Annotated in this window: 45 protein-coding genes, 1 tRNA gene and 9 pseudogenes (1 of these 55 only partly in view); 32 read left to right on the top strand and 23 right to left on the bottom strand. The window is 35.7% G+C overall.

Features of this window, described 5'->3' with window-relative positions; translation table 11 throughout:
• Nucleotides 1-219 precede the first annotated feature (219 nt).
• Both putA and acnA read right to left on the bottom strand, forming a co-directional pair.
• The gene (putA, locus tag NBW39_RS00860) at nt 220-3,360 is read right to left on the bottom strand and encodes a bifunctional proline dehydrogenase/L-glutamate gamma-semialdehyde dehydrogenase PutA (RefSeq protein ID WP_250295344.1); all 3,141 of its coding nucleotides are present in this window, start codon (nt 3,358-3,360) and stop codon (nt 220-222) included.
• Nucleotides 3,361-3,494: 134 nt separating this feature from the next.
• Complete coding sequence (acnA, locus tag NBW39_RS00855) at nt 3,495-6,089, bottom strand: aconitate hydratase AcnA (RefSeq protein WP_250295343.1); 2,595 nt, start codon at nt 6,087-6,089, stop codon at nt 3,495-3,497.
• 136 nt (nt 6,090-6,225) lie between these two features.
• Between acnA and NBW39_RS00850 the strand changes: the two genes are divergently transcribed.
• Complete coding sequence (locus NBW39_RS00850; protein ID WP_250295342.1) at nt 6,226-6,483, top strand: hypothetical protein; 258 nt, start codon at nt 6,226-6,228, stop codon at nt 6,481-6,483.
• A 32-nt stretch (nt 6,484-6,515) separates the two neighbouring features.
• Here the strand turns inward: NBW39_RS00850 and secB are convergent, their stop codons facing one another.
• On the bottom strand, nt 6,516-7,019 hold the full coding sequence (gene secB / locus NBW39_RS00845; RefSeq protein WP_250295341.1) for a protein-export chaperone SecB: 504 nt from the start codon (nt 7,017-7,019) through the stop codon (nt 6,516-6,518).
• A gap of 164 nt (nt 7,020-7,183) precedes the next feature.
• On the opposite strand from secB, the gene NBW39_RS00840 reads away from it, so the two are divergent.
• From NBW39_RS00840 to NBW39_RS00830, 3 genes are read left to right on the top strand one after another with little or no spacing between them, the layout of a single operon-like run.
• A complete protein-coding gene (locus NBW39_RS00840) occupies nt 7,184-7,819 on the top strand; it encodes a Tim44/TimA family putative adaptor protein (RefSeq protein WP_250295340.1) in 636 nt (211 codons plus the stop codon).
• Between the two features lie 24 nt (nt 7,820-7,843).
• Nucleotides 7,844-8,539 (top strand): DNA polymerase III subunit epsilon, encoded by a 696-nt coding sequence (gene dnaQ, locus NBW39_RS00835; protein WP_250295339.1) that lies wholly within the window; start codon nt 7,844-7,846, stop codon nt 8,537-8,539.
• Between the two features lie 44 nt (nt 8,540-8,583).
• On the top strand, nt 8,584-9,192 hold the full coding sequence (locus tag NBW39_RS00830) for an SCO family protein (RefSeq protein WP_250295338.1): 609 nt from the start codon (nt 8,584-8,586) through the stop codon (nt 9,190-9,192).
• A gap of 177 nt (nt 9,193-9,369) precedes the next feature.
• Here NBW39_RS00830 and NBW39_RS00825 read toward each other — a convergent pair whose 3' ends face one another.
• A complete protein-coding gene (locus NBW39_RS00825; RefSeq protein ID WP_250295337.1) occupies nt 9,370-9,525 on the bottom strand; it encodes a hypothetical protein in 156 nt (51 codons plus the stop codon).
• Nucleotides 9,526-9,642: 117 nt separating this feature from the next.
• Here NBW39_RS00825 and NBW39_RS00820 point away from each other — a divergent pair, with 117 nt between their 5' ends.
• The 4 genes from NBW39_RS00820 (at nt 9,643) to NBW39_RS00805 (ending at nt 15,931) form a co-directional block, all read left to right on the top strand.
• Nucleotides 9,643-10,602: an ankyrin repeat domain-containing protein gene (locus tag NBW39_RS00820; protein WP_250295336.1), complete on the top strand. Its 960-nt coding sequence runs from the start codon at nt 9,643-9,645 to the stop codon at nt 10,600-10,602.
• Nucleotides 10,603-10,675: 73 nt separating this feature from the next.
• Nucleotides 10,676-12,151 carry an ankyrin repeat domain-containing protein gene (locus NBW39_RS00815; RefSeq protein ID WP_250295335.1) on the top strand — a complete coding sequence of 492 codons (1,476 nt, stop codon included), beginning with the start codon at nt 10,676-10,678 and terminating at the stop codon, nt 12,149-12,151.
• Between the two features lie 77 nt (nt 12,152-12,228).
• Nucleotides 12,229-14,895 (top strand): 2-oxoglutarate dehydrogenase E1 component, encoded by a 2,667-nt coding sequence (locus tag NBW39_RS00810; protein WP_250295334.1) that lies wholly within the window; start codon nt 12,229-12,231, stop codon nt 14,893-14,895.
• A gap of 193 nt (nt 14,896-15,088) precedes the next feature.
• The gene (locus NBW39_RS00805) at nt 15,089-15,931 is read left to right on the top strand and encodes an IS982 family transposase (RefSeq protein WP_250295333.1); all 843 of its coding nucleotides are present in this window, start codon (nt 15,089-15,091) and stop codon (nt 15,929-15,931) included.
• Nucleotides 15,932-16,003: 72 nt separating this feature from the next.
• Here the strand turns inward: NBW39_RS00805 and ltrA are convergent, their stop codons facing one another.
• Both ltrA and NBW39_RS08665 read right to left on the bottom strand, forming a co-directional pair.
• A complete protein-coding gene (gene ltrA / locus NBW39_RS00800; protein ID WP_250294718.1) occupies nt 16,004-17,251 on the bottom strand; it encodes a group II intron reverse transcriptase/maturase in 1,248 nt (415 codons plus the stop codon).
• A gap of 43 nt (nt 17,252-17,294) precedes the next feature.
• Nucleotides 17,295-17,417, bottom strand: a complete 123-nt coding sequence (locus NBW39_RS08665) for a hypothetical protein (RefSeq protein WP_256466289.1) — start codon at nt 17,415-17,417, stop codon at nt 17,295-17,297.
• A 565-nt stretch (nt 17,418-17,982) separates the two neighbouring features.
• Here NBW39_RS08665 and NBW39_RS00795 point away from each other — a divergent pair.
• Entirely contained in the window at nt 17,983-18,438 is a 456-nt protein-coding gene (locus NBW39_RS00795) for a hypothetical protein (protein WP_250295332.1), read from the top strand.
• Here the strand turns inward: NBW39_RS00795 and NBW39_RS00790 are convergent.
• On the bottom strand, nt 18,388-19,260 hold the full coding sequence (locus NBW39_RS00790) for an IS982 family transposase (RefSeq protein ID WP_250294632.1): 873 nt from the start codon (nt 19,258-19,260) through the stop codon (nt 18,388-18,390). The genes NBW39_RS00795 and NBW39_RS00790 overlap by 51 nt on opposite strands.
• A 143-nt stretch (nt 19,261-19,403) precedes the next feature.
• On the opposite strand from NBW39_RS00790, the gene NBW39_RS00785 reads away from it, so the two are divergent.
• Nucleotides 19,404-19,757 (top strand): hypothetical protein, encoded by a 354-nt coding sequence (locus NBW39_RS00785; RefSeq protein WP_250295331.1) that lies wholly within the window; start codon nt 19,404-19,406, stop codon nt 19,755-19,757.
• A 73-nt stretch (nt 19,758-19,830) separates the two neighbouring features.
• On the opposite strand, the pseudogene NBW39_RS00780 reads toward NBW39_RS00785, so the two are convergent.
• A pseudogene (locus NBW39_RS00780) lies at nt 19,831-20,933 on the bottom strand (transposase).
• Nucleotides 20,934-21,103: 170 nt separating this feature from the next.
• Between NBW39_RS00780 and NBW39_RS08660 the strand changes: the two are divergent.
• From NBW39_RS08660 to NBW39_RS09125, 4 genes and pseudogenes are all read left to right on the top strand, one after another.
• A complete protein-coding gene (locus tag NBW39_RS08660; protein WP_256466296.1) occupies nt 21,104-21,232 on the top strand; it encodes a hypothetical protein in 129 nt (42 codons plus the stop codon).
• 16 nt (nt 21,233-21,248) lie between these two features.
• Nucleotides 21,249-22,127: pseudogene (locus tag NBW39_RS09130) on the top strand (transposase).
• Nucleotides 22,128-22,587: 460 nt separating this feature from the next.
• Nucleotides 22,588-23,334, top strand: a complete 747-nt coding sequence (gene lepB, locus NBW39_RS00765) for a signal peptidase I (RefSeq protein ID WP_370273675.1) — start codon at nt 22,588-22,590, stop codon at nt 23,332-23,334.
• An 86-nt stretch (nt 23,335-23,420) separates the two neighbouring features.
• Nucleotides 23,421-23,811 (top strand): annotated as a pseudogene (locus NBW39_RS09125) (IS6 family transposase); the annotation flags it as partial.
• 249 nt (nt 23,812-24,060) lie between these two features.
• Here NBW39_RS09125 and murG read toward each other — a convergent pair.
• Complete coding sequence (gene murG, locus NBW39_RS00755) at nt 24,061-25,098, bottom strand: undecaprenyldiphospho-muramoylpentapeptide beta-N-acetylglucosaminyltransferase (protein WP_250295717.1); 1,038 nt, start codon at nt 25,096-25,098, stop codon at nt 24,061-24,063.
• Between the two features lie 73 nt (nt 25,099-25,171).
• Between murG and NBW39_RS00750 the strand changes: the two genes are divergently transcribed.
• From NBW39_RS00750 to NBW39_RS00740, 3 genes and pseudogenes are all read left to right on the top strand, one after another.
• Nucleotides 25,172-25,540 (top strand): hypothetical protein, encoded by a 369-nt coding sequence (locus tag NBW39_RS00750; protein WP_250295330.1) that lies wholly within the window; start codon nt 25,172-25,174, stop codon nt 25,538-25,540.
• A 460-nt stretch (nt 25,541-26,000) separates the two neighbouring features.
• Nucleotides 26,001-27,223: pseudogene (locus NBW39_RS00745) on the top strand (IS4 family transposase).
• A 75-nt stretch (nt 27,224-27,298) separates the two neighbouring features.
• Nucleotides 27,299-28,088 (top strand): IS5 family transposase gene (locus NBW39_RS00740; RefSeq protein ID WP_250294658.1). Its coding sequence is split into 2 segments (ribosomal slippage): nt 27,299-27,559 and nt 27,561-28,088, totalling 789 coding nucleotides; the frame shifts between segments, so codons are not numbered across the junction.
• Between the two features lie 351 nt (nt 28,089-28,439).
• On the opposite strand, the pseudogene NBW39_RS08655 reads toward NBW39_RS00740, so the two are convergent.
• Nucleotides 28,440-28,568: pseudogene (locus NBW39_RS08655) on the bottom strand (DUF2460 domain-containing protein); the annotation flags it as partial.
• 55 nt (nt 28,569-28,623) lie between these two features.
• Between NBW39_RS08655 and NBW39_RS00730 the strand changes: the two are divergent.
• A protein-coding gene (locus NBW39_RS00730; RefSeq protein ID WP_250294694.1) for an IS5 family transposase occupies nt 28,624-29,450 on the top strand; the annotation gives its coding sequence in 2 pieces (ribosomal slippage) (nt 28,624-29,011 and nt 29,011-29,450; 828 coding nt in all).
• Here the strand turns inward: NBW39_RS00730 and NBW39_RS00725 are convergent.
• Complete coding sequence (locus NBW39_RS00725; RefSeq protein ID WP_250295329.1) at nt 29,433-29,942, bottom strand: TIGR02217 family protein; 510 nt, start codon at nt 29,940-29,942, stop codon at nt 29,433-29,435. The genes NBW39_RS00730 and NBW39_RS00725 overlap by 18 nt on opposite strands.
• Nucleotides 29,943-30,360: 418 nt before the next feature.
• The gene (locus tag NBW39_RS00720) at nt 30,361-31,119 is read right to left on the bottom strand and encodes a DsbA family protein (RefSeq protein WP_250295328.1); all 759 of its coding nucleotides are present in this window, start codon (nt 31,117-31,119) and stop codon (nt 30,361-30,363) included.
• Nucleotides 31,120-31,373: 254 nt separating this feature from the next.
• Between NBW39_RS00720 and NBW39_RS00715 the strand changes: the two genes are divergently transcribed.
• The 3 genes from NBW39_RS00715 (at nt 31,374) to NBW39_RS00705 (ending at nt 34,182) form a co-directional block, all read left to right on the top strand.
• Nucleotides 31,374-31,526: a hypothetical protein gene (locus NBW39_RS00715; protein WP_250295327.1), complete on the top strand. Its 153-nt coding sequence runs from the start codon at nt 31,374-31,376 to the stop codon at nt 31,524-31,526.
• 10 nt (nt 31,527-31,536) lie between these two features.
• Nucleotides 31,537-32,616, top strand: a complete 1,080-nt coding sequence (locus NBW39_RS00710) for a Fic family protein (protein ID WP_250295326.1) — start codon at nt 31,537-31,539, stop codon at nt 32,614-32,616.
• An 87-nt stretch (nt 32,617-32,703) separates the two neighbouring features.
• Nucleotides 32,704-34,182 carry a UbiD family decarboxylase gene (locus NBW39_RS00705; protein WP_250295325.1) on the top strand — a complete coding sequence of 493 codons (1,479 nt, stop codon included), beginning with the start codon at nt 32,704-32,706 and terminating at the stop codon, nt 34,180-34,182.
• 60 nt (nt 34,183-34,242) lie between these two features.
• Here the strand turns inward: NBW39_RS00705 and NBW39_RS00700 are convergent.
• Nucleotides 34,243-34,443, bottom strand: a pseudogene (locus NBW39_RS00700) (IS256 family transposase); the annotation flags it as partial.
• An 86-nt stretch (nt 34,444-34,529) separates the two neighbouring features.
• Here NBW39_RS00700 and NBW39_RS00695 point away from each other — a divergent pair.
• The gene (locus tag NBW39_RS00695; RefSeq protein ID WP_250294632.1) at nt 34,530-35,402 is read left to right on the top strand and encodes an IS982 family transposase; all 873 of its coding nucleotides are present in this window, start codon (nt 34,530-34,532) and stop codon (nt 35,400-35,402) included.
• Here the strand turns inward: NBW39_RS00695 and NBW39_RS00690 are convergent.
• Nucleotides 35,385-36,422 (bottom strand): annotated as a pseudogene (locus tag NBW39_RS00690) (IS256 family transposase); the annotation flags it as partial. The gene NBW39_RS00695 and the pseudogene NBW39_RS00690 overlap by 18 nt on opposite strands.
• Before the next feature lie 87 nt (nt 36,423-36,509).
• Nucleotides 36,510-37,190 (bottom strand): reverse transcriptase domain-containing protein, encoded by a 681-nt coding sequence (locus tag NBW39_RS00685; protein WP_256466314.1) that lies wholly within the window; start codon nt 37,188-37,190, stop codon nt 36,510-36,512.
• Between the two features lie 314 nt (nt 37,191-37,504).
• Between NBW39_RS00685 and NBW39_RS00680 the strand changes: the two genes are divergently transcribed.
• The 3 genes and pseudogenes from NBW39_RS00680 to NBW39_RS09120 all read left to right on the top strand — a co-directional run.
• On the top strand, nt 37,505-39,190 hold the full coding sequence (locus tag NBW39_RS00680; RefSeq protein ID WP_250295324.1) for a recombinase family protein: 1,686 nt from the start codon (nt 37,505-37,507) through the stop codon (nt 39,188-39,190).
• A gap of 284 nt (nt 39,191-39,474) precedes the next feature.
• Nucleotides 39,475-40,792: pseudogene (locus tag NBW39_RS00675) on the top strand (IS4 family transposase).
• Nucleotides 40,793-40,986: 194 nt separating this feature from the next.
• A pseudogene (locus tag NBW39_RS09120) lies at nt 40,987-41,076 on the top strand (WPE palindromic element domain-containing protein); the annotation flags it as partial.
• Nucleotides 41,077-41,503: 427 nt separating this feature from the next.
• Here the strand turns inward: NBW39_RS09120 and gatA are convergent.
• The 3 genes from gatA to ndk form a co-directional block, all read right to left on the bottom strand.
• Nucleotides 41,504-42,973 (bottom strand): Asp-tRNA(Asn)/Glu-tRNA(Gln) amidotransferase subunit GatA, encoded by a 1,470-nt coding sequence (gatA, locus tag NBW39_RS00665; RefSeq protein WP_250295323.1) that lies wholly within the window; start codon nt 42,971-42,973, stop codon nt 41,504-41,506.
• A gap of 175 nt (nt 42,974-43,148) precedes the next feature.
• The gene (gyrB, locus tag NBW39_RS00660; protein ID WP_250295322.1) at nt 43,149-45,536 is read right to left on the bottom strand and encodes a DNA topoisomerase (ATP-hydrolyzing) subunit B; all 2,388 of its coding nucleotides are present in this window, start codon (nt 45,534-45,536) and stop codon (nt 43,149-43,151) included.
• Between the two features lie 249 nt (nt 45,537-45,785).
• On the bottom strand, nt 45,786-46,205 hold the full coding sequence (gene ndk / locus NBW39_RS00655; RefSeq protein WP_250295321.1) for a nucleoside-diphosphate kinase: 420 nt from the start codon (nt 46,203-46,205) through the stop codon (nt 45,786-45,788).
• A 113-nt stretch (nt 46,206-46,318) separates the two neighbouring features.
• Here ndk and NBW39_RS00650 point away from each other — a divergent pair, with 113 nt between their 5' ends.
• The 3 genes from NBW39_RS00650 to NBW39_RS00640 all read left to right on the top strand — a co-directional run bounded on the left by NBW39_RS00650 (nt 46,319) and on the right by NBW39_RS00640 (nt 48,984).
• Entirely contained in the window at nt 46,319-47,104 is a 786-nt protein-coding gene (locus tag NBW39_RS00650; protein ID WP_250295320.1) for a hypothetical protein, read from the top strand.
• Between the two features lie 7 nt (nt 47,105-47,111).
• Complete coding sequence (gene hemH, locus NBW39_RS00645; protein WP_250295319.1) at nt 47,112-48,125, top strand: ferrochelatase; 1,014 nt, start codon at nt 47,112-47,114, stop codon at nt 48,123-48,125.
• 70 nt (nt 48,126-48,195) lie between these two features.
• Nucleotides 48,196-48,984, top strand: coding sequence for a hypothetical protein (locus NBW39_RS00640; RefSeq protein ID WP_250295318.1), 789 nt, complete (start codon nt 48,196-48,198; stop codon nt 48,982-48,984).
• Between the two features lie 779 nt (nt 48,985-49,763).
• On the opposite strand, the gene NBW39_RS00635 is transcribed toward NBW39_RS00640, so the two are convergent.
• Nucleotides 49,764-49,840, bottom strand: a tRNA-Met gene (locus NBW39_RS00635).
• A 287-nt stretch (nt 49,841-50,127) separates the two neighbouring features.
• A protein-coding gene (locus NBW39_RS00630) for an IS5 family transposase (RefSeq protein ID WP_250294694.1) occupies nt 50,128-50,954 on the bottom strand; the annotation gives its coding sequence in 2 pieces (ribosomal slippage) (nt 50,128-50,567 and nt 50,567-50,954; 828 coding nt in all).
• Between the two features lie 31 nt (nt 50,955-50,985).
• Here NBW39_RS00630 and NBW39_RS00625 point away from each other — a divergent pair.
• Nucleotides 50,986-52,974, top strand: coding sequence for a ComEC/Rec2 family competence protein (locus NBW39_RS00625; RefSeq protein ID WP_250295317.1), 1,989 nt, complete (start codon nt 50,986-50,988; stop codon nt 52,972-52,974).
• A 61-nt stretch (nt 52,975-53,035) separates the two neighbouring features.
• Nucleotides 53,036-53,488: a hypothetical protein gene (locus NBW39_RS00620; RefSeq protein WP_250295316.1), complete on the top strand. Its 453-nt coding sequence runs from the start codon at nt 53,036-53,038 to the stop codon at nt 53,486-53,488.
• Here the strand turns inward: NBW39_RS00620 and NBW39_RS00615 are convergent.
• Nucleotides 53,475-54,267, bottom strand: a protein-coding gene (locus NBW39_RS00615; RefSeq protein ID WP_250294670.1) for an IS5 family transposase whose coding sequence is annotated in 2 segments (ribosomal slippage) — nt 53,475-54,002 and nt 54,004-54,267 — 792 coding nt in all. Because the reading frame shifts where the segments join, the coding sequence is not laid out codon by codon here. The two genes, NBW39_RS00620 and NBW39_RS00615, sit on opposite strands and share 14 nt — an antisense overlap.
• 120 nt (nt 54,268-54,387) lie before the next feature.
• Between NBW39_RS00615 and NBW39_RS00610 the strand changes: the two genes are divergently transcribed.
• Nucleotides 54,388-55,563, top strand: coding sequence for a hypothetical protein (locus NBW39_RS00610; RefSeq protein WP_250295315.1), 1,176 nt, complete (start codon nt 54,388-54,390; stop codon nt 55,561-55,563).
• Complete coding sequence (locus NBW39_RS00605) at nt 55,551-56,525, top strand: RluA family pseudouridine synthase (protein ID WP_256466301.1); 975 nt, start codon at nt 55,551-55,553, stop codon at nt 56,523-56,525. The genes NBW39_RS00610 and NBW39_RS00605 overlap by 13 nt, the downstream gene beginning before the upstream one ends.
• A gap of 11 nt (nt 56,526-56,536) precedes the next feature.
• On the opposite strand, the gene NBW39_RS00600 is transcribed toward NBW39_RS00605, so the two are convergent.
• Entirely contained in the window at nt 56,537-56,809 is a 273-nt protein-coding gene (locus NBW39_RS00600) for a diacylglycerol kinase (protein ID WP_256466313.1), read from the bottom strand.
• Between the two features lie 25 nt (nt 56,810-56,834).
• Nucleotides 56,835-57,671, bottom strand: partial view of an IS982 family transposase gene (locus NBW39_RS00595; protein WP_250294632.1) — the 3' portion only. Its footprint extends 36 nt past the window's final position; only the last 837 of its 873 coding nucleotides appear in the window; the start codon falls outside the window, past its right edge; it ends in the stop codon at nt 56,835-56,837.

The raw sequence follows: 57,671 nt of genomic DNA, 5'->3' as shown, positions 1-57,671 counted from the left end.
CTGCTTTTTTGTTCTCATACTACACTCCATTCTTTTCCCTTTTTACTCGGATTAACCATTTTTTTTTGGTCTAATTTATGGGGTGCATTATACCTTTTTTCTGCTTAGTTTAGGTTATGCAAGAAGTCTAGTGCATGAACTGGTCCTTTTGAATTTTAGCGCTGTCTGCACGAACGTCTAGTTTAGGGGTAAGATAGGAGAAAAATTAGGGCCCGCAAATTAATCCAAACACATAAGTGTAGTGTTACCACCGAAGGCTGTAGTGTTAACACTTACAACTTTTTCTGTAGAAAAACGCTGTAAATAATGAGGACCACCAGCTTTTGGCCCAGTGCCAGATAGTCCTCTACCACCAAATGGTTGTATCCCAACTGCTGCACCTATCTGGTTACGGTTGATGTAGACATTTCCAACTGATATTTTTTTACTTATAGTGTCAATTTGACTTTGTATACGACTCTGCAAAGAAAACGTAAGCCCATATCCAGTACTATTTATATCACTTATAACTTCATTTAATTGTGACTTGTTAAAACGTATGATATGCAAAATAGGACCAAATACTTCTTGCTTTAATTGCGAAATTTTTTGTATCTCATAAATATATGGAGGAAAGAAATAACCATTATGAGAATTTGTATCCATGGGTACCTTAAATAACAGATTTGAATCTTCGTCCTCTGACATTTTTTGCGTATGTTGAGTTAGCATATCGATAGATGCTTTGTCAATTATTGGACCAATATCAGTACTAAGCTGTATTGGATCACCAATCTTGAGTTCTTGCGCTGCACCACATATCATTTTTATCTGTTCTTCTGCTATATCTTCTTGAATAAATAGCACTCTAAGCGCAGAACAGCGTTGGCCGGCGCTGCGAAACGCAGAAAGCACAACATCTGTAGTCACTTGCTCTAAGAGAGCAGAACTATCAACAATCATAGCATTTAATCCGCCAGTTTCAGCGATAAGTGGCACAATAGGACCATCCCTGCTAGCAAGCATTCTATTAATTATTTGAGCAGTTTGTGTTGAGCCAGTAAAAGCTACTCCGGCAATTCTATTGTCTGGAACTAATATTTTGCCTAAATATCCACCATCCCCAGGAATGAGGTGTAACACATTTTTTGGTATCCCAGCTTCGTGTAGTATCTTAACAGCTTCATAGGCAATAATCGGCGTTTGCTCTGCCGGTTTTGCAAGCACCGTGTTACCTGCTGCAAGTGCAGCTGAAACCTGTCCAATGAAGATAGCGAGCGGAAAATTCCACGGTGATATGCATAAGAAAACTCCTCTGCCTTCAAAAAAGATGAAGTTATCTTCACCTGTTGGACCTGGCAATTTTTTCCAGTCATTCAGTTCATTTTTTGCTATCGTTGCATAATAGCGCAAAAAGTCGATTGCCTCTCTTACTTCTGCTATTGCATCGGATAAAATTTTTCCTGCTTCCACAATCATAATGTAAATTAACTCCTTCATCCTTTCCTCAAGCAAATCTGCAGCTTTTTCAATGCATTTAGCGCGCTCTTCTGCTGAAACATTTTGCCACTTAGTAAAAGCACTATGTGCTATTTCAAGAGCGTTTAAAGCCTGATCGCTTGTTGCACTTGACACTTCCCCAATTACATTTTCTAAATGTGCAGGATTCACCACTTCAGTAAATTTGGCATCATCAAAAAGTGACTGTCCGTCAATTATTGGTCCAACTTGCCATTTTTTTTTACTGAAACCCTTTATATCATCTGCAAATTGTGAGACTATCACAGAATCACTAATATCCATTCCCAAAGAATTTTTTCTTTCTGGTCCAAAAATATCTTGTGGTAACGGAATGCCTGGATGAGGTTCATACTCCAAGCTTTTAGCTTTTTCTGATGGATCTGAAACTAACTCTTCAATTTCAACATTAGGATCATTTATTTGATTAACAAACGAACTATTAGCTCCATTTTCAAGAAGGCGTCTTATAAGATAAGGCAATAAGTCACTATGTTCTCCAACGGGTGCGTAGACACGACAGCTAACATTTGTTGCAAGCTCTGACATTGCATAATCATATAAGTCTTTTGCCATTCCATGTAAGCGTTGAAATTCAAATCCAGGGTGGTTTTTATCAGCAAGTTCCATGATAGAAGCAAAAGTATAGGCGTTATGAGTTCCAAAGCATGGGTAAAAGCTGTTTGGTTTACTCAAAAGTTTCTGTGCGCACGCGAGGTAAGATACGTCAGTATAGCTTTTTCTTGTAAATACTGAATAGTCATTTAATCCCAATTCTTGCGTACGCTTGATTTCTGAATCCCAATATGCACCTTTTACAAGTCTGACCATAATTTTATGATTTGATCGAATAGCAACATCCTCTACAAAGTCAAGAACAGACAAAGCACGTTTTTGATATGCTTGTACAGCCAAGCCAAGCTCCACCCACTCAGAAAGTGATTCATCAAGCCGTAATTGTTTAAACAAGATTAAGGACATTTCAAGCCTTTCTGTTTCTTCTGCGTCTATGCATAGTGAAATGTTGTATTTTTTTGCCTCGCGGCAGAGCTCTAAAACCTTAGTGAATATCTCACCAGCAATTCGGTCAAATTGACCAAATTCATAACGTGGATGCAAAGCAGAAAGTTTAATTGAAATTCCATGGGATTTAAAACAATCATTTATTTCAGTGGATTCACCTATAGCTTTTATTGAATGCATATATGAATTAAAATACTCTTCTGCATCCTCAGTTGTGTGAGCAGCTTCGCCAAGCATATCAAAAGAGTATAAAAACTTACTATTGTCATCTAGTTTTGCGTACCTTAAAGCTTCTTCTATGGTTTCTCCAACAACAAAATGATTACCAAGCATAGACATTGCTTGTTTTACTGCTTTGCGAATAATCGGTTCTCCTAAATTCTTAAGTAACTTAGAAATTGCGTAATAGAACTTCGAATCGCCTTCATTATCTCTCAATATACTGCTACCTATCATCAAGCTCCATGTGGAAGCATTGACAAACAACGAAGAAGAGTGCCCTAAATATTTATTCCATTCCTGATTGGCAATTTTATCTTTGATTATTTCGTCTATTGTATAATCATCTGGTATTCTAAGTAGCGATTCAGCAAGACACATCAATGCTATTCCTTCATCATTGGAAAGCGAGTATTGCTGCATAAAGGAATCTACAATACTTAATTTATTGTGTTTGATTTTTTCAATAACTTGTTTTGCAATATTATAAATTCTACTTTTTGAATCAGCTGAAAGCTCTGTTTTTTCTACAAGATAACGTATATAACTCTTTTCATCAGTACGATAAAATCCTTGTAAACGTTTTCTGAGTTCATTAGGTTCTTGTATAGAGCTTATCATATATAATTATCTCCAAAAAATACTCCGACACCATATGTATGGTGAAATTATATCATAACTTTGCGCAGAGCAAATTGTTATTTATAAAGGGACCAGGGCTGGCTAAAAGAAGTCCATGCAATAACTTCACTAAATCAAAAGGATTGTGCAAGTATGTAGCTTAACACTCCCCCATCCATCAAGTATTTAACCTCAGTTGCGGTTTGTACACAGCATTCGAGTTGAATTGATTGCTTTGAATTATCCTGTCTTTTAATGATACATTCTAGATTTCCATTTGGTACTATTTCACCTTTTATGCTTATTACCTCACTACCATCAAATACCTTTCTAGTTATTCCGTTTTGGAATATAAGTGGAAGAACACCCATGCCGACCAAGTTGGACCTATGTATACGCTCAAAGCTTTCTGCAATTACAACTTTAATCCCCAACAATAAAGTACCCTTTGCTGCCCAATCCCTACTTGAACCTGTGCCATATTCCTTTCCTGCCACAATGATAAGAGCTTCCTTGTAGCGCATTGCTGCATCAAAAATCGACATAATTTCTTGAGAAGGAATATATTTTGTATAGCCGCCTTCGATGCTAACCATTTCATTTTTTATTCTAATGTTAGCAAAAGTTCCACGCATCATCACATTGTGGTTACCACGGCGAGATCCATATGAATTAAAGTCCTGTGGTTCAACTCCAAGCCTTTTTAAATATATACCTGCAGGACTACTTGAGGCAATATTTCCAGCAGGGGAAATGTGATCAGTAGTTACGCTATCGCCAAACATTGCCAATATTTGTGCACCTTTTATATCGATTATTTTATCTTGATTATCTTTAGGTGATAAATTATCAAAATAAGGCGGATTTTGTATGTAAGTGCTGTTTGCATCCCAATTATAGATTTCACTTTTTTCACACTTTATCTTTCGCCAATGTTCATCACCAGAAAAAACATCCTTATACTTTTGTATAAACATCTCACGTGTTACCACATTTTTAACACAATCTTCGATTTCATTGTTTGTTGGCCATATATCCTTGAGATAGACGTCATTTCCATTCTTATCTGTGCATATTGAATCTTTTGTCAGGTCAATTTGCACAGTACCAGCAAGCGCATATGCAACAACAAGTGGCGGAGATGCCAAGTAATTAGCTTTGACTAACGGATGAATTCTTCCTTCAAAGTTACGATTGCCAGATAAAACTGCAGCAACAGTTAGATTTTTATTTTTAATATCATCTTCTATATCACTATTTAGTGGACCAGAATTCCCAATGCAAGTTGTGCAACCATATCCAACTAGATTAAAACCCAAAGCATTTAGATCTACCTGCAATCCAGACTTTTCTAAATATTCTGTTACAACTTGTGACCCTGGAGCAAGTGAAGTTTTAACCCAAGGCTTTGATTTTAATCCAAGTTTAATTGCATTACGAGCTACAAGACCTGCAGCAATCATCACACTTGGATTTGAGGTGTTAGTGCAGCTTGTTATTGCTGCAATAACTACACTTCCATCTTGGAGTTTATCGCTTTCCTTTGACTCATTAACTGAAAATGACGTAGAAAAAGATTCCGCTACTTCTGAAAGGAAAATCTTATCCTGTGGTCTTTTAGGACCAGCCATTACTGGTCCTACACTCGATAAATCAAGCTCTAGTGTGTCAAAAAATGCTAACTCATTATTGCTACGCCACAATCCCTGCTCTTTTGAATAGACTTCAACTAATTTGATCAGCTCTTCTGGTCGCCCTGTTAAATGTAAATAATCGAGTGTTTTCTGATCAATTGGAAAGAATCCACAAGTTGCGCCATACTCTGGGGCCATGTTTGCTATAGTTGCCCTATCTGCCAGAGATAAATAATCCAGCCCATTACCATAAAATTCTACAAATTTACCAACAACGCCTTTTGTTCTTAGGATACTTGTGATTGTTAGCACTAAATCAGTTGCAGTTACTCCTTCTGGCAGTTTGCCAGTTAATTTAAATCCAACTACTTCTGGAATCACCATACTAATTGGTTGACCAAGCATCACAGACTCAGCTTCTATGCCTCCAACACCCCAACCAAGGACTGACAACCCGTTAACCATTGTAGTATGACTGTCAGTACCAACTAAAGTGTCAGGATATATGACTCCATCATTATTACACACAACTTGCGCTAAATATTCAAGATTCACTTGGTGGCAAATTCCAGTACCAGGCGGCACTACTCTAAAATTTGTGAAGGACGATTCCCCCCACTTTAAAAATTGATATCTCTCCAAATTTCTTTTTACTTCTAGCTCAACATTCTTACTGAATGCGGAAACACTTCCATAACTATCTACTTGAACAGAATGGTCAATCACAAGATCAACCGGTACAGACGGATTTATGTTGCTCGGGTTTCCTCCATTTTTCTTAACATAGCTCCGCATTGAAGCTAGATCAACAACAGCAGGAACCCCCGTAAAATCTTGCATCAACACCCTTGCTGGTTTGTAGCTAATTTCATGATTAGTGTGTTTATTAACGCAGCCTGCTAGTATTCTTATGTCATCCAGCTTTATGTTCACTCCATCTTCATTACGCAATAAATTTTCAAGCAGAACCTTAAGTGAGCAGGGTAATTTAGTTACATCTGTCCCTAAAAATTTACCAGCAGTGCTAAGGCTAAAGTATTCGTATGACTTTCCGTCAATGTTTAAAGTTGTTTTTGCGTTTAAAGAATTATTCATCCTGCATAACCATTATTTGAGTGAAAAACTAGCACCTCACTTTTTGATGTCATTCCAGTGCGTGACACTGGAATCCAGCCTATTTCATCATAGACATTGTTTTTGACATATGTTCCTAGGATCCCCTGCAAATTGTATGACTTGCAAACACTTCTATACCTGGATCCCATTGTCACGCACTGGGATGACAAGGATGATTCGTGCTGGAACGATAAGTATGATGCAAACCGGGATGACAAAAATGATTCACATTGGAACGACAAGAATAGATCTCTTGCACAACCACCTGTCATCCCAGTGCGTGACACTGGGATCCAGAAAAATAGATCACATTCAAAATTATTACGCATATTCTGCTTCATTTCAGATATTTCCTCCTTTGGTACCTCAGTAGCACAGCTATTTTCAGCTATATATTATACTGTATTAGTTAAAATTGGAATTACTACCGTTACTTTTTTGTTGTTGACCTTGCTGCTCATACATAGTTTCAAAATCTATAGGATCTAGCATTAGTGGGGGAAATCCACCACCACTTGTAACTCTTGCAATTATTTCTCTTGCAAAAGGGAAAAGGAAAGTAGGTCCACCAATAAACAAAGCTTGTCTTACCTCTTCCTCACTCAACTCTTTTAAATTTTCTATTGAAAAAATGCCACAATATTTCGTCTCACAAATGAAAGCTACGCCATCTTTTATATCTGCATCTTTTATCGTTGCTCTGACTTCTATATGCAAAGTAACTTCATGGAAAGATTTTTCTTCATTTGCTCCTTCTTTGTTTTCCATTCCTTCTAATTTCGCTGAATTGATATTAACCATTACATTAATATCGGGAGCTTTATTTGAAGAAAGGAATGGCGAATTCGGATTCTCAAACGATAGATCTTTAACATATTGACCGTGAATTCTCATTTTTTGTTGTGGCATTTCTTACGTCTCCTTTAATTGAGTTGAGATATTTAATACTTTCTTATATAATATATTCATTTACAAATGAATAGCAAACCTGATTATAAGTTGATATGAAAAACATATTTTCATTAATAATTAATAATGTTCAGATACTTTATATGCCAAGGAGTTGAGTTACTATGATAGAGCTTGTAATATATGCTTTATTAGCGGCATTCATTTTTTCACGTTTGTATAATTCTTTAGGAAGGTCAACCAACCTCAACCTAAAAAAGCTAACTAGTGTATTGGATGTAAGCCGAAGTAAAGAAGATGTAGTAGAAAACATTGAGGGTTATATTGATAGCAATGATAAAAATTCAATAAAAGTTACTTATGAACAAATATTAAAAAAAAACAAAGATTTTTCTATTTCCCACTTTATAGAAGGTTCAAGCATAGCTTTTGAATTAATAATAAAGTATTTCAATCAAGGAAATTTGTCTCAGTTAAAACCTCTTCTCAATAAAGACTTATATGATAATTTTGCAGAGAAGATTAAATATCGTAAAGAGGTGCACGAGTCTATAATTGTTTCTATCGTTTCACAAAAGATTTTAGAAATAAAGCTAATAAAAAATGTAGTGTTTATTGCAGTATATTTCCTTTCAGAGCAAATTAACTTCGTTAAGAATAATAAAGGAGATATCATATCAGGTAGTACATCCACCATTAATAAAGTTGAGGATGTATGGCAATTCAAAAAAAATGTTAATTCATCAGACCCAAGCTGGTTGCTTGTTTCTATTAACTATAAGAAGACAAATGGCAAGTAAGATTAGTTTCATTTGAAGTTGATTATGGAGAGTAAGCTACGCGAAATAGTACTTGATACTGAAACGACAGGTCTTGACACTGGATCTGGTCATCGAATTATTGAAATAGGGTGTGTGGAATTAATTAATCGTATTCCAACAGGTAAAGTATTCCATCGGTACCTCAACCCAGAAAGAGATATACCTTATCACTCGTTTAAGATTCACGGTATTAGTGAAGAATTTTTAGAAGATAAACCATTATTTTCAGATGTTGCACTTGAATTTCTTGACTTTATATCTAATGATATTTTGGTAATTCACAACGCTGAATTCGATGTTAAGTTCCTTAACATGGAGTTAAGCAAGCTGAATGCTGGGTTAATTTCCTCAGATAGAGTGCTAGATACATTACCTCTTGCAAGAAAAAAATTCGCAGGATCACCTGCTTCTTTGAATGCATTATGTAAGCGTTTTGATATATCGCTAGAGAATAGAGAGTTGCACGGAGCACTAGTTGATGCTCAATTGCTTGCAAAGGTATATGTTGAACTTACAGGAGGGTTACAAACCTTTCTCTTTGATAATGAATGCAATCAGGACAGTAACTCCACATTCGTTCAGCATAAAGTGCGTAATCTAACTCCCAGAGAACATTCACCAAATAGTGAAGAAATTGATGAACATAAGAAACTGTTAGACAAAATTAACAATACACTTTGGAATAAATATATTGAATAGGTCAGCTAATAAATATACAATTTGATTTTACTGAGAGCATTCTAATGGTAAGGTTTATAAGATTGTTATCTAATGTGCTAGCAGCATTAGCAGTTGTTTTTTTAGGTTATTGTTATTTCACTAAAAAAGGCATATTTGCCCCAGCAGCGATTCACAACGCAGAAGTTAAGATAGGCGGAGATTTTTCTTTAATTAATCAGGACGGACAGATCCTGCGCAGTAGTGATTTTAAAGATAAATACATGATGATTTTCTTTGGGTTTTCCTCATGCAAAAGAATTTGCCCTATGAACCTTGGAATAATTTCAGAAACACTTGCAAAGTTAGATGAGAAAACTAACAACAAGCTACAAACATTCTTCATCACAGTTGATCCTGAGCGTGATAGCACTGAAAAACTTAAAGAATTTCAACAGCAATTTGACCATAGAATACAAATGTTAACTGGTGAAAGAGAAAAAATAGACGAAGTAGTTGAAAAATATAAAGTACATGCAAGCAAAGTAGACGGAGAAGAAGAAATCAACCATTCTTCGATAATATATCTTATTGGCCCTGGAGGAAAATATGTTACACACTTTGCAGCTGATTTAAATTCAGACGAAAGTCAATCTGATAAGATTTTGGCTGAGATAAGAAAATACGTAAACTGAATTATAGATTTTTCTGTTAATTAGCCGAGCACGCAACTGCATGAGCATTATGATTTTGAGAGCAATCTCCACCGGGAAGACACACACAACTGTACGAACGTTGTAGTTTGGGCCACCAGTGGGCCAGTGCCCAGACACTGGGATCCAGCCTTTCCATAATCATTAAAACGTTGTGTTTTAACATAAAACAGCTATTTTTATGCTTGCCAACTTAATAAAATTCCTGGATCCCAGACTGGGATGACACCCTCCTGATGGGCCAAAATCACAATGTTCGTACAGTTGTGTGTCAAGCACTGGAATGACATCATCTGTTGTGCAATTTACCTTCAAAAATGAATGTTCGTACAGTTATGGAATTGCTCAACAGGCACAGTTTGACATAAAAAGCTTTGCTTTTTGAAATTTTGGGTTATAATTAACTTAAGATATTTCAGTAGGGAATTTATTATGAATAGAGAGGAAGCTTTAAAAATTTTGGAACTAACAGATAGCCATGACGTTATCTCTAAAGCCAGAAAGAAATTATTTGATAGTGAAAAAAACTCAGATGTATTAAAAACGCAGATCGAGGCATATAAATCGCTTACCGATAGTCAAGCAGAAGCTTTTTCGGATCTTGTAATATCAGCCATTGACAGTAATAAGCTAGATTTTTTGGGATTGTTACTAGAGACAGTAAAAAATGATGATAAATTTGATTATTTAAATACAGAAAGCACTAATGGCAGTATGCCATTGAACTTCGCACTTGGGAATACACTTGGATGTAAGTTAGGGTTAAGAGCTCAGATCATAGATTTGCTTTTAAAATATGGTGCTAATCCTAATGCACAAGATCGAGCAGGGCAATCATCATTACACTGCGTTGTTAACAATAGAGATGGTGTTTTTTGCTGCAAAGTTACTGAATCTCTCTTAGAGTACAAAGTTGATCCTAATGCAAGAGATAACCAAGGTAAAACACTGTTGCATTACTTATGCGAGGATCATAGTTACCTTAATGATTGTGCCCGTGGTCGTGTTGGAATTGCAAAATTGCTTTTAAGGAAAGGGGCTAACCCAGACTTAAAAGATAATTACAATAAAAGACCAGTAGATTATGCTAAACACGACAGTAAAGTTGGGCAGTTATTTGGTGCCGTTGATCGTAATAAGGTGTTACTATACTCTGGTGGTGTAGTGATTTCTTCGCTTTTTAGTATCAGCTGTGCACTTGAAGCCACAGTTGGAAATTTCAGAAAAGCAGATAAAATTGGATTTATTATCCTTGCAACAGGTACGGCTGCTTGCGCATTATTTTGTGCGTACTGCGCAATAAAAACTGCATTTTTTTCAAAACCCTCAACTGAATTCACTGAAGCTAGGGCAGAGTTTCTTAATAGTCAGAAATCAGCAGGTGCAGTTTGACATAAAAAGCTTTGCTTTTTGAAATTTTGGGTTATACTTAAGCATAGTTTATTATTAGTAAGGGATAATTGCCATGAACGAAGAAGAAGCTTTAAAAATCTTGGGAATAGTGAGTCTTTCTGAGCATGAGGTTTATGAACAAGCTAAACAACAACTTAATAAATTGTATAAGAACAATTTTACAATAGAGAAACTCTCGAAAAAAATAGAAGCATGCAAATTGCTTACTGAAGATTACCAAGATCAGGCAAAAGTTTTTTCGGACCTTGTAATATCAGCCATTGACGACGATAAACTGGATTTTTTGAAGTTGTTGCTAGAGACAGTAAAAAATGATGATAAATTTAACTATTTGAATACAGAAGGTACTGGTGGCAATATGCCATTAAACTTCGCGCTTGGGCATACAAGTTATAAACATGAGTTAAGGATTAAAGCCATAGACTTACTTTTGAAGCATGGTGCTGATCCTAATACAAGAAACCGAGAAGGCAAATCACCATTACACTATATTACCAACAGGGATGGTGTTTTTTGTCACAAAGTTACTGAATTACTTTTAGACAAAGGTGCTGACCCTAATGCAAAAGATAGTCAAGGTAAAACACTGTTGCATTACTTATTTGAAGATAAAAGTCACGATTGTGTTGAAATTGTGAAGCTGCTTCTCAAAAGAGGTGCAAATCCCTATATACAAAATAAATGCGGTGAGTCTCTATTATATAAAGCTTATTCTGAAAAACGTGATGACATTGTAAAACTGCTCTTGGAGCATAGTGCTAGTTCTGATATAAAAAGTGAACGTGTTCAATCTCTATTATGTAAAGCGTGTTCTGAAGGGCGTGATAACATTGTGAAACTGCTCTTGGAGCATGGTGCTGATCCTAATATAAAAAATGAACATGGTGAATCTCTATTGTATGAAGCGTGCTCTAAAGGGCATGATAGCATTGTAGAGCTACTCTTGGAACATGATGCAAATCCTGATGTAAAAGATCAAAAAGGCAGATCACTATTCTATTATATTATTGATAGCTATAGAATAGACGATCGTTATAAAGCTGTAGAATTGCTTTTGGATAAAGGTGCTAACCCTAATATGCAGGATGATCTGGGTAGGGCATCGTTACATTACTTGTGTAGCAAGTATTACAGAGATGGTAGTGTTGAAATTGCAAAATTGCTTTTGAGGAGGGGGGCTGATCCAGACTTGAAGGATAAAGGTGGCAAAAAGCCAATAGATCTTGTTTCTCTTTACAGTGGTGTTGGAAAACTATTTGGTGCTATTGATTATAATAAAGCAACCTCGCTTGGGGCTGTTACGCTATTAACTACAGCGGGTAGTATTGCCTTGATTTCTGGGGTTGCGGACGCATACATAGGTAAAGTTTGGTGTTCTACTCTTGCAGCAGTTATGGCTGCTGTTGCATTATGTTGTGCGTACTACGCAATAAAAACTCTATTTTTTTCACCAGGACCCTCAACTGAGTTTATTGAAGCAAGGGCAGAGTTTCTCAATAGTCAGAAATCGCAAGTGAATGCAACTTAATAATTAGAGACTAAAGGAGTTCTTTTTTAAAAAACTTAAGTTATACTTATAAGTGTTTGATATCTTATATAGTAATTATGTCGAATTTAAGCTGCCTTTATGGTGATAATGCAGAATTTGTGGAAGAAATGTATAGCCGTTATCTGCAGGGCGATAAATCAATCGGGGAAGATTGGTATAGAATTTTTTCAAGCAATTTAGAAGTTAATAAAGCGGAGTCTTGCGGTGCACAACATGCAACTAAGGTGGATGATTCAGTAGCAAATTTCTTCAGATCTTATGGTCACTTTTTTGCAGACTTAAACCCATTGTCACCAAATGAAAATCAAGAAATAGATTATCAGAAATATTTGAATATCTCTCCTACGGGTGACACTGGAATCTATAGAGATATTTATTGCAAGAATATCGGTTTTGAATTTATGCATATTTCCTCTTACGAAGAGAGAATGTGGCTGCAAGAAAAAATTGAAAATCAAACCTATACGCTGAGTTCACAAGACAAAAAAGAAATACTGAGGCACTTGGTCGAATCTGAGATGTTCGAGCAATTTCTCCATATGAAATTTCCTGGATATAAGCGTTTTTCTATCGAAGGTGGGGAATCAGCTATCGTTGCAATTGAAAAAATCATTAGTGATTCTACGGTTTGTGGTATTAAAGAAATAGTCCTTGGCATGGCTCACCGCGGACGACTCAATGTTCTAACCAAAGTTATGGGCAAAGAATATGCGGCAATGCTATCTGAATTTCAAGGCAATCTTGCATATCCAAGTGGTCTTGAGGTGTCTGGTGATGTTAAATATCACCTTGGTTATTCTTCTGATCGAGCACTTGCTGGTGGTAAAAAAATACATTTAAGTTTATGCCCTAATCCATCTCATCTTGAAGCGGTTAATCCGGTTTTAGCTGGGAGAGTGAGGGCAAAACAAAATATGAGATCCGTGCTTGGAATATCAATTCATGGTGATGCGGCTTTCATCGGTCAAGGTGTCGTTGCCGAGACCTTGAGCCTAAGCAACATTGAAGGTTATAAAGTGGGTGGTATTGTGCACATTGTTATAAACAATCAAGTTGGTTTTACTGCTAACCCATGCTGCGCACGATCCTCTTTTTATTGCACTGACATAGCAAAATCAATAGAAGCCCCAGTGTTTCATGTTAATGGAGATAACCCGGAAGCTGTGAGTTTTGTTGCGAGTTTGGCGATGGAATATAGGCAGAAATTTAAAAAGGACGTAGTGATTGATATAATATGCTACCGCAAATACGGCCATAATGAAGGTGATGAACCGAATTTCACTCAGCCACTTATGTATAAGCTGATATCAAAACATAAAACTCCTGGAACATTGTATGAAGAAAAATTGACTGCAGAGAAAGTATTAGATGGCGATGAAGTAAATAAATTGCGCAGTGAGTTCAGGGCAAAATTAGATGAAAGCCTTGCTGAATCAGTGACTTACACTCCAAAAAAAGCTGACTGGTTCGGTGGAGTGTGGTCAAAATTAAAAAGGGCAAGGTTGAACGATTTGAGCGAATACTATACAGATTCTGGTGTTCCGCCGAATGAGTTGAAAAAATTAGGTGTGCATATAAATAGCAATATTCCAAGTAGCTTTAACATTAATAATAAGGTTAGAAAAATACTTGATGGCAGAATAGATAGTATAAATTCTGGTAGCAACATAGACTGGGCAACTGCTGAAAGTCTTGCATTTGCATCACTGCTCACAGAAGGAATAGGAGTGCGTTTATCAGGACAAGATTCTGGACGTGGAACTTTCTCGCACCGTCACTCAAGGCTCGTTGATCAGGTAACAGAAGAAGCGTTTATTCCGCTAAACAATATAAATGAAAAGCAAGCTCACTTTGAGGTCATAGATAGCGCACTATCTGAGTATGCTGTAATGGGATTTGAATATGGATATAGTCTTGATTCTCCGTATTCACTAGTGCTCTGGGAAGGACAATTTGGTGACTTTGCAAACGGTGCGCAAATTATGATCGACCAGTTTATCGCATCTGCAGAAACAAAGTGGCTGCGATCAAGTGTTCTAGTTTTATTGTTGCCTCATGGTTATGAAGGACAGGGACCTGAGCATAGCTCCGCGCGTATAGAGAGGTTTTTGCAACTCTGCGCAGAAGATAATATGCAGGTAGTTAATTGTTCCACTCCGGCAAATTACTTCCATGTCTTACGCAGACAAATGCATAGAGACTTTCGTAAGCCTCTGGTAGTGTTTACACCTAAATCGCTACTGCGTCATAAAAGAGCAGTTTCTAATTTATCTGACTTTGAAGGAAAATTCCTCACGGTGATTCCAGAATATAGAACAGATTTGGTTCCAAATGATAAAATACGTAAAGTTGTAATATGCAGTGGTAAAGTTTACTACGACATAATTGAAGTATGTGAAGCACAAAAAATAAACAATATAGCAGTAATACGTTTAGAACAATTCTATCCGTTTCCTGCAGATAAACTAAGTAATGAACTTGAAAAGTATAAGAACGCTGAAATTATATGGTGTCAAGAAGAACCAAAAAATATGGGAGGATGGTTTTTTGTCAACCCATTGATAGACGAGGTGTTATCTGACCTCAATATTCAAGCAAAAAGACCTAAGTGTATCGCAAGACCTGCTGCTGCATCTCCTGCATGTGGTTATGCTAGTGTTCACACTCAGCAACAGGAGGAAATTTTGAAGCAAGTTATGCAGGGACAATTGTGCAAATATTGAAGCGAAAGCTGGCAAGCGAACATTGTTCATCAGATCTTGACGCTGAGCACTGCAGCCAGGCGCGATAGAAAACGTATCACACCAATCAAACCTCTTTAAACCTCAGTTATGGATTAGAAAATAGATAAAAGTATAACTAAGAAGAGGGAAACAGGGTAAACTCGAGTATTTTAGTAATAATAAGAGGTTACACATGAAGAAAGATATTACAGAACTGTACTGTTGCGTCGAGGATTTTTGTCGTGCGGTAGATGATAATTTTGCAAATAGGTTCTTATCAAACGGCAAAAAACCAACCAGAGTACCAGAAATAGCGCACTCAGAAATTCTAACCATAATCCTATTATACCATAAATCACCATGTAAAAACTTCAAGGCTTTTTATCTTTGTTATCTTCAGTTATTCTATAGATCAGAGTTTTCAAAGCTGCCTTCATATCACAGATTTATTGCCTTAAAGCCGCGAGTTTTGTGGTATTTAGCATTACTTTTGCAATGGTTTTGTGAACAAGCAAAAATGACCGGGATTTCCTACATAGATTCTACTTCAATAGCAGTATGCCATCGAAAAAGAATCTCAAGAAATAAGGTTTTCAAAGGATTAGCAGAGTTAGGAAAGAATACTTACGGCTGGTTTTTTGGTTTTAAATTACATGTAGTAATCAATGAAATAGGTGAAATTCAAGGTGTTACGCTAACCAGAGGTAACGTCGATGACAGAAAACCTGTACCAACTCTAACCAAAAAACTAACTGGACTTTTGTTTGGAGATAAGGGCTATATAAAGAAAGAGCTCTTTGAGAAACTATTCGATAGAGGTCTAAAACTCGTCACTAAAGTGAAAAAAGGTATGAAAAATGCACTGATTTCGCTGAAAGAGAAGATTTTACTAGGGAAAAGATCGATTGTTGAAACGGTTTTTGGCTGCCTAAAAAACAAATTTGAACTTGAGCACACTCGGCATAGATCCACAGTAAATTTCTTGGTACATATTTTTTCTACCCTCATTTCTTATTCAATGCAATCGGGAGAGTAGACCGGCGGAACTTCCCCACCAGTCTCTCGCAGAACTGTACGTAAACCTCTCGATTTATACAGCTCCCGTTATTCAGCCTTTTGATCCCAATCCTAGTGTCCAGTGATAGAAAATATTTGGAGACCTCTTTCTCACTTTTGCTAGAAATTGCTTTGCTAGTCTTCCATGATTTCGAAGTTTCTTATATTTGGCTCTGACCCATCCTACTAGGTGCCACTCTACATTTCTGAGAGATGGATACATCTCTGATTTATAAAACCTGCCATAGTACTGATACCAGCCTCGGACTATAGGATTTATTTTCTTTGATATTTTCTCTAGTGTTGTATATGTTTGCCTACGTATTTTCCATGACCTTATGGTTTGGTTGATCTTCTTCTTGGCTTTGTTGCTAATTGCAGGTAGAAATGAGACAAAATAGTTTCCTATTTTATTGTTCTTTGCCAGTCTAGGTCTGAACGTGTAACCCAGAAAGTCAAAGCTCTGTATTGGAAACTCATCTCTCCTATTGTCATCCTTACAGTACACTATTTGTGTCTTTTCAGGATGTAATTTTAGCTTAAACTCAGCCAATCTTTCTTCGATCTTGTCTTTTATGAATTTTGCCTGTCTCTGGGTTTTACAGTGCACCATTGCATCATCTACATATCTCTCAAATGGTATTGTTGGGTAGTTTTGCCTCATCCACATATCAAATGCATGATGCATAAATATGTTAGAAATGATTGGGCTTACAGAACCTCCTTGTGGAACTCCCTTATTCCTAACTACCTTACTGCCATCTGCTAGTTGAATCGGGGCTTTCATCCACCTTTCCACGTACAGTATGACCCACTTGCAATCTGTATGCTTCTTGATAGTTTGCAGTGCTAACACATGATCCAGATTGTCGAAAAATCCAGAAATATCAAGATCTATCGTCCAATCACTTCTCCAACATCTCTTACACGCTGTACTTACCGCATCCAGTGCAGACTTGTTTGGTCTATAACCATACGAATCTTCGTGAAATTCCTGCTCTACTAACGGTTCGAGATACATAGTAGCTGCTGTTTGCCCTATCCTGTCGAATACTGAAGGAACACATAAAGTTCTTTGTCCTCCTGTATCTTTTGGTATCGCAACAGCTTTTACTGGTTCTGGAAAATAACTTCCGGATGACATCCGATTCCACAGTTTGTATAGATTATCTTTTAGATTTTCTTCAAACTTTGTTATCGAGACCTCATCTACACCTGCCGCACCTCTGTTTTTGGATACTTGTTTATAAGCTTTCCAAATCAGTTGCTTTGGTATGTCAAAAGATTTTGTTTTATTCATTAACTCTTCCCTTTCGGTTGATAAATAATTAAAACTAAATAACTCAGCCCCTTCGCTCCATTTCCATTACAAAAACTTCTTCACTACTACGAGCTAATCCGCCCCTGTTTTTCGCATCAGTACTCTCTTCCTTAGAGTTCAGCTCCTTGGACTTCTCCCTTATCATCGAAACGACAGGTTCCCATAGTTCCACACAATAGCCTGAAATAGGTTCATGCCACCTATATGCCGGATGCCACCTACCCAGTAGACAAGTTCCCGATAGGCTTATCCCAAGTTACTTTTTCTCCCCTGGTTTTGACATCATCGCATTACCTTTCGACGTGTAATCAGTGGTTCACTTGCGTTCATCTCTCTATTTCACACATGACGCATAATTACGCCTTTTCCATAACGCTCACTACCTTGGCTCTTTACCAAAGCAGCTTATGGTTGTTTGAAGCCTGCTCTTGTAAACCGGCTCCGAGGGGCCCACCCTCATCTATTGTGCAGCTTTCGCACTTAGTTTGCTCTTTCCTGAACATTCCTTGTGTCTCTACGGCACACAAAAAGCCCTGTATTTCTCAGCTTTACTTCGTTGGTTAATCCATAACTGGGGTCTTTAATGCTCAGACAAATATAAAAAGACTTTCATTCTATTAAAAAAGCTATAATTTTTATTAAAATTTTCATTTATTTTTATTTAAAAAGTAAACATTATTAATATTTACTTTAATTAATATAGGATATATATGAATACAGAAATATTTGAGAGGTTAATAGGGCAAACTAGTCTACGCAGCAATAGCAAAGCTGAGATCATAAAGTTAAATAGAAACGAAAAGGCTTTCATAGATGAGGATAAAAAGTCTATCGAATTAGCTGAGGCCATTTTTGAAGAGAATAGTATGTTTCGTTTTCGCAAACCAAGTCCTGCTACGGATTACATTTTGCACAAACTAATAAATGATAGAAAGCTTTTCGAGGAAATGAAAGATAGAGGTACAAGTATAATACGTCTTTTTTCTTTGCTATCAATGTATCATGGTCGCCTCAATTGCTGTGTTATAAGAAAAGGAGGGTGTATTACTGAGTGTGGCATACTTGATTATGCTGACACTTATCCAGCACTAGTACCTTTAGACCCCAGTTATGGATTAACCAACGAAGTAAAGCTGAGAAATACAGGGCTTTTTCGATTGCATTGAATAAGAAATGAGGGTAGAAAAAATATGTACCAAGAAATTTACTGTGGATCTATGCCGAGTGTGCTCAAGTTCAAATTTGTTTTTTAGGCAGCCAAAAACCGTTTCAACAATCGATCTTTTCCCTAGTAAAATCTTCTCTTTCAGCGAAATCAGTGCATTTTTCATACCTTTTTTCACTTTAGTGACGAGTTTTAGACCTCTATCGAATAGTTTCTCAAAGAGCTCTTTCTTTATATAGCCCTTATCTCCAAACAAAAGTCCAGTTAGTTTTTTGGTTAGAGTTGGTACAGGTTTTCTGTCATCGACGTTACCTCTGGTTAGCGTAACACCTTGAATTTCACCTATTTCATTGATTACTACATGTAATTTAAAACCAAAAAACCAGCCGTAAGTATTCTTTCCTAACTCTGCTAATCCTTTGAAAACCTTATTTCTTGAGATTCTTTTTCGATGGCATACTGCTATTGAAGTAGAATCTATGTAGGAAATCCCGGTCATTTTTGCTTGTTCACAAAACCATTGCAAAAGTAATGCTAAATACCACAAAACTCGCGGCTTTAAGGCAATAAATCTGTGATATGAAGGCAGCTTTGAAAACTCTGATCTATAGAATAACTGAAGATAACAAAGATAAAAAGCCTTGAAGTTTTTACATGGTGATTTATGGTATAATAGGATTATGGTTAGAATTTCTGAGTGCGCTATTTCTGGTACTCTGGTTGGTTTTTTGCCGTTTGATAAGAACCTATTTGCAAAATTATCATCTACCGCACGACAAAAATCCTCGACGCAACAGTACAGTTCTGTAATATCTTTCTTCATGGGTAACCTCTTATTATTACTAAAATACTCGAGTTTACCCTGTTTCCCTCTTCTTAGTTATACTTTTATCTATTTTCTAATCCATAACTGAGGTTTTAGAGGACTTTATACTTATTGAGCCTTCCTCGTACCTCGAATACACTGTGCTTGATAATGATAATATCAGAAATAGGTTAGCTAGAGACTTAACTGAAGATAAAACAAAATTAGATATTTTCGTAAATGGAATTTTAGCAACAAAGAATTCGGATTTAGTATTATCTTGTATTAATACAATGGGTGCTTTCAATGAGGAAGCTAGAAGTTTTGTCAATCATATACAGGAAACCAATAGGATGGACTACCTCTTTAAGAAAAGCGATACAACACTTGCAAAATCAACTCTAAAGGAATTGTTGAAGCTTTCTATTTTGCAGGAAGGAGAAAGCACTAAGCTAGAATCTCCCCAAGCTTCAAGTGTAAATGTTAGCGAAGCTCAGCAACATTGTAGTATATAGCTGGTGATAAAGTTTAAAATAATTGCATATACTGGTATCTGTTCAGACAATGGCGTCAACTTAAGAGCATACATTAGCAAACTCTCCTAAAGACATGATGGCGTTTGGGCTTATCTACTTTATTGCGGCTATACAATCTTCCCGGTCGGATCTTAACTTTGGCGCGTATACTTAAAAAGGGCTTGAAAATCTTTTGGCGCAACGAGCACTTGATAAAGTTTCTGTCTCATCACACCAAATAAAACTGAAAAATTTAAACGGTACTCGGCAATTTGATCTGGGTTCCAAGGCCCTTGTGCATCACACATATGAAGCGATAATATATTGCACATGACCAAGTTTGCCCAAAATTCTTGTAATACAGCCTCTCCAGAAAAATTTTCTAACTCTGCTCCTACTTTGAGTCGTTTCCTCTATGTGCCACCTTAATACATAAGCTTTGCTCCAAAGTCTCGGTCAAAAACTCTGTTTCTCCGTTGGCTAATGTCAGCTCTTACTTTCTGTCCTTTCATTTTATTTTTTAGCTTTTCATTTTCTAATATAAAATCAAAATCTGATTCGCCAGCGTTCCCATAGCTTGCTATAATTTCTTTTTTGCAAGCGAAAAATAAAATCTACTTCCAAATCATCATGCTGCTGAATCTGAAGACGATCATAGATAAATAATAATTTCTTTTGATTTAATGAACGCATTTGAGTGATAACTTCGGGTAATTGCTCTTCCGCCAACGTTTGTTCCCAAGCCGCAAGGCGAGCACTGCAAATCAGTGAAGTACATAAATCAACAAACAAATTGCCAGCGGTGCCTGTTGTTCCATTTGGTTCAAACTCGGATACAATTTCCTCAGAGCTGGGTAATCTCATACCAGAACCATCTGCTGCAATAAGTCTATAGCCTCTCCAGCTCAGATTCATCTTGATAGGCTGTTTGGATGCTTAAATTCTTTAAAACCTGTATTTATACCTTGCTTTAGAAAAAGCTTGCTTTGAGGGTACATGTCAATGGCTCCATAAGTTCACATTCTATTCCCAAACTTTTTTTAACTAACTTTAAAATCATAGAAAATACTGTCGTAAAAGCTTGTTCGCGTGAAACTCAACACAATGGATTCTCTGAAAAGCTTTCGAGTATATTATATTTTTAATTTGTAGAATAAAATTTTTTCCTTTTTGCATGCTTCACCTAAAAAGGACACATTTTAAACTTCTTTGTTGAAATAAAATAGAAACAAAAGTGCTGTTTCCTGCGGCTTCTGGATAATTTAATGGTAAAAGTTTTAGAGAGAAATTTTATACACTATCGCTGATATTTTTCCTTAAGTTGACGCCATTGTCTGTTCAGATGCATGGCTAATGCTGAAACAAAAATTCCAGTGCTCCCTTTCTTGTCATCCCAGTCTGGAATGGCTTTGTTGCATAGCAACCGAAAAAATCTGGCAGTTACTGACAAAATTCATTATAAAATAGCCATTTAACCTTTGAAGAAAAAATATGCCACAAAAAATGAGAGTCAGTAACCAAAACGAATATAACAAATTTTTGCAAGAAAGAGGAAATATTTTTCGTTACATCGATGAAGCTATCGAAAATTGGTATGAAAATAGTCCAAAAATGCAAGGCGGCAACTATATTTATAGTGATAAAGTTGTAATTTTGGTGCATATAATCGTCAATCTTTTTAGAATTGGTTTAAGACAAACGGTAGGGTTTATAAAAGGATATTTGCAACAAATAGGAAGAAATTTGCAGCTATTCACAAGCATCAAAAGAAACTTAATATTAAGATAAATGATTGCAGAAAATAACATGGAAGATATCGAAATTGCTATAGACAGTACAGATATACAACAACACTCCTGAAGGAAAATAGCGAAGATAGAAAGTATCGCAGCTATAGAAAATTGCATGTAATGTTGAATATATAGCTGTAAAATACAGTAACGGTCTGATCACTATGGAGCTTGTGATTTGCTTAAAGAAGTTCATGCCATAAAAGCACTATATGCAGATAGGGCATATGATAGGCACAAGTTTTATAAATTGTGTAACGAATATGATATAAAGGCAAAAATTCCACCAATAAACAATGCGGCAGAACATCCAGAAATAGATTATATGTCTGACAGAAATGCTGCTATTAGATTAATAAAATTATACGGTGAAGATGGCGTGAAAGAATGGAAAAAGAAAGTAAATTATGGGAAAAGATCTTATGTAGAAGGTTTTTTCTCGCGACTGAAACAAACATTCTGGTTTAGTTTTCGGAACAAATCTGAGGTTAATCGTGAGAAGGAACTGCGACTCAAGTGTTATTTGCTCAATAAATTCACTGACATTGGTATGCGAAATGGCTACATGAATTTATCGTAAATTACTACCAGTATAAGGTGCGATGCAACAAAGCCCACTGGGATCTCATTTTACTTTATGACGGTGTCATCCTAATACCTTCTCCTGTCATCCGAGTAGCTGACACTGGTTTCCATCCAAGAGGACAATGCCTCCCTCCCCTGTCATCCCAGTGCGTGACACTGGGATGACAAGAAGGGGGGCTATTCGGATGACAAGAAAGGAGCACTGCTATTTATAGAGTGAACCAGTGTCAGCTACTCGGATGACAAGAAGAGGGTACTGGGATGACAAAAAAAGGAGGCTACTTTGATTGGGCACTGCTGTCATAAAGCCTGCTACTTGGATGACACCATTGAAAGAAATGAACCGCTTTTTCAAAATTGTTTTGAATAGAGGAATAACATTCACAAGTAAAATTTCACATTACCACTTTTCAATTTATGTGCTATAATAAACCTGATTTATAAGAAAAACAAAGTTGGAAAAGCTAAGCAAAAATTGGGTGATAAGAGCAGGAAGATTTTTATCTTCATTGTTTTTTTTACTGTTGATTGCACTATCAATACGTAGTTTTTTATTCGAGCCATTTCATATACCTTCTGGTTCGATGAAAAGCACCTTACTTGAAGGGGATTATATTTTTACTAGTAAATACTCATACGGCTACAGTAAACACTCCTTTCCATTTTCTCCAAACATCTTTAGCGGCAGAATCTTTTATACCTCTCCAGAGCGTGGTGACATAATAGTTTTCAAACTTGCAAGAAACAACAGCCCTAGATTTGTTAAGCGAGTGATAGGAATACCAGGTGATAAAGTGCAAATGATAGAGGGAGAATTATACCTAAATGATCAAAAAATACAACGAAAGCTTATTGGAAATTTTCTTGATTATGAGTCAAATCGTAACATACCAAGATATATAGAAACGCTTTTAAGTGGCAAGGAACATGAGATTTTGATAGATAACGTTTCTCATAAGCTATCATATAACACTCCGGTTTATTATGTACCTGATGATCAATTTTTTGTTATGGGAGACAATAGAAATAATTCTTTAGATAGTAGGTTTTCTGAAGTTGGTTTTGTACCAATGGAAAATATCATTGGGCGTGTAAGCATAGTTGGTTTATCATTTAAATTAGGAAAGGTCGATTGGTTACCATTTAATTTCAGGTTACCTGTTGCTTTGAGATTAAATAGGGTATTGCATAAGGTTGTGTAAGTTTTTTGGTTCTGTCGCATTTGTAGGAAAGTAGAAAGAAGAGTGATATAAATCTTAAAAAAAAGCAAAGATGTTTCGCAAAATTATTGCCCTATTTTAAAGGATTTAGCTTTTCAGGAGATGTTATCTGTATATATGAAATGTCGATTCTCTTTGAGCTATCGAGATTTGGAAGAGATGATGAGTATAAGGGGAGCGAAAGTTGACCATGCTACGTTACAAAGATGGGTTATCACCACTGATAGATGAGGCGGTAAGGAAGAGAAAGAAGTGAGTTGGTAGTAGCTGGAGAATGCTACATTAAATTAAACGGTAAATGGGTTTATTTATATAGAGCACATACTGTAGCTGCGTGTTCGTAGAGACAAGTCTGCAGCACTTGCATTCTTTTGTAAAGCCTTCAGGGAGAATAATCTTTCTGAGACAGTAGTAATTGATAAAAGTGGCAGTAATACTGCTGGTATCCATTCAGGCAATGGCGTCAACTTAAGGAAAAATATCAGCGATAGTGTATAAAATTTCTCTCTAAATTTTTTATCATTAAATTATCCAAAGAGTGCAAGAAACAGCACTTTTGTTTCTGTTTTATTTCAACAAAGAAGTCTAAAATGTATCCTTTTTAGGTGAAACATGCAAAAAGGAAAAAATCTTATTCTACAAATTAAAAATACAATATACTCAAAAACTTTTCAGAAAATCCATAGGAGGGTTTGCTAATGAAGGCTCTTAAGTTGACGCCATTGTGTGAACAACTACCTTAACAAACTCAGTAGTCCCATTCTTTATCCCTGTTTTTTTTGTATTATTGGTCATATCACGCAATTTTTGAGAATTACTGAGTAGATCAAATAGTAACTCTGTTAGATTTTTTTTTGCTTCACTATTTTGTTCAACTATTACAGCTGCCCCCGAATCTTCAATATATTTTGCGTTATAAAATTGGTGATTATCTTTTGAGTAAGGGTAAGGAATATATATAGCAGAACGCCTAGCAAGAGTGATCTCTGCTATTGAAGTTGCTCCTGCTCTGCTAATTACCAAGTGAGCATTGGCCAGTCTATTTTCCATATCATCAAAAAATTCACTCAATTCACAATCGATCTTTTCACTTTTGTATAGACTCTTGACCTTGTTTGCATTTTTCTTCGTACATTGCTGCGTCACTCTAATTTTCTTTTTCATTTTAATAGGCAAATTACAAATTACGCTACTTACTACATCATCAAAAAAATTTGCACCTTGGCTGCCTGCTATGACTAATATGTTTAGGATTTTCTCAGTGCTAGAATGGCTCTGTGCTTTTATATCAATAAAATTTCCTGTAAAAATACATTTATTGCCCTCTGCATATTTAGTCTCCGGAAAGCTGGTTGCAATTAATTTTGCACTCTTGAAAAAGAATCTATTTACTCTCCCTAAAACTGTGTTTTGTTCATGTAAAATTATAGGTATAGAAAGAACCTTTGCTGCCAAAAGAGTTGGAAAAGAAGCATAGCTACCAAAACCAATTATTAGCTTTGGTTTTAATTTTCTTGTTTTATGTAGTGCTAATACACAGCTATATATTAATAAAAGGAAAAACTTAAATTTGTTGCCGCTTGGTCTACGTAATGGTAAAATGTAGCCTTCTATGTCGGTATTTTTATTTGTTTTTTTATCAGCGAATAATATACAATTGTATCCTTGTGTCTTTAGTGCTTTTGCTAAGGCTATGGCCGGAAAGATATGCCCACCTGTGCCACCTGTTGCTAAAATAATATCCATCTGCAAATAACAAATTAACACTAGATTGTTAACTGTTATTTAATAATTTGCACGTAGAATTTTATTAAGCTTTATGATAGTTGAGTTAAACATGCCTAAAAGTAGTAGTAAAAGAGAACCTAATGAGAAAAATAAACCTCAAGAACAAAGAGAAGGCAGAAGCGGAGGTTTTTTAGAACTGCTAAAAAATATAATAAAAATTCTTTTCAATTCGGTTGTTGACCTACCTGAGCACGAGCAGCATAATAAAATGAAAAACACTAATCTACAACAAAGTTTGGATACTAAACGAAAAGGCCCAGAAGATCTTCATCCAAAGGCAAATCTTGAAGTCAAAGAAGCAGCTAAGGGATTGAAAGAAGAGTTACAGAATTCTGATGCTGGTAATCAATGTGCTGAAATTAAAGGTATCTGCTCAGAGAAGTGGCAAAAAAATAGGTGACATAGAGTATTAAAAAAAGATACATAGGGTCATAGTGGTTTTAAGGGTTCTGTCGCATGTATCTGTTCAGCAGAGTGGCAAAATAAGGTAGACGAGAAAAGACAACTATAGGAACAAATGGGTGTCATGCAAGTAGCTGACACTGGCATCCAGTTCTTTCGCGCAGTTCCATCGAAAACATTGTAAAGCGCTTTCGTGTTTACCAACTTAGTGCCCAATCTGGATCCCAGACTGGGATGACAAGAAAGGGAGCACTGGAATTTTTGTTTCAATATTTGTACATGAGCCATGCATCTGAACAGACAATGGCGTCAACTTAAGGAAAAATATCGGTGATAGTGTATAAAAATTCTCTCTAAAATTTTTACCATTAAATTACCCAAAAGCTGCAATAAATAGCACTTTTGTTGCTGTTTTATTTCAACAAAGAAGTCTAAAATGTGTCCTTTTTAGGTAAAACATGCAAAAAGGAAAAAATTTTATTCTACAAATTAAAAATATAATATACTCGAAAGCTTTTCAGAGAATCCATTGTGTTGGAAAGAACAGTTTCACGCGAACAAGAAAACTCCCTTTTACGACAGTATTTTCTATGATTTTAAAGTTAGTTAAAAAAAGTTTGGGAATAGAATGTGAACTTATGGAGCCATTGACATGTACCCTCAAAGCAAGCTTTTTCTAAAGCAAGGTATAAATACAGGTTTTAAAGAGTTATTGGAGCTAAGCATCCAAACAGCTTATCAAGATGAATCTGAGCTGGAGAGGCTATAGACTTATTGCAGCAGATGGTTCTGGTATGAGATTACCCAGCTCTGAGGAAATTGTATCCGAGTTTGGCCGCTTTAAACCAAATGGAACAACAGGCACAATGCCACCATTGGCAAGAGTTTCTTTGTTTGTTGATTTATGTACTTCACTGATTTGCAGTGCTCGCCTTGCGGCTTGGGAACAAACGTTGGCGGAAGAGCAATTACCCGAAGTTATCACTCAAATGCGTTCATTAAATCAAAAGAAATTATTATTTATCTATGATCGTGGTTATCCTTCAGTAAAATTCATTCAGCAGCATGATGATTTGGAAGTAGATTTTATTTTTCGCTTGCAAAAAAGAAATTATAGCAAGCTATGGGAACGAATTGCATCTGGCGAATCAGATTTTGATTTTATATTAGAAAATGAAAAGCTAAAAAATAAAATGAAAGGACAGAAAGTAAGAGCTGACATTAGCTAACGGAGAAACAGAGGTATTAGTTACTTCACTTTTTGATCGAGAAAAATTTACTTTGGAAGATATCAGTAAAGCTTATGTATTAAGGTGGCACATAGAAGAGTGCTACAAACGACTCAAAGTAGGAGCAGAGTTAGAGAATTTTTCTGGGGTAAATTTAGAGGCTGTATTACAAGAATTTTGGGCAAACTTGGTCATGTGCAATATATTATCGCTTCATATGTGTGATGCACAAGGGCCTTGGAACCCAGATCAAATTGCCGAGTACCGTTTAAATTTTTCAGTTTTATTTGGTGTGATGAGACAGAAACTTTATCAAGTGCTCGTTGCGCCAAAAGATTTTCAAGCCCTTTTTAAGTATACGCGCCAAAGTTAAGATCCGACCGGGAAGATTGTATAGCCGCAATAAAGTAGATAAGCCCAAACGCCATCATGTCTTTAGGAGAGTTTGCTAATGTATGCTCTTAGAACCTGTTAAGGATCTCGAAAATATGAGGTAAAGTAGGCATAGTTAAGAAAGAGGTATATCTATGCAAAAAAGCTATCCAAGCGATATAAGTCAAGAACAATTTGAAAAAATCAGACCAATACTGGAGAGTAGCAGAAAGAAAACAAAACCAAGGAAACTTGATTTGTATGATGTATTTTGTGCAGTGCTATATATCCTAAAAAGCGCCTGCCAGTGGAGAATGCTGCCAAAAGATTTTCCAAGGTGGGAGAACGTGTATTACTATTTTCAAATGTGGAATAAAAAGAATGGAGCAGAACCAAGCTTGCTGGAAGTAGTCTTAAAAAAAATTAGTTGGAGAGGTTCGTATCAGCAATGGTCGGAAAGAGAAAACCAGTTTCTGTATAATTGATGCACAAAGTGTTAAAAACACAGATACTGCTGAAAAAAAGGGCTATGATGCAGGTAAAAAGATTTCAGGCATAAAGCGTCATATTGCAGTTGATACGCAAGGCTTGCCACATGCAATTCATATAACAACGGCAGAAGTAACTGATCGTAGCAGTGCTGTGGAAATGGTGGAAAAGGCTGAAGAAAACCTCTCTGAAGTTAAAAATATACTGGTTGATGCTGGCTATACAGGAGAAAATTTTGCAACTCAAATAAAAGCTACTATTGGTGCAACTGTTGAGGTAATAAAGCGAAGTGAATTACACTCTTTCGTTGTATTGCCAAAGAGATGGGTTGTTGAGCGTTCTTTTGCTTGGTTGGAAAAATGTAGGCGTTTGTGGAAAAATTGCGAGCGGAAACTCAACACTAGCTTACAGATGGTTGTTCTCTCCTTCATTTCTCTCTTATTACGAAGATTTTAAACAGGTTCTTAAGTTGACGCCATTGTCTGTTCAGATGCATGGCTAATGCTGAAACAAAAATTCCAGTGCTCCCTTTCTTGTCATCCCAGTCTGGGATCCAGATTGGGCACTAAGTTGGTAAACACGAAAACGCTTTACAACGTTTTTGATGGAACTGTGCAAAAGGACTGGATGCCAGTGTCAGCTACTTGCATGACACCCATTTGTTCCTATAGTTGTCTTTTCTCGTCTACCTTATTTTGCCACTCTGCTGAACAGATACATATACTGAGGCTCATTTAAATATAGAGCCTCAGTGGTGCTTAATTTTTTCAATTTATGGTAGCCCTACTATGATGTAGATCTATATAACTAAAATTTCACTTCCACCAAGGGGATATTATTCCAGCTATTGCTTCCATAGTCATCAATAGAAGCGTTTAAGTAATCTGTATCAAAGCGCACGGGCACATCAAATTCGAAGCTCGCAGTGATTAGACTTCTTTCAAAATTGGAAAAGAGCAAAAAATTAGTATAAAATCATACATTTAAAAGTATGAGATATGAAGAAACTAAGGAGTTAGATGAAGAGAAGTTTCGTCGTCTGACAGGAGTAAAGAAGGCAACTTTCAACAGGATGGTAGAAATTTTAGATGAAGAAGATAGAAGGAAAAAAGCAAAAAGTGGGCGTAAAAGCAAGCTCTGTATAGAAGACAGGCTACTTATGGCATTGGAATATCTTCGTGAATATCGGACATATTTCCACATTGGTCGAAGTTATGGTATGAGCGAAAGTACGACCTATAAAATCATAAAGTGGATTGAAAATACATTGGTAAAACATCCGGATTTTGCATTGCCAGGGCGAAAAGAGGTTCTAAAAAGTGATATAGAATATGAGGTTTTAGTGATAGATGCAACAGAAACTCCTGTGGAAAGACCCAAAAAAAGCAAAAAAGATTTTATTCAGGAAAAAAGAAAAAGCACAGTATAAAAACACAGATTATTTCGGAAAAAGAAAGCAAAAAGATCATTTGCACGTCTTTTTCAAATGGTAGGAAACATGATTTTCGGCTTTTTAAGGAGTCAAAAGTGCACATACTACCAAGTATCAAAGTCCTAGCAGATAGCGGTTACAGAGGTCTACAAAAAATTCACGCAAATGTTGAATTGCCACATAGAAAAACGAAAAAGCACCCATTGACTAAGAAACAAAAGCAAGAAAATCAAGAGCTTGCAAGCAAAAGAGTTGTGGTTGAGAATGTAATCGGTTTGCTTAAAAGATTTAAAATTATTGCAGATAAATATCGCAATCGGCGAAAACGTTTTGGATTGAGATTCAATTTGATAGCTGGAATTTACAATCTAGAGTTGATGATGTGAATTTTGAAAGAGGTCTATTATCACATCTTTTACTGGTGGTTTGATAAACGTGATTTCTCCCGTTGAATAATTCACTGAATATTTTTCTGTCTTTTCACCATCTAAGTAAATTTTTATTGTATCATGCACTGGCTTTTTGATCATACGTGTATGTTTGTCTTTTCCACTTATGTAAGTTTTCATCAGTTGAAAGGTCGTTTTTTTATCGTCTCCTATACCAATCTCTTGATTAATGGCTATAAAATCTGACCAATCCTTAAAACGAAACCCTATTGCTTTACCTTTTCGTGCATGAAAAAATGTTATGAGTTCTGTTAGCTGCTCGTTTGATCTGACCCCGTAAGCTATGTTGTATCTAGTGCGTGCATGAGACCAATTGATGTTGCGCTGTTCACAACCGTTATGAGTTGTTACAACGTCAGTGGAAAATTCCGGTCCTCCAGCGGAACCATAAGATATATTTTCTGGAAATCTAATTTCTGTGAATGACATATGTCCTCCTGTAAAAATGAAATAGTTTGGTTGAAAAAAATGTTATAATTTGAAAGCGTTTCACATAGTAAATGACGCTATGGAAAGTGGATGAGACCACTGAGTTAAACTGCTGTCATACCCACAATTACTATCACAACTGTACGAACGTTGTAGTTTGGGCCACCAGTGGGCCAGTGCCCAGACACTGGGATCCAACTTCTATGCAACTTAATTAAAAACGTTTGTTTTAGCGTAAGACAACTACCTTTAGCTCATCAGCTCAGTTATAAGAAAAACTTCTGGATTCCAGACTGGAATGACACCATTTGCTGTGCAATTTACCTTCAAAAATGAATATTCGTACAGCTATGCAATTACTATACTCAGGTTCATTTGAGTTGTCAAGCAAAAAAATAAAATTTTATGGCAATTGAAACTAATCTTGCTTGTGACTTAATTCATCTACTTTTTTGCGTAATACATTCAAATCAGTTGCTCCTATGAACAGGCTATCTCCTATTATTAAAAAAGGTGTGCCACCTACTCCCAAATCTCTTACTAGGAGCTTACTGCCATTTATCATTTGCTCAATCTTGTCTGCATTATTTTTCATGGAACTATTAAAATCATCCTCATCAATTCCTATGCTTTTCACTATATCCAATATGCTTTCGTCTGAAAATCCTCCTTTGTGACTTAAAGCAGAATAGTGAAAGTCGAAATATTTTTCTTTATCAATAAAGTAAACAGCTAAAGCGCTTTTTGCTGCCCTTAAAGAGTCATTACCAAGTATTGGAGCATCCCTAAAGATATACTTAATTTTACCGTCGTTAATTAACTGTTTTATATCGTCTTTTATAGTCTTGCAATATCCACAAGAATAGTCAAAGAAGCCTGCAGCTACAACACTACTATTTTCATTTCCGGAGTAAGGATAAGTAAGGTCAAATATTTGATCCTTGTATTGTGAAATTTTACTTTTGGTTACATTATCTCGAGCAGCGTAACTACTTTTAATCGACTCTTCTTTGGGAGTTTTTACGATCTTATCAAAATTTCTACTTATATAATTATCTGATTTCTCACCTATATAATCATCGCTCAGGGGTTGATTGCGTTTTGCAAGCCAATTATTTATTATCGGCAAGCTTGCTATTGCTATTATTAAAATCAATAAAAACGATATTCTAGACATACAATTTATTTAAAAACCTACAACATAAAACTTTAGTACACATTTATCTGTATATTAAAAGAAGCATCTAATATTAATATATGAAAACATTTATATCAAGTGTATTTTATAACCAGTTTTGCCTCAAATGCAAACTTTAACAATAAAAACTAAGCGCAAAACTAATCAGAAAGTTTAAGATGCAAACAGCAGAGGTGCGCGGAGCATAGATTTAAGTTGTTTCCGCTGTGTATTATTTTTCGCGGAATAAACATATGAGTGAACCGACAATTGGTAGAGAAAAAGAAATAGCTATTCTACAAGACAAACTTCTTTCTCAATCAGCCGAATTTATTGCTGTTTATGGTCGGCGTCGTGTGAATGTTGCATTATCTGCATTTTATCAGCATAATATAAGGGTAATGTAATGCAGATATTATGCCGATACCAAATTATACAATTACTTCTAAAATTGCTAATTGCCTTATGAGGATTGAAGCAGCAAAAGAAAAAGTGTTACATTTGCCACTCACTGTATCGATGCTTTCGTCTCTTCGTGAAACTGCACGGCTTTATACCACACACTATTCTACTATGATTGAAGGAAATCGACTTGAGCCTAAACAGATTGAAGAGGTTTTAAGTGGTAAAAGCCACTTTCCAAAATATAGGAGAGATGAAAATGAGGTTAAAGGATATTATGCAGCTTTAACTCAAGTTGAACAATGGGCAGCGAGAACGATCCCTATTACTGAGAAAGCCATTCAAACGCTTCATGCCCTAGTAATGGCAAGTGGAAAATCTAAAGTGAAGCCAACACCTTATCGAGATGGTCAAAACGTTATTCGTGACAGTCGTACACGTGCAATAATTTATATGCCACCTGAAGCAAAGGATGTACCAAAGCTCATGAGCAGTATGATTGATTGGATTCGTGACAGTGAACAAGTGCCTTACCCAATTATTGCAGGTATTGCTCATTATCAATTTGTAACAATTCACCCTTACTATGATGGTAACGGTCGTACTGCAAGATTGCTGACTACATTAATTTTATACCTTGGTGGATATGACCTAAAAGGACTTTACTCATTGGAAGAATATTATGCTAAAAATCTAGGAGCATATTACGAAGCAATTAGTGTAGGGCCATCGCACAACTATTACATGGGACGAGCTGAAGCAGATATCACTAAGTGGGTGGAGTATTTCGTAGAAGGTATGGTAAATTCATTTGAGAACGTTTTACAACGTATAAATAAAGAAGAATACCACGCTGATCAGACTGATCTTATACGTAAGCTTGATCCTAAACAACGCAAAGCTCTTGAGCTCTTTGGGGAATTTTCCATGATTACAGCTAGTCAGGTTGGCGAACTATTTAATTTTAAGCCTCGCACCAGTGCGCAACTTTGTAAAAAGTGGGTGGAAATGGGGTTTATTGAGATTATAGATTTTTCCAATAGAGGAAGGAAATACAAACTTAGTAAGCAATATGAAGATTTGATCTCAAATTAACTGAAAGCTCGCTAGAAAGTGCATAGATCAAATTTCAATAAAGTGCTTGAAAACTAAATGTAAACTTAAAATTTTAAAAACTGGAATATGTACAACAACTTACGCTACTTCATCAAAGCCTTAGAAGAAAAAAAGGATCTGATTAGGATTAAGGAAGAGGTTTCAACAGTTCTTGAAATGACAGAAATTCATCGCAGAGTTTTATCAAGCAAAGGGCCAGCGATCATTTTTGAAAATGTTATCACAGAAAATGGCAAAAATTCGATTCCAGTTTTGGTGAATTTATTTGGTACTATTGAAAGGATTGCATTGGGGTTGAACATAAATCCTAATGAACTAAGAGATCTTGGTAAACTTTTAGCATTTTTGCAATCTCCTGAACCACCGAAAAACTTTAAGGATGTTATAAAAATGTTTCCTCTATTAAAAGTCGTGTTATCGATGCGAAGCAAAGTCGTGAGCAAGGCTCCATGTCAAGAGGTGGTGCTAACCGGAGATGAAGTGGACCTAAGTCTACTGCCCATTCAAACATGCTGGCCAAATGAACCTGCACCACTTATCACCTGGCCGATTGTGGTAACAAAAGGACCCACGAAAGATAAACAAGATAATTTCAATCTTGGAATATATCGTATGCAGGTTATAGATAAAAAAACGACTCTAATGCGCTGGCTTGCACATCGTGGAGGGGCAGGTCACCATAAACGGTGGAAAGAGAAGGAACAAAATATGAAATTTCCCGCTGCTGCTGTGATCGGTAGTGACCCTGCAACGATTATTGCTGCAGTAACCCCGGTGCCAGAAACATTGTCAGAATACCAATTTGCTGGACTGCTGCGCAAAAAACCTCTTGAGCTTGTAAATTGTAAGACTATACCACTTCAAGTGCCAGCTCACGCAGAAATCGTTCTGGAAGGCTATGTGAGTTTGGATAGATATCAAGACGAAGGGCCATACGGAGACCACACTGGCTACTATAATTCTGTTGAGCAATTTCCAGAATTTAACATTACTGCAATTACAATGCGTAAAAACCCGATATATCTTAGCACTTTCACTGGCAAGCCACCTGATGAACCATCAATACTTGGTGAAGCACTCAATGAAATTTTTGTGCCCATTCTTATCAATCAATTTCCAGAGATAGTGGATTTTTATCTGCCGCCGGAGGGTTGTTCATATAGAATAGCAGTAGTGTCGATAAAAAAATCTTACCCCGGACATGCAAAAAGAATTGTTATGGGCATACTTTCTTTTCTCAAGCAGTTTTTATACACGAAATTTATTATCGTTGTTGATGATGATATAAATATACGTGATTGGAAGGAAGTGATGTGGGCAGTATCAACAAGAATGGATCCTGTGCGTGACACAATCATGATAGAGAATGCACCAATTGATTATTTAGATTTTGCTTCTCCTGAAAGTGGACTTGGAGGTAAAATGGGATTTGATGCGACAAATAAAATCCCGCCAGAAACCAAACGAGAGTGGGGAAAGAAAATTGAGATGAGTGAGGAAATAGTAAGAAAAGTTACGGAAAAGTGGGAGGAATATATGGACTAGACTTCTTGCATAAAAGCAGAAAAAAGGGGAATGTTCAAAAAAGTGTGTCAAACCGCATTTTTAGTTCAACTCAATTTTCAATCTGCCGGGAAAGAAGATATCAAATTGAGACATAGTTAAAGCCCAATTAGGCAAAGCCATAATCCATTTTTGCTCTACCTTTTTTATAGCACAATACACCTGTTTATACAAGCTGGTAAATGAGCCCTTAGTTTTAGTAAATTTTCTAATCTGTCTATGCAATCCCTCAATAACCTCAGTTATGGATTAGAAAATAGATAAAAGTATAACTAAGAAGAGGGAAACAGGGTAAACTCGAGTATTTTAGTAATAATAAGAGGTTACCCATGAAGAAAGATATTACAGAACTGTACTGTTGCGTCGAGGATTTTTGTCGTGCGGTAGATGATAATTTTGCAAATAGGTTCTTATCAAACGGCAAAAAACCAACCAGAGTACCAGAAATAGCGCACTCAGAAATTCTAACCATAATCCTATTATACCATAAATCACCATGTAAAAACTTCAAGGCTTTTTATCTTTGTTATCTTCAGTTATTCTATAGATCAGAGTTTTCAAAGCTGCCTTCATATCACAGATTTATTGCCTTAAAGCCGCGAGTTTTGTGGTATTTAGCATTACTTTTGCAATGGTTTTGTGAACAAGCAAAAATGACCGGGATTTCCTACATAGATTCTACTTCAATAGCAGTATGCCATCGAAAAAGAATCTCAAGAAATAAGGTTTTCAAAGGATTAGCAGAGTTAGGAAAGAATACTTACGGCTGGTTTTTTGGTTTTAAATTACATGTAGTAATCAATGAAATAGGTGAAATTCAAGGTGTTACGCTAACCAGAGGTAACGTCGATGACAGAAAACCTGTACCAACTCTAACCAAAAAACTAACTGGACTTTTGTTTGGAGATAAGGGCTATATAAAGAAAGAGCTCTTTGAGAAACTATTCGATAGAGGTCTAAAACTCGTCACTAAAGTGAAAAAAGGTATGAAAAATGCACTGATTTCGCTGAAAGAGAAGATTTTACTAGGGAAAAGATCGATTGTTGAAACGGTTTTTGGCTGCCTAAAAAACAAATTTGAACTTGAGCACACTCGGCATAGATCCACAGTAAATTTCTTGGTACATATTTTTTCTACCCTCATTTCTTATTCAATGCAATCGAAAAAGCCCTGTATTTCTCAGCTTTACTTCGTTGGTTAATCCATAACTGGGGTCAATAGGATTGGTAGTATAAATTAGCTTCCTGACTGGGCCAGAATACTTGAAATAACCGGACAAATTTTCCCAATTATTTTGCCAAGATTTCACAACTAACAGATACTTTTCGCCCCATTTTCTTCTAGCTCAAGTAAGTAATTCTCGGCAATTTCTCTGCTTGCAGCACGATATATTTTTTTCAGATCATTCATGAAAACTTTCACATCTTTGCTGGATACATATTTTAGAGAATTTCTTATCTGATGTACTATACATAGCTGTACTTCTGCTTTAGGAAACGCACTATTTATCGCTGCAGGAAAGCTTTTTAGCCCATCCACACAGGCAATCAGGATATCTTCTACTCCTCTTTCTTTGAGATCATTTAGTACTCCCAACCAGAACTTCACTTTCAGCCAACTAATACTTCTTTTCTGCCATTTTGTTAATATATTGTACATACATTTACTTACACAATGTCCATCCTCTTTGACCTTAAAAAACCATAAACACTATCGGATATACAGATTGCAGCGGACGACTACGCCATTCGTTGATTACCGGTAGCAATTTGTCAGTAATACTTGATATCTCTGCTGCCGATATTTTGTGATCATAAATTTCCTCAATATGTGACGCTATATCTCTATAGCCCATACCACTGGCAAATGTGCTCAAAATCTTCGTTTCAAGCTCTGGATGTAAGTTTGTTTGCCTTTTTTGACTATTTGTGGTTCCCTCCCTATCTCTTGGTGTTAACAGCTCAAATGAACCAGCACTTGTCCGCAAAGTCTTTCCATTTCTCCCATTTCTTCGATTATTCTCTTCACTTTTAGCTAATAAGTGATTTTCTATTTCACCTTCCAAACTCGCCTCCAACAGCTTTTTTATCAATGGTGTTAGCGCACCATCCCTACCTGTCAACGGTCTTCCTTCTCGTATAGATGACAAGATATTTGTTTCTAATTCTTTATAATCTACCAAAGTTCTGTTTACTATTTTTTGACGTTCGGTAGAAGTCATAGTCCTATCCCCCTTGATTGAGTTTTGCTTCTATAACTCCCCCACAAGAACCGTGCATGCAGCTTTCCCGCACACGGCTCCACAATATTAGCGTTCACGACATACCTCCTGTGTATATAAGGAAAAACATATTTTTGGTTTTGGTGGTGGATTGACTTGTGTATAATGCATAAATTGTTCCCAATTCATGCTCTTTTTCTGGCTACGTCGGTTTATCCACTTAAACGTTAGCTTCTTTACTGCCCAATTAAACTTATTGAGCCATCGATAATTTCCGCTAATCCCGAAGTAGTTATAGTGTCCTCTTAGTTTGGCTTTGAGTATTTGCCACCAGTCTTTGAGACGAATAAGATTCCGAACCGCTTTCAACCACTCTTTGATTTCTTTAATCTTTCTGGCTAGGCTTATTTTTGAAGTTTTCTGCTTCATCATAAGTCTGCCATTTCGACTTTTCCCACAATAATGTGTAAATCCCAGAAAATTAAAGCTTTCCGTCTTTCGTTTCTCTCTTTCTGCTTGATACCATTCTTTCTTACCAAACTTTACTATTTTTGTTTTATTTTCAGATATTTCCAAACCAAACTTGGCTAATCTTTGTTTCAATGATTCTAGAAATTCTTTAGCGTCTTCCTCACTTTCACAGCACACCAGAAGGTCATCTGCGTACCTGACTAGCTCCATATACCCCTTAGATTCTTGTTTTACTTTCTTTTCAAACCATAGATCTAGTACATAGTGTAAATATATATTTGCCAATACAGGGCTTATTACTCCGCCAACAATGTTGCAAAAAACGTAAAATTAGAGAAAAGCATTTCTCGAAAACTTCTGTGTCCAAAACCAAGAGAGCTATTTATTTATAGCACCAATAATCAATTAACCATCAGCTTCAATGAATGATATGAACATATTATTTCAAGGAAAGTTCATGGGGAATAAGAGATCGGCTGTACGGATTAGCTGTAGCTATGAGCCTAATCGGTTGTCAGAAAAGTATTTGTTAGATGCTTATGAAAGAGCAGCATCAAAGCAAGTAAGTCAAAAAAGCTTAAAACATAAAAGTGCGATTCAAGGGGGATCAAATGGTAACAGTGAGTTTATATGCAAGAGTTTCTTCGGGGAAACAAGCACAAGAAAATACAATAGCAAGCCAAGTTGCAGCTATAGAGAAGCAGATTAGCATGGATGGGTACAGATTATTGAGAGAGCATGAATTTATTGATAATGGCTACAGTGGATCTAATTTAGTCTGTCCTGGTCTAGAAAAATTACGTGATAAAGTAATAGAAGGTGAAATTGATAAAATTTACATTCATTCTCCTGATCGTTTATCTAGAAAATATGCATATCAAATGATATTGCTTGAAGAATTTCAGAAAGCAGGAGCAGAAGCGGTTTTTTTAAATTATGAGATTAACGATAACCCAGAATCCCAATTGCTGTTACAAATGCAAGGTATGATAGCAGAATATGAACGTGCAAAAATTATGGAACGAAGTCGTCGTGGAAAGATTTATGCGGCTAATAAAGGTTGTGTAAGTGTAATGGGAGGAGCTCCATACGGTTATCGTTATATAGATAAGTATATGGGAGGAGGACAAGCTTTATTTGAAATTAACGAAGAAGAAGCTGATGTTGTTCGCAAAGTATTTTTGTGGATAGGCAGAGAAAGGGCAAGTATTGGGGAAGTATGTCGTCGGCTAAATACTATGTCCATTATGACACGAACAGGAAAAAAGTGCTGGGATAGAAGTGTAATTTGGGGTATGTTAAAAAACCCCGCTTACAAAGGACAAGCAGCTTTTGGTAAAACAAAGGTAGGTGTAAGGTTACAACAGATAAGACCACAAAAACATTCTTGTGAACAGCCAAAAGATAATTACTCCATTTATCCTGTCGAAAAAGCGAATTGGGTTTATGTTAAAGTGCCAAATATAGTGGATGAAGATATATTTGATATGGTTCAAGAACAGTTAGCTGAGAACAGAAAAATAGCCAGGACAAGAGAAAGAGGAGCAAAGTATTTATTACAAGGTTTAGTCGTATGTAAGCGTTGTCGTTATGCATATTATGGAAGTCCTGTAAGAAATAAACGAGGAGAAAAAGTTGAGCATTATGCATATTATCGTTGTATTGGTAGAGATTCTTACCGTTTTGGTGGTAACAAAATTTGTGATAATAAACACATTCGTACAGATGCATTAGAAACAGCTGTGTGGGAAGAAGTTAAGCATTTATTGAAAAATCCAAATAGAATTTTAGAAGAATACAAACGTAGACTTTTAGAGCTTAAAAAATCATCGTGGGATAAAAAAAGCGATTTGCTTGAAAAGCAAGAAAATAAATTAAAACGAGGCATTGCTAGACTTATTGATAGTTATGCCCAAGAATATATTAATCAAGAAGAATTTGAACCACGAATCAAAGCGATGAAACAAAGCTTAAAAACAATTGAAGAGGAGAAGAAGAGGATATTTGATCAAAAGAAATTAGAACAGGAAGTAACTCTGGTCGTGACCAATTTAGAAGACTTTTCTTCCAATATTACATCAAACCTTGATAGCGCAGAATGGCTAACTAAACGCGGTATTATTAGAACATTGGTTAAGAGAATTGAAGTTGACCTTGAAGACGTAAACGTGGTGTTTCGTGTAAAAGAACTATCAAACTTTCCTGGACATAATGGAGAAGAAAAGAAAAATTTGCAACATTGTTGGCGGAGTAACTACCTTTACTTTCGTTGCACCCTGTATTGTCCATTCCATTAGCTTTACTACGCTCGTTACCTTACGCAGCATAATGGTCTGTTCTAGGCTGTTGGCTAGACTTTGCCTAGGTTGGATTTTCACCAACTGTTTTCTAAACGCTTCCCTTGACGCACTCATGTCAAACCTCCATTTTTTTTTATATTAATTTATTACTTTTTTTTCGGTTTGACACACTTTTTTGAACCATACGCGTCAAGTTAAGGAAAAGTGTAAGTAAAGTTGATAGAGTGAAGGAAAATAATAAGGTATAAATTCTCTTGGATATATGAATGAGAGAACTTACAATGGACAGAATAGCTTGCTTATCAAAAGACCTCAATGAATTCTTTAATGAAAAAGCAGACGAAATATCAATTGCAGTAGGTTTTATAAAAAGAAAGAGAAAACTTAATGGCTCATCATTCATAAAAGCTATGGTTTTTGGTAACATAGGAGTTGATGATTGCAACATAGAAACAATGTGTCAATTACTAAACGAGGACTCGATAGATATAACAAAACAAGGTTTGGATTTTAGATTTACTGAAGAAGCAGTGGAATTTATGAAAAGGATGTATAATGAATCTGTGATTCTCTTTAAAAATATCTTGCAAGTTGATTGCAAAATCTTACAGCAATTTAATAGTGTTAAATTATTGGACAGTAGCTATATTACTCTACCTAACAGTATGGAAGAGATGTATAAAGGTTATGGTACTAGCTACAGTGGCTATGAAAGCAATACTAAGTCTGGAATAAAGTTACAATTAGTTTTCGACTACATGAATCAGATAATAGACCAACTTAATTTAACGGAGGGGGTAAGATCAGACCAGGGATATAGGAAACATTTAAGTAATATATTAAGCAATGATTTGCTAATATCTGATCTCGGTTATTTTGTGCCAAGTTCTTTTAAACAAATCAATGAAATAGGAGCTTATTTCATAAGTCGTTGATACCAACATATATGATGTAGAAACAAATCAAAAAATGGAGTTATTAGAATGTTTAGAGGATAAGTTATTTTTAGAAAACGAGGTATTGTTAGGAAAAGAAGCAAAAATTAGAGTAAGAATTATATGTCAGAAACTAACTGAAGAACAGTCTATGGCCAGAAGAAGGAAAGCTAATAGATTAGCAAGATCGCAGGGATATACATCCTCTAAAAGAAATCAAAAATTGTTGAACTGGTCAATATTTATAACTAATGTTCCAGAAAATAAAATTAGTGCTGAGCAAGTATTAACGATTTACAGAGTAAGGTGGCAAATTGAGTTATTATTTAAATTGTATAAAAGCCATATCAGGCTTGATAAGCTAAAAGGAAAGCCATGCAGAGTATTATGTGAACTATATGCTAAATTGTGCGCAATTCTTATATTTCACGGCATAGTTGGTTGCACAGAAGTGAAAAAGAATACAGAACTTAGCTTAACAAAGGCATTTATTGAGCTAAAAAGGCGGGTTAGAGAGTTATTTTTAGTATTAACCAAAATTAATAGTTTAAAAGCATTTCTTAAAAAACTCACTATAACTTGGTCGCGATTTTCATTAAAAGACAAACGTAGAAGGGCTAGAGTATCCACTTTAACCTCTCTAAATTTGCTCACAATCTCTTAACTTGACGCGTATGCTTTTTTGAACATTCCCGAAAAAAGTTTGGCTTTTTTGTAATGCCGCGATTAGTATTAACTGATAATTGTGATTTAAGTCCGTCACAGTGCCCTTTTTTTGTTATCCTAGCATGTGACACTTTATGATGGTGTCATGCAAGTAGCTTGATACTGGCAAGACGGCAGTGCCCCTATGATGTCATCCCAGTGCTTCCTTCTCCTGTCATCCCAGTGCCCAGACACTGGGATCCAGAAAACTTAACTTTAAATAAGTGGCTGCATAATAAAGACTAGATCCCAGTGTCAAGCACTGGGATGACACCCTACTTAACCGTCATACCGCGATTCATTCGCGGTATCTCATACCAAACTTTGTTATTGGGAAGACAAATAGGACATGTTATAAATTTGCTTAAACTCTGCAATTACAGGCAAAAGGGCTATTTTTATTTGTCTTATTATTAATGAGACTTGGTATCAGATCCCGCTAACAACTTACTATTACCCACAAATAAAGACATGGTATTGTATTTACTCAAATAATTTAATTTTATTAACTTGAAAGATTATTAGATTAAAATTATTAAATTAAGAGTTATAATTTTAGCAACTAAAAGCTGTAAATTGCACCATATAAACAGTTATTTCAAGCAAAAGTTATACCATTAAGAGCTATGCAACAAACGTTCATATTTGTGGGTAATAGTAAGGCCAAAGACTATGCAAGAGGTCTAATTATTCTGCCGCAATTTTGCTCTATCACACTTGCCACATTTAATATTCCAGCTTCGTCATAATAATTTCCAATCACTTGCAAGGCAAGTGGTAAACCCTCATTGGAGAGCCCAACAGGAACAGAAATAGCAGGCAATCCTGCCAGACTTGCCGGCACAGTAAACACATCATTGATGCACATAATTAGCGGATCTGGCTTTTCATTTAATCCAAAAGCTTCTGTTGGAGCAGATGGCACAAGTATGTAATCTATTTTTTCAAACGCTTTTATAAAATCATTTCTGATTAATGCCCTAATGCACTGCGCTTTTTCGTAATATTCATTATAATGACCTGAGAAAAGCGCATAAGCGCCAATTAAAATTCTTCTTTTCACCTCTTTACCAAAACCTTCTGCTCTTGTTAGTGAATACATTTCTTCAAGGGTATCAGCATCAACCCTTAACCCATAACGCACACCATCGTAACGAGCAAGATTGGATGAAGTTTCAGCAGAACAGATTAAATAATAGACTGGTATTGCATATTTAGTATGTGGCAGAGTAACGTCAACAACTTCAGCGCCATTTTCTTTTAAATAGGAAGCAACTCTTTCCCAATTATGAACTATTTCCTCTGAAATTCCATCCATTCTATATTCTTTTGGTATACCAATACACTTACCCTTGACATCACCATTTATAAAGCTAGAAAATTTAGGCACTGGCTTTTCGCTCGATATTGAATCTTTTTTATCATAGCCACAAATTGCTTCCAGCATTAGTGCTGAATCAGAGACAGAACGAGTAATGACTCCTGCTTGATCCAGAGAACTTGCAAATGCAATCATACCAAAACGCGAGCATCTTCCATAAGTTGGCTTTATTCCAACTACTCCACAATAAGCTGCTGGTTGGCGTACAGATCCACCAGTGTCACTTCCTAGCGCTCCAGCACACAAAAATCCAGCAACTGATGCTGCAGATCCACCAGATGATCCACCAGGCACAACTTTTTCCCCATCACTTTTTCTAATCCACACATTTTCAACAGGGCCAAAATAGCTGTTTGTGTTCGCAGAACCCATAGCAAATTCATCCATATTAAGCTTACCGAGCATGGCTGCTCCACTTTTTAAAAGCAAATCAGACACCGTAGATTCGTAAGTCGGAACGAAATTTTCCAGCATTTTTGAGCATGCTGTTGTTTTTATTCCTTTTGTACAGAATAGATCTTTGATGCCAACTGGTATACCCATGAGCGGCGAGATTAAATCATCCTTTTGCCTAGAGAAATGTTCATCTGCAGCTTTAGCAGCTTTCATTGCTATCTCTGGGGTTTTTGTTATAAATGCATTTAATTTCTCATTTTCAACCGCACTGATGTGCGCCTCCATGAGTTCAACAGCGGAAAAACTCCTTTTTTTGAGCCCGTCATGCATTTGTGTAATACTTAACTTTCTTAGTTCATTCATCAATATTTAATTTTTAGCAAGACGTTAATTATAACATGGCACGATAAAAAATCCATACATTTATAGTTGCAGCTAGAAGTGAGATCTGTGTATGAAGCAAAATTGTACACCTTACTATAATCACTTTCAAAACATAACGTTCGTACATTTTGCTAAGTTTATGTGTCTTCTAAATTTAAATATCAACATCATGCACATTAAGTGCATTGCTATTGATAAAATCACGGCGTGGTTCAACTATATCGCCCATTAGTATTGAAAATATGGAATCAGCTTCTTCACAATCTTTTATTTCAACCTTCAGTAAAGTTCTAGCCTCAGGATTTAACGTAGTATCCCATAGCTGATCAGCATTCATTTCACCAAGACCTTTAAATCTCTGCAGAGTTAAACCCTTTTTACCATAGTCCATTATTATTTTTGCAAGCGTACTTGGAGAAGTGATTCTTATTTCAGTTTCTTGTGACTTTAAAAATGAATCACCATTAAATAAATTACTTATACCATCAAGCAAACTTAATATGTTTTGCATATCTTTGCCTTCAAGCATACTAAGTGCAAATATATATTTATCTGCCAATCCTTGAAATAATTTAGAGATGTGAATTTCTTTTTCTTCATCTTTTATTTCTACTTCCCAAGTATATTCGCTGTACATTAATTTTAAATACTTTAATATCTCATCAGCCGATGATAGAGCATTCTTTTTGCTTAAAATTAGCAATGACTCTAAGAGATTTTGTGGTATTTCTCTATCATAATTTTTGCTAATATTAGAAGTGCTAACACATTTATTCAAAATAAGGCGCAAGTCGTTAAATTCTGTAGCTGCACCACTTAGTGTTAATCTTTTAACTGCTGAGTTTATTATATACTCTTCAAAGGTTTCGTCATCTTTTATATAAGTGTCTTTAGCATTCTTTGTAACTTTATAGAGGGGTGGCTGTGCTATGTATAAGTAGCCTTTTTCAATAATTTCACGCATATGTCTAAAAAAGAAAGTTAGAATCAAAGTTCTTATATGTGAACCATCAACATCTGCATCTGTCATGATGATGATTTTATGATATCTAGCTTTTTCAATATCGAAGTGTTCACTCCCTATTCCAGCACCAATTGCAGTAATTAAAGAGCCTATTTCTGCAGATGAAAAAATACGATCTAAACTTACACGTTCTACGTTTAGAATTTTTCCTCTTAAGGCAAGCACTGCTTGTGTTTTACGATTACGCCCTTGCTTTGCAGTGCCACCTGCTGAATTACCCTCTACTATAAATAATTCCGATAATTCAGGGGCTTTTTCCTGGCAATCAGCAAGCTTTCCTGGCAGAGTTGCAATATCAATATTGTTTTTGCTTTTAACTAACTCTCGCGCTTTTCTTGCAGCTTCTCTTCCTTTTGCTGACCTGATTGCTCTTTCTACTATGCTTGCTGCCAATTTGGGATCAGTTTCAAGGATTGTACTCAATTTATCAGAAACTATGCTCTCCACAACTGCACGTGCTTCAGAACTAACTAGTTTATCTTTTGTTTGTGAAGAAAACTTAGGATCAGGCATCTTGAGAGATAAAACACAAGTTAAACCTTCTCTAACGTCCTCTCCAGTTAAATTTACTTTTGCTTTCTTTAAAAACCCTTCATTAGTTGCATAGTTATTGATACATCTAGTTAGTGCAGATCTAAATCCTGCCAAATGCGTACCACCATCTCGTTGTCTTATATTATTTGTGAAGCATAACATATGTTCATAGTAGGAATCATTCCATTCCATCGATATTTCCAAGCTGATGCCAAGATCTTCTGCATCTCCTTTCATACTGGCAATTTTAGTTACATGTGTCTTATTCTTATCTAAGTACCGCACAAAATTCGCTGTACCAAAATTGTCTTTAGATTGGTTGCTCTGATTGAAATGAGATTCTGTATATGGTTCATTGCGCAGATCACGTAAAGTAATGTCGATATTTGAATTTAAAAATGCTAATTCTCTTATACGACTTTCAAGCGTTGAGTAACTGAAATCAATGCCATTAAAAGTGTCTGTTGATGGCATGAACGTGACTTTAGTTCCTCTTTTGTTTGTATTTTCGTTGACTACCTTTAAAGGTTCAATAGATTCACCATTTTCAAAACGCATAAAGTGTTCTTTCTTATTACGCCAAATAGTTAATTCCAACCAGCTTGATAATGCATTCACAACTGAGATTCCAACACCATGTAATCCTCCAGAAACTTTATAGGTATTACTGTCAAATTTACCACCAGCATGGAGTTGAGTCATTATTACCTCTGCTGCTGATATTCCTTCTTCTTCATGAATGTCAGTTGGAATGCCACGACCATTGTCAGTTACAGATACTGAACCATCTTTATTTATGCTAACTTCAATTTTATCACAATATCCAGCTAAAGATTCATCTATTGCGTTATCAATAACCTCATATACCATGTGGTGCAAGCCAGATCCATCGTCAGTGTCACCAATGTACATACCTGGACGTTTTCTTACAGCATCAAGACCCCTTAAGATTTTTATTGCATCGGCATTATAACTATTTTCCATTAGATTGCTTTATTTATACACGTTAATTGATGTTACATTCAGATATACTAGTTAGCAACATTTTTAAACTGATAACCCATGTTAAAAGCACAACTTTACGAACGTTTATTTTTGAAGACAGCAAATAGTGTCATTCCAATGTGTCTTCTCGGTGGAGATTGCTCTCAAATCATAATGTTCGTACAGATGTATGCTTGACATAAGATCCAGAAAATTTAGTTATACATAGGAAAATCTGAGTTGAATGAACTACACCAACTCACATTCAGCAAAAAAGAAAGCTATTTCTCTATGAGCATTTTCTAGACTATCTGAGCCGTGGACTCTATTTTCACTAATGTCATCAGCAAAATCACCTCTGATTGTGCCTTTATCTGCCTGTTTTGGATCGGTAGCTCCCATGATTTGTCTGTATTTACTTACTGCATTTTCACCAACTAAAACTTGAACTATCACAGGACCAGAAGTCATAAACTCTACCAATTCCCCAAAAAAAGGCCTATCTTTATGAATTTCATAAAACAGCTCTGCTTGTTTTTTTGTCAGTAACATCATTTTTTGTGCTGTGATTTTCAGCCCAGATTGTTCGATGTAGGAATTTATATTGCCTGTAATATTATTTTTTACTGCATCAGGTTTTAATATTGAAAGTGTTCTCTCAATTGCCATATTATTTCCTTATATAAGATCTTATATTTATAGATTTATTTTATTGTAAATTTTGATTTCATAAAAGCAATTTTTTACTTATAGTTAAGAATAAACTATCAAGGGAGTATTGTATGCATACTTGTTGTAAAAAAACTAATGAAAAACCTGAATCTACTGCTAAAAAATTGGTCAATAACTTGAAATCGTCAATTTTTTGTGGAACAAAAGGATTTTTGACTTTTAGTTTGGCATTTTTAAGCTATTTGGAATATAGCTCACATCATAATACAGAATTAAAAAAAGGTGCTGCCTTTGCAATGAAAAGAAATACTATTCCGTTTCTTGAAATGGCTGTCATAGTGCCATTTGTTTGTTTTGCGCTGCCAGCTATGGTAGGTAGTATAAGTCTTATACAGTGTGCGCTTATATGTGCTGCATTGATGGTTGCAACATGCTTTTTTGTAAGAACTTTTCACGTGCGTGAGTGGTTACTAGAAAAATGGACCAAACATAGTACACAAGAAATAGATGAGCAATTTAAGGAAGATGCTATAAAATTTCCTATTTTCGATCAAAATAGAAAACACATCGAGTATAATTCGCCTAATCAGGGACAATCGCCAAACAAAACAAGTAGCTTATCTTTTCTTACAGTTTTACTTTTTTCCCTAAAGGTTCTTTTGAAGGTTCTGCAAAGTTGTATAATGCTATCTTTAGCTGCTGTTGAACTTCTTGAAACGGTACCAAGTCTTTTTGTCGATACATTTTTCGATTGGAGCTTCACATCTACCAAGAGTAACCTGCAAAGATCAGGCCATTTATTGTATGCCAGTGTGAGAAATTTAGTGCCTATAACTAAATTTGATGAGTGTGTAGCTAATTTTATAGGCGCCCCAGAAGTAACTTGTTGTAAGTAGTGCGTAGGTGAAAAAGGCTGTCATTTTATTTAACCTTGGTGGACCTGATTCACTGAATGCGGTCCGTCCTTTTTTATTTAACCTTTTTTATGACAGAAGAATAATCAGTTTACCAAACCCTTTTCGGTTTCTTTTAGCAAAGTTTATATCCGCAAAACGAGAAAATACTGCACAAGAAATATATGAGCAAATTGGAGGTAAATCGCCAATTCTGGAGAATACAAAAATGCAAGCTGAAGCGCTTGAACAAGAACTTAACAAACCTGTCTTTTGTCATCCCAGTGCCCAGACACTGGGATCTAGAAAAAAAAACTGGATTCCAGCGTCACGCGCTGCAAAACTAACAAAAGTATTCATCTGCATGCGCTATTGGCATCCATTTGCTGACGAAGTTATTAAAAGTGTAAAACAATTTGATCCTGATGAAGTAATTTTGCTGCCACTATACCCTCAATATTCAACTACCACAACTTTATCATCCATCGAAAATTGGCAAAAAAATGCTAAAAACCATGGTCTAAAGTGCAATATAAAAATAATTCACCATTATTATAATAACGAAGACTTTATTAAAGCTCACGCTAATTTAATAGCTAAGCATTACAAATTAGCCAGCAGAATCGATAAGCCAAGAGTCCTATTTTCAGCCCATAGCTTACCTCTTAGTATTATTAAAAAAGGCGACCCTTACGCTTCACAGGTAGAAAGAAGCGTAGAGTTAATAGTAGAAAAGTTAGCTATCAATAACTTAGATTGGTCAATATGTTATCAGAGTAAGATAGGTCCTGTAAAATGGCTAGAGCCAAGCACTGAAAGTGAGCTATTACGCGCAAAAGCTGATGGTGTACCTGTAGTTCTATCACCTATGTCTTTTGTTTCTGAGCATTCAGAAACACTTGTGGAACTTGATGTAGAATATAAAGCAATTATCAAGGGTGGATATTATTTTCGTGTGCCAACTCTCAGTACCGATCCCTTGTTTATAAAATGCTTAGCCGATTTGTGCATAAATCTCCCTTAAAGTCCTGATTTATAGGGCTTTTCTTTTAGGATTTTATGTGATAGAATAACAGAAAGTTATTAACTATTTCATGCCAAACAAGCTAAAAAAGAAATCTAACATACTCGCACAAAAGGTGCATGATATTTATGATCATGATTTCAGGAAGGTAATCTGCATCACAACAGGTTTAACAGCCCTATTGTGTAAGATTTCACTGCAATTTTGCTGCGAGTTCATTGACAATAATAGATCCAATATCTTTCTTATACGGAATGTTGCTCGACTAGTAAAGTTTCCGACATCTATTCTATACATTGCCCATTCTGCATTTACTCTACAGGATCTAATTAAGGATTACAGAAACCCTGAGAGTAAAAAAGAGCTGGCAAAAATTGTGGGTAAATCGGCTAATCTTGCAAGCAGCATCATAGAAGCATTGATGATGTTGAAAGTCATCCATTTTTTTACTAGGAGTAATGCAGACGTAATAAGTCACATTCACTTAACATCAACGATCCTATTTCTGTTTATTTCGGAACCTATAAGTTACTATTATTCATGGAGAAAATACCTAGATAATAAGGATCATGAAAAGTCTGCTAAGTGTAAGCAGGACCTTATTATCAGCACATTAACTTTGTCATTAGGTTTGTTAAACTTCATATTAAGAAGGATAGAAACTCCAACTATACCAATAAACTTGGGTAGTGGTATAATCTATAATTTCAACTTAAGCGTAACAGTCAGCATAATATATAGTGCAGTATTTCTGGCAGTTCAGCTTGACAAATTGTTTCAACAACCTGTCAATGATGATCCTTCCACTGAACTTGACAATGCTCATCATACTGAACTTGACGATAATCGGGAGCCTTAGACTCCTCGCGTGACCCAAACTAAGTAGAAAAAAGGCAACTCCTTTGTCATCCCACTCCCCTGTCATCCAATTTCTTGTCATCCGAGTAGCTCCTTTCTTGTCATCCCAGCGCTCCTAATAATGTCATCCAAGTCTGGGATCTAGTTTTCTTTACAAATTCACCAAAAGTGTTTCATTCTATAACGCAAAACCCATATTCACAAAACCCAATGCATTACTTGCAGTTTAGATCCCAGACTGGGATGACATCATCCTTTTTTTTGGAATTCCAGCGTCACGCGCTGACCTCTCTTGGGCTCTTTTAGCCATAAATATTTAAGAAATTTACCAAATAAAAAAAAAGGCAAAAGAAACCCTAGTCATTGTCTATTTTCTGTATTGGCGTTTTTTTAAGTCTTAAACACTGCAATTTAGCTGCTTTTAAATGCAACTCACCTTAGTTTAAATGTTTAAGAAATTTACTAAGCAGAAAAAAAGGCAAAAGATATCCCGTGTTAGCTAGTTGTCACTCTCTAATCCTGCAAATCGGCGTACTATACTGTCTTAAACAGCGCGTTTCAGCTTGAAAACCCAGAAATGTTGTGAAGACATAAGGTGCACATAGTGCAAAAAATTAAAAATAAGACGCCAACTACGTTGTTTTCTTGCTGTTTAATCTGCACAGATGAAGATAACTGAATACCTTCAGTTTCATGATAAGGGAAATGGCAGAGTTTGTCAAGGAAGTTTTTTCGTTTCTATGAGCTGCCTGAAACCACAATATTCGCACAATTGGAAAATGGTTGCGGGAGTAGGATTTGAACCTACGACCTTCAGGTTATGAGCCTGACGAGCTACCGAGCTGCTCCATCCCGCGTCGTTGTTTATCTAGCTATTATACTTGCAATTATAGGATATACAAGGATAAAATCCGCTATGGGTCGTATATTAGTATATTTATTAACTTTTCTTGACATAATAGCTAGTTATATACGTCATAACCTACGTAATGAAAAATATAACTTGATACTGTGGTTTCCTGTGTGTCAGTGTGTAGGGATTTTAACCTATTTTTCCCTAAGTTTTGAACCAAGCTACATATCTATTTTTCTTTTGCTTTCACCTATACTAATTCTGATTGCAATATTAGACCTCTTTCAAAATTCACATCATCAACTCTAGATTGTAAATTCCAGCTATCAAATTGAATCTCAATCCAAAACGTTTTCGCCGATTGCGATATTTATCTGCAATAATTTTAAATCTTTTAAGCAAACCGATTACATTCTCAACCACAACTCTTTTGCTTGCAAGCTCTTGATTTTCTTGCTTTTGTTTCTTAGTCAATGGGTGCTTTTTCGTTTTTCTATGTGGCAATTCAACATTTGCGTGAATTTTTTGTAGACCTCTGTAACCGCTATCTGCTAGGACTTTGATACTTGGTAGTATGTGCACTTTTGACTCCTTAAAAAGCCGAAAATCATGTTTCCTACCATTTGAAAAAGACGTGCAAATGATCTTTTTGCTTTCTTTTTCCGAAATAATCTGTGTTTTTATACTGTGCTTTTTCTTTTTTCCTGAATAAAATCTTTTTTGCTTTTTTTGGGTCTTTCCACAGGAGTTTCTGTTGCATCTATCACTAAAACCTCATATTCTATATCACTTTTTAGAACCTCTTTTCGCCCTGGCAATGCAAAATCCGGATGTTTTACCAATGTATTTTCAATCCACTTTATGATTTTATAGGTCGTACTTTCGCTCATACCATAACTTCGACCAATGTGGAAATATGTCCGATATTCACGAAGATATTCCAATGCCATAAGTAGCCTGTCTTCTATACAGAGCTTGCTTTTACGCCCACTTTTTGCTTTTTTCCTTCTATCTTCTTCATCTAAAATTTCTACCATCCTGTTGAAAGTTGCCTTCTTTACTCCTGTCAGACGACGAAACTTCTCTTCATCTAACTCCTTAGTTTCTTCATATCTCATACTTTTAAATGTATGATTTTATACTAATTTTTTGCTCTTTTCCAATTTTGAAAGAAGTCTATTGTATAAAAGGTACGCGATATTATGTATCGCTTTGATTGCAGTGCTCATAGGATTTACAGCTAGCAAGTTGAGAACAGCTTTAGTTGACACTCAAATTCTTGATAAAGAGAGGTATGTAAAAAATATCGTTGCCACAGTGAAGGATATTAACGACAGGGGCTCATATAAACAATTTCTGCTTTCTGTCTCTACTATCTCAAAATCCTCTCCTGTCATCCCAGCGCCCTCTCCTGTCATCCCAGCACCCCCTTTTGTCATCCCAGTACTTGATACTGGGATCCAGAAAAAAAAGATATGGTCACGCGCTGGAATGACACCGGATAGAGCTCTAGATAACATCAGAATATCAGTTAGAACCAAAGTGGAAAAAGGCATTAAAATAGGCGATCAAGTAAAATTATCAGCAAAGCTTTTTCCTCCAAAAATTGCGCCCTCGGAGTATGCATATGATTTTGCAAGAATAGCATATTACCAGAAAATAAGTGCTACAGGTTTTGCAACAAGCAAAATAGTTTTGCACAAAAAGGCTGAAGCAAGGAAATTTCAAGAGTATATAGAATCTTTCCGTCAATACATTTATGAAAACCTGCAGCAAAATATCAAAAAACCACATGCGGACATAATCTCTGCATTACTGATCGGTAAAAAAGACGGAATAGATCAAAAAACTATGGACGCGATACGAGATTCAGGTATAGCACATTTGTTTGCCATATCTGGTTTGCATTTATCATTCGTTGCTGGGCTGTTTTTTGTAGTGTTTCGTAATTTATTTGCAACATCTGAAACTTTAACTCTTAAGTATAACACCAAGAAAATATCTGCATTCCTTACTATTTTGCCAACCACGTTTTATTTGTTGATTACCGGTATGCAAATTTCTGCTCAGCGTGCCTACATCATGGTGATTTTAGTACTCGTTGCAATAATGATAGAGAGAAAGTACCGAGGATTAATAGCGATTGCGTTTGCTGCCTCAGTGATACTCATCATAGAACCAGAAGCAATTTTAAAGCCTGGCTTTCAGATGTCATTTTCCGCCGTTTTGGCACTGGTTGCTAGTTATCAGATCAATGCTAATAAATTGTTCAAAATAAAAATAATGAAATATTTTGTGTCGATAATGATCAGCTCAGTAATAGCAAGTTTAGCAACTGTTCCGTACACGATATATAATTTTAATTATTTTTCAATCAGTGGCATTATCACAAATTTAGTTGCCATACCAATAGTTACATTAATTATTATTCCACTTGGAATAATTTATGTCTTATTGATTCCTGTAGGTATTGAATGGATTATAGCGCCATTTATAGAGCGTCCAATTGACAGTATTTTGTATATAACAAATGCTATTGCTAGTCTTCAGTATTTGGTTATTCCCATTCGCACTTTTCCTGCCTCATCAATTATTATAATAACACTTGGTTTATTGTGGCTGTGCTTGTGGGAAAGAAATTGGCGTTTTTTGGGATTTTTTTTTATTGTACTGGGTATTTGCTTTAGCACTGCATATAAAACCCCCGACATCCTAATAAATGCTGATAATGTTGCTGCAAAGGAGAGTGATAACTTACTATATTCTCTCACTAGAAAAAATAGGAACTTTGTTGTCAAAACATGGGCGAAACAAAATGGGCAGAACCAAATTTTGAATCATAAAAAATACAATAACTCAGATAAAAGACTAAAATGTAACGATTATGGCTGTATATATAATAAAGGAAATAATAAATCAGTGTTGCTAGCTTATAAAAAAGAAGATATTCTAGAAAATTGTGGTAAAGTTGATTTAATAATCCAACTAAGTGAATTCAACTATTCAGTTTGTAATACTAAAACTATCAAATATGCCGATTTAGGAACGCATGGCACACATTCTGCTTGGTTAACAAATCGTTACGTAAAGATTAATACAGTGCGCTCCAATAGGCCTTGGCACATGTTGAAAAATTAAGAAACTTGATTTTAAGGTTTGGTTAATGTATACCTAAATAAATGTAAACTAAAAAAATGTTATGGTTACAGACACTAAAGATCCTTTCAAAGACTATTTTGATTTTTTAGGATTTAGAAAACTTTCTGACCAGCCCAGTAGAATTTTGAGCTCTATAAGAAAGTATTCTGGTACTATATCAATAGCAAGTACCATTGCTACTCTTATAGCATTTACTGCCTTTTCTATTCAGCCTGTTACAGTAAGTATTGCTGGGTTTACGTTCACGCCAGCACCTCTTGCCTTTATTCCTCTTGCAGTTCTCTTATTTACTGCTGTTATAAACTTTATAAATACACAAAAAATAAAAGAGAATGAGATAGATAAAAAAGTAGGAAACTATCAAGTTGATGAACAGTACAGCCAGATTGTTCAAGAAGCCGAAAAAATTGAAATTGTAACAAATTTAGATCGTAAGAGGAAAAAGCTTTCAATAGTTTTACCAATTTCTAAGAACCTGTTCATAATCTTTTAAGGAGTAAAGAAGTGAAAGCAAGAACGACCATTTGTAAGCTAGTGTTGAGTTTCCGCTCGCAATTTTTCCACAAACGCCTACATTTTTCCAACCAAGCAAAAGAGCGCTCAACAACCCATCTCTTTGGCAGTACAACAAAGGTGTGTAATTCACTTCGCTTTATTACTTCGACCGTCGAACCAATAGTTGCTTTTATTTGTGTTGCAAAATTTTCTCCAGTGTAGCCTGCATCAACAAGTATATTTTTAACTTCAGAGAGTTTTTCTTTAGCATTTTCGACCATTTTCATGGCACTGCTGCGGTCGGTTGCTTCTGCCGTTGTTACATAAATCGCGTGTGGTAAACCTTGTGTATCTACTGCAATATGGCGCTTTATTCCTGAAATTTTTTTACCTGCATCGTAGCCCTTATTTTCAGCAGTATCTGCATTTTTTACGCTCTGAGCATCAATTATACAAAAACTAGTTCTTTCTTTCCGACCATTGCTGATACGTGTCTCTCCAACTAATTTTTTTTAATACACGCTCCAAAGTACTTTCTGTATCTTCGCTTGGTTTTTCACTCCATTTTTTAAAATATTCGTAACAACTTCGCCATTTTGGAAAATCTTTTGGCAGCATTCTCCACTGACAGGCACTTTTTAGGACGTACAGCACTGCACAAAATACATCATACAAATCAAGTTTTCTTGGTTTTGTTTTCTTCCTACTACTCTCCAGAATTGATCTGATTTTTTCAAATTGTTCTCGACTTATGTCACTTGGGTATAAATTTCTCATATATCCTTATTCATATACATCATCTCATAGTTTATCACTTTTTTGAGATTATGAACAGGTTCTAAGACGCAGAGAGAAATACTAGAAGATATAAAAGCAGAAAATAGAAATAGGATTTTCTTGTTTACTGGATCATATGTATTTGGTGCTATTATAGTAGTTTCAGCAATATCACAATCCATTAATGCTCCAATAATATTAATAGCTTTATTAGTCGCTATTCTTTTATGCATCATATCAACACTTAGCAATCTAATAAGTAATAGCGTAGATCATGAAAATCATACTATTAGAAACCACAGTACTTTAGGTCTTCTACTTCCATACTGGTCTGGAAAGGGCATGGTTGTATCAGTAATAGAAAATAAGCTTGGTAAAAAGGAAAATGAACTAATATCTCTAATGAAAGAACTACTTAGTCCGCTTTGCAACTCATTTGACAGTAACCTTAAAAAAGCTTGCGATTTACTTGATAATAGTCTTTTAAAGCCTGCAAATATTAACATTAAAGAAACGCTTGATCACCTAAAAAAAATCAGAGAAGATTTAGATTGGCTACATGCAGAAATTTCAGAAGTTTTAAACAACACTAAAGAATTGACAAAAAAAGCACATTCACTAGATATTGAAGGTACTTTTTCTAGGTTAGAGAATGCTATTAAAATTGCTGAAGATAAGATTGAACGATTTGAACCAAGCCGCTTTGTAGGCTGGCTTCAATCAACTACGCAGTCTAATAATAACGAGTTCCTTAGCATGCTAAAAAAGTTAAAAGAGGAAAAAACGGAATTGAAGGAGCAATTAAACGTAGTAAGGAATGAATTAGAAGAAATAAAAAAGAAGCAAGCTCAACCAAGTACGCCTGATTTAGAAGCTAACAATGGAAATAATACTAATAAATTATTAGTATTAGAAAATAAAGTCAAAGAACTACGTGACACAGTTAGAAAGTTAGAGCTGGAAGCAGAACAAAATAAGCTGCAGCAAAAGAAGGAAAAGTTAGAGCAAAAAAAACCTGAACAAGAAAAAACAGATGAATGGAAAGAAAAAATCAATGGCAACCCAAGTGAATTTTTATATTATTTATTAGAATCTATTAAGCTGGAAGAAAAAGATAATAAAGAAAAAAAGGTTGAGGCAACATTACGGAATTTTGATAATAAAGTTACAATCCGTTGGAAAGATGGCTTTAAGACAACTTGCCATATTAAAAAACAAGGTGATCTTCCTAGTACAAAAGTTGATTTTGTAGATCAAAATATTCAAGCAGCATTTGCAGTAGCTTGCACGGGGTAGTTGTTATAGACCACTCAGTAGTAACCTTAAGTGTTAATAATGATAAGGAGAAATTAAGGCTAGATATCTACATAGCTGCAAAGTGCAACATATCACGCAGTAAAGCGCAAAGATTGATACAGAGTAAACAAGTAAAACTACTTGATGATCCCATAATTAACAACAATCATATAGTAAAGCCAGGTGAGGAGTATATAGTACATCTCGTTCAACCTGATATATTCACATCAATTGAGTCTAATTATGACATAAAACTTGATATTATCTATGAAGATGAGGACATTATAGTTCTAAATAAACAAAGTGGATTAACAGTGCATCCTGGTGCTGGAACAAACAATGATACGCTTTTGAACGCAGTTATCGCTCACCTTGGTAAAATCCCATACAGCTACGTAAGACCAGGAATCGTTCATAGACTCGATAAAGATACTAGTGGGCTAATGGTAATTGCAAAAAATGAAGCAGCCCATAGTTTTTTGTCTGAATTGTTATCGAATCGCAAAATAAAGCGGGAATACTTAGCAGTAGTTTGGGGAACATTATCTTCCCAGCAGGGAACTATAGAAACTAACATTGCTCCAAAGCGTGGTAATAAAGAAATGATGTGTGTAACAAAAATCACAGGCAAATTAGCAATCACTCACTATTTAGTGCAAAAAGTTATAGGACAAGTAAGCCTGGTTAAATGCACTTTAGAGACAGGCAGAACACACCAAATTCGAGTCCACATGAGCCACATAGGGCATTCCATAGTTGGTGACCAAGTTTATGGAAAAAATAGTAGTAAAAGTGCAAAATATGCTAAAAACTCTAGTTTTATTCGTAATTTCAATAGACAAGCACTACATGCTTATACACTGGGCTTATATCACCCAAAAAGTAAGGAATACATGGAATTTGTCTCTGATTTACCGCAAGATATAAAAACTTTAATTGGTGAGTTTGACAACATATCTTAATAACATTCGTATTAACCTGTCAATATTATCATCCATGTTATCAGGAAGTTAATTAATGAAAGAAAAACTGCTGCACTGCCTAGATCTTTCACCTTTTTTGAAAGTATGTGTTGTTCACTGGAAATACGCTCAATTGTCGTTTCAAAAGCAGTGTTAACAATTTCCACAATTAACACCAGGAATAGACTGCTTATCATTACTGCACGTTCTAGATTACTTACATCCAAAACAAACAAAATTGAGACACATACTATAAAAAGCAGTAACTCCTGTCTGAACGCAATTTCTGATATAAACCCCAGTTATGGATTAACCAACGAAGTAAAGCTGAGAAATACAGGGCTTTTTCGATTGCATTGAATAAGAAATGAGGGTAGAAAAAATATGTACCAAGAAATTTACTGTGGATCTATGCCGAGTGTGCTCAAGTTCAAATTTGTTTTTTAGGCAGCCAAAAACCGTTTCAACAATCGATCTTTTCCCTAGTAAAATCTTCTCTTTCAGCGAAATCAGTGCATTTTTCATACCTTTTTTCACTTTAGTGACGAGTTTTAGACCTCTATCGAATAGTTTCTCAAAGAGCTCTTTCTTTATATAGCCCTTATCTCCAAACAAAAGTCCAGTTAGTTTTTTGGTTAGAGTTGGTACAGGTTTTCTGTCATCGACGTTACCTCTGGTTAGCGTAACACCTTGAATTTCACCTATTTCATTGATTACTACATGTAATTTAAAACCAAAAAACCAGCCGTAAGTATTCTTTCCTAACTCTGCTAATCCTTTGAAAACCTTATTTCTTGAGATTCTTTTTCGATGGCATACTGCTATTGAAGTAGAATCTATGTAGGAAATCCCGGTCATTTTTGCTTGTTCACAAAACCATTGCAAAAGTAATGCTAAATACCACAAAACTCGCGGCTTTAAGGCAATAAATCTGTGATATGAAGGCAGCTTTGAAAACTCTGATCTATAGAATAACTGAAGATAACAAAGATAAAAAGCCTTGAAGTTTTTACATGGTGATTTATGGTATAATAGGATTATGGTTAGAATTTCTGAGTGCGCTATTTCTGGTACTCTGGTTGGTTTTTTGCCGTTTGATAAGAACCTATTTGCAAAATTATCATCTACCGCACGACAAAAATCCTC

This window comes from Wolbachia endosymbiont of Oedothorax gibbosus (assembly GCF_936270435.1).
GTDB lineage: Bacteria > Pseudomonadota > Alphaproteobacteria > Rickettsiales > Anaplasmataceae > Wolbachia.
The sequence above is the reverse complement of the archived record's forward strand: the minus strand, read 5'-3'. Positions and strand labels throughout refer to the sequence as shown.

What these genes read in the sequence shown, in the direction of transcription:
- NBW39_RS00840 (WP_250295340.1), top strand. Translation starts at nt 7,184, where the DNA reads ATGATAGAGCTTGTAATATATGCTTTATTAGCGGCATTCATTTTTTCA.
- NBW39_RS00815 (WP_250295335.1), top strand. Translation starts at nt 10,676, where the DNA reads ATGAACGAAGAAGAAGCTTTAAAAATCTTGGGAATAGTGAGTCTTTCT.
- NBW39_RS08660 (WP_256466296.1), top strand. Translation starts at nt 21,104, where the DNA reads ATGGCTAATGCTGAAACAAAAATTCCAGTGCTCCCTTTCTTGTCATCC.
- acnA (WP_250295343.1), bottom strand. Translation starts at nt 6,089, where the DNA reads ATGAATAATTCTTTAAACGCAAAAACAACTTTAAACATTGACGGAAAG.
- NBW39_RS00640 (WP_250295318.1), top strand. Translation starts at nt 48,196, where the DNA reads ATGCCAAACAAGCTAAAAAAGAAATCTAACATACTCGCACAAAAGGTG.
- NBW39_RS00715 (WP_250295327.1), top strand. Translation starts at nt 31,374, where the DNA reads ATGAGTGAACCGACAATTGGTAGAGAAAAAGAAATAGCTATTCTACAA.
- NBW39_RS08665 (WP_256466289.1), bottom strand. Translation starts at nt 17,417, where the DNA reads ATGATAAGGGAGAAGTCCAAGGAGCTGAACTCTAAGGAAGAGAGTACT.
- NBW39_RS00795 (WP_250295332.1), top strand. Translation starts at nt 17,983, where the DNA reads ATGAATACAGAAATATTTGAGAGGTTAATAGGGCAAACTAGTCTACGC.
- NBW39_RS00810 (WP_250295334.1), top strand. Translation starts at nt 12,229, where the DNA reads ATGTCGAATTTAAGCTGCCTTTATGGTGATAATGCAGAATTTGTGGAA.
- NBW39_RS00820 (WP_250295336.1), top strand. Translation starts at nt 9,643, where the DNA reads ATGAATAGAGAGGAAGCTTTAAAAATTTTGGAACTAACAGATAGCCAT.
- NBW39_RS00790 (WP_250294632.1), bottom strand. Translation starts at nt 19,260, where the DNA reads ATGAAGAAAGATATTACAGAACTGTACTGTTGCGTCGAGGATTTTTGT.
- NBW39_RS00650 (WP_250295320.1), top strand. Translation starts at nt 46,319, where the DNA reads ATGCATACTTGTTGTAAAAAAACTAATGAAAAACCTGAATCTACTGCT.
- NBW39_RS00705 (WP_250295325.1), top strand. Translation starts at nt 32,704, where the DNA reads ATGTACAACAACTTACGCTACTTCATCAAAGCCTTAGAAGAAAAAAAG.
- murG (WP_250295717.1), bottom strand. Translation starts at nt 25,098, where the DNA reads ATGGATATTATTTTAGCAACAGGTGGCACAGGTGGGCATATCTTTCCG.
- NBW39_RS00750 (WP_250295330.1), top strand. Translation starts at nt 25,172, where the DNA reads ATGATAGTTGAGTTAAACATGCCTAAAAGTAGTAGTAAAAGAGAACCT.
- NBW39_RS00725 (WP_250295329.1), bottom strand. Translation starts at nt 29,942, where the DNA reads ATGTCATTCACAGAAATTAGATTTCCAGAAAATATATCTTATGGTTCC.
- putA (WP_250295344.1), bottom strand. Translation starts at nt 3,360, where the DNA reads ATGATAAGCTCTATACAAGAACCTAATGAACTCAGAAAACGTTTACAA.
- gyrB (WP_250295322.1), bottom strand. Translation starts at nt 45,536, where the DNA reads ATGGAAAATAGTTATAATGCCGATGCAATAAAAATCTTAAGGGGTCTT.
- dnaQ (WP_250295339.1), top strand. Translation starts at nt 7,844, where the DNA reads ATGGAGAGTAAGCTACGCGAAATAGTACTTGATACTGAAACGACAGGT.
- NBW39_RS00695 (WP_250294632.1), top strand. Translation starts at nt 34,530, where the DNA reads ATGAAGAAAGATATTACAGAACTGTACTGTTGCGTCGAGGATTTTTGT.
- gatA (WP_250295323.1), bottom strand. Translation starts at nt 42,973, where the DNA reads ATGAATGAACTAAGAAAGTTAAGTATTACACAAATGCATGACGGGCTC.
- NBW39_RS00850 (WP_250295342.1), top strand. Translation starts at nt 6,226, where the DNA reads ATGACTTGCAAACACTTCTATACCTGGATCCCATTGTCACGCACTGGG.
- NBW39_RS00680 (WP_250295324.1), top strand. Translation starts at nt 37,505, where the DNA reads ATGGTAACAGTGAGTTTATATGCAAGAGTTTCTTCGGGGAAACAAGCA.
- NBW39_RS00720 (WP_250295328.1), bottom strand. Translation starts at nt 31,119, where the DNA reads ATGTCTAGAATATCGTTTTTATTGATTTTAATAATAGCAATAGCAAGC.
- ltrA (WP_250294718.1), bottom strand. Translation starts at nt 17,251, where the DNA reads ATGAATAAAACAAAATCTTTTGACATACCAAAGCAACTGATTTGGAAA.
- ndk (WP_250295321.1), bottom strand. Translation starts at nt 46,205, where the DNA reads ATGGCAATTGAGAGAACACTTTCAATATTAAAACCTGATGCAGTAAAA.
- secB (WP_250295341.1), bottom strand. Translation starts at nt 7,019, where the DNA reads ATGCCACAACAAAAAATGAGAATTCACGGTCAATATGTTAAAGATCTA.
- NBW39_RS00830 (WP_250295338.1), top strand. Translation starts at nt 8,584, where the DNA reads ATGGTAAGGTTTATAAGATTGTTATCTAATGTGCTAGCAGCATTAGCA.
- NBW39_RS00710 (WP_250295326.1), top strand. Translation starts at nt 31,537, where the DNA reads ATGCCGATACCAAATTATACAATTACTTCTAAAATTGCTAATTGCCTT.
- NBW39_RS00805 (WP_250295333.1), top strand. Translation starts at nt 15,089, where the DNA reads ATGAAGAAAGATATTACAGAACTGTACTGTTGCGTCGAGGATTTTTGT.
- NBW39_RS00620 (WP_250295316.1), top strand. Translation starts at nt 53,036, where the DNA reads ATGGTTACAGACACTAAAGATCCTTTCAAAGACTATTTTGATTTTTTA.